Source organism: Bradyrhizobium sp. (assembly GCF_035652035.1).
Lineage (GTDB): Bacteria > Pseudomonadota > Alphaproteobacteria > Rhizobiales > Xanthobacteraceae > Bradyrhizobium.
Genome location: NZ_DASREO010000014.1, coordinates 1 through 55,232, shown reverse-complemented (window position 1 = coordinate 55,232; position 55,232 = coordinate 1). Strand labels below are relative to the sequence as shown.

General features: G+C 62.8%; 55 protein-coding genes (1 of these 55 running past the window's edge). 22 read left to right on the top strand and 33 right to left on the bottom strand.

All coding sequences use genetic code 11. From position 1 onward, the window contains the following. The 4 genes from VFB05_RS04595 to VFB05_RS04580 form a co-directional block, all read right to left on the bottom strand. Nucleotides 1–658 carry the 5' portion of an SDR family oxidoreductase gene (locus VFB05_RS04595; RefSeq protein ID WP_325009286.1) on the bottom strand. 101 nt of this gene lie to the left of the window's left edge, so the window shows 658 of its 759 coding nt (coding positions 1–658); it begins with the start codon at nt 656–658; its stop codon lies beyond the left edge, outside the window. Continuing rightward, complete coding sequence (locus tag VFB05_RS04590) at nt 655–915, bottom strand: hypothetical protein (RefSeq protein WP_325009284.1); 261 nt, start codon at nt 913–915, stop codon at nt 655–657. Before VFB05_RS04590 ends, VFB05_RS04595 begins: the two co-directional genes overlap by 4 nt. Continuing rightward, a complete protein-coding gene (locus tag VFB05_RS04585; RefSeq protein WP_325009282.1) occupies nt 912–1,670 on the bottom strand; it encodes a DUF899 domain-containing protein in 759 nt (252 codons plus the stop codon). Before VFB05_RS04585 ends, VFB05_RS04590 begins: the two co-directional genes overlap by 4 nt. 127 nt (nt 1,671–1,797) lie before the next feature. Beyond that, nucleotides 1,798–3,018 carry an MFS transporter gene (locus VFB05_RS04580; RefSeq protein ID WP_325009280.1) on the bottom strand — a complete coding sequence of 407 codons (1,221 nt, stop codon included), beginning with the start codon at nt 3,016–3,018 and terminating at the stop codon, nt 1,798–1,800. 1,370 nt (nt 3,019–4,388) lie between these two features. Between VFB05_RS04580 and VFB05_RS04575 the strand changes: the two genes are divergently transcribed. Further along, on the top strand, nt 4,389–5,714 hold the full coding sequence (locus tag VFB05_RS04575) for a TROVE domain-containing protein (protein ID WP_325009278.1): 1,326 nt from the start codon (nt 4,389–4,391) through the stop codon (nt 5,712–5,714). 95 nt (nt 5,715–5,809) lie between these two features. Here the strand turns inward: VFB05_RS04575 and VFB05_RS04570 are convergent, their stop codons facing one another. The 6 genes from VFB05_RS04570 to VFB05_RS04545 all read right to left on the bottom strand — a co-directional run bounded on the left by VFB05_RS04570 (nt 5,810) and on the right by VFB05_RS04545 (nt 9,642). Continuing rightward, complete coding sequence (locus tag VFB05_RS04570; protein WP_325009276.1) at nt 5,810–7,603, bottom strand: chloride channel protein; 1,794 nt, start codon at nt 7,601–7,603, stop codon at nt 5,810–5,812. Between the two features lie 158 nt (nt 7,604–7,761). Continuing rightward, on the bottom strand, nt 7,762–8,133 hold the full coding sequence (locus tag VFB05_RS04565; protein ID WP_325009274.1) for a hypothetical protein: 372 nt from the start codon (nt 8,131–8,133) through the stop codon (nt 7,762–7,764). A gap of 11 nt (nt 8,134–8,144) precedes the next feature. Next, nucleotides 8,145–8,603, bottom strand: coding sequence for a DUF1801 domain-containing protein (locus VFB05_RS04560; protein ID WP_325009272.1), 459 nt, complete (start codon nt 8,601–8,603; stop codon nt 8,145–8,147). Between the two features lie 6 nt (nt 8,604–8,609). Continuing rightward, nucleotides 8,610–8,822, bottom strand: coding sequence for a hypothetical protein (locus VFB05_RS04555; protein WP_325009270.1), 213 nt, complete (start codon nt 8,820–8,822; stop codon nt 8,610–8,612). A gap of 68 nt (nt 8,823–8,890) precedes the next feature. Next, nucleotides 8,891–9,322 (bottom strand): SRPBCC domain-containing protein, encoded by a 432-nt coding sequence (locus tag VFB05_RS04550; protein ID WP_325009268.1) that lies wholly within the window; start codon nt 9,320–9,322, stop codon nt 8,891–8,893. Further along, entirely contained in the window at nt 9,319–9,642 is a 324-nt protein-coding gene (locus VFB05_RS04545) for a metalloregulator ArsR/SmtB family transcription factor (protein ID WP_325009435.1), read from the bottom strand. Before VFB05_RS04545 ends, VFB05_RS04550 begins: the two co-directional genes overlap by 4 nt. A 192-nt stretch (nt 9,643–9,834) precedes the next feature. On the opposite strand from VFB05_RS04545, the gene VFB05_RS04540 reads away from it, so the two are divergent. Then, nucleotides 9,835–11,367, top strand: a complete 1,533-nt coding sequence (locus VFB05_RS04540; RefSeq protein ID WP_325009266.1) for a Do family serine endopeptidase — start codon at nt 9,835–9,837, stop codon at nt 11,365–11,367. 75 nt (nt 11,368–11,442) lie between these two features. Here VFB05_RS04540 and VFB05_RS04535 read toward each other — a convergent pair whose 3' ends face one another. Beyond that, nucleotides 11,443–11,631, bottom strand: a complete 189-nt coding sequence (locus tag VFB05_RS04535; RefSeq protein WP_325009264.1) for a hypothetical protein — start codon at nt 11,629–11,631, stop codon at nt 11,443–11,445. Nucleotides 11,632–11,746: 115 nt separating this feature from the next. Continuing rightward, a complete protein-coding gene (locus VFB05_RS04530; protein WP_325009262.1) occupies nt 11,747–12,442 on the bottom strand; it encodes a helix-turn-helix domain-containing protein in 696 nt (231 codons plus the stop codon). A gap of 117 nt (nt 12,443–12,559) precedes the next feature. Between VFB05_RS04530 and VFB05_RS04525 the strand changes: the two genes are divergently transcribed. Together VFB05_RS04525 and VFB05_RS04520 are read left to right on the top strand one after the other, a co-directional pair. After that, nucleotides 12,560–13,042, top strand: a complete 483-nt coding sequence (locus tag VFB05_RS04525; protein WP_325009260.1) for a RidA family protein — start codon at nt 12,560–12,562, stop codon at nt 13,040–13,042. A 78-nt stretch (nt 13,043–13,120) separates the two neighbouring features. Next, entirely contained in the window at nt 13,121–13,525 is a 405-nt protein-coding gene (locus VFB05_RS04520; RefSeq protein ID WP_325009258.1) for a GFA family protein, read from the top strand. 19 nt (nt 13,526–13,544) lie between these two features. Here VFB05_RS04520 and VFB05_RS04515 read toward each other — a convergent pair whose 3' ends face one another. After that, nucleotides 13,545–13,979, bottom strand: a complete 435-nt coding sequence (locus tag VFB05_RS04515; RefSeq protein ID WP_325009256.1) for an SgcJ/EcaC family oxidoreductase — start codon at nt 13,977–13,979, stop codon at nt 13,545–13,547. A 184-nt stretch (nt 13,980–14,163) separates the two neighbouring features. Between VFB05_RS04515 and VFB05_RS04510 the strand changes: the two genes are divergently transcribed. Beyond that, nucleotides 14,164–15,768: an L-lactate permease gene (locus tag VFB05_RS04510; RefSeq protein WP_325009254.1), complete on the top strand. Its 1,605-nt coding sequence runs from the start codon at nt 14,164–14,166 to the stop codon at nt 15,766–15,768. 2 nt (nt 15,769–15,770) lie between these two features. After that, a complete protein-coding gene (locus VFB05_RS04505; RefSeq protein ID WP_325009252.1) occupies nt 15,771–16,154 on the top strand; it encodes a DUF488 domain-containing protein in 384 nt (127 codons plus the stop codon). Here the strand turns inward: VFB05_RS04505 and VFB05_RS04500 are convergent. Next, the gene (locus VFB05_RS04500; RefSeq protein WP_325009250.1) at nt 16,144–16,587 is read right to left on the bottom strand and encodes an SRPBCC family protein; all 444 of its coding nucleotides are present in this window, start codon (nt 16,585–16,587) and stop codon (nt 16,144–16,146) included. The genes VFB05_RS04505 and VFB05_RS04500 overlap by 11 nt on opposite strands. A 463-nt stretch (nt 16,588–17,050) precedes the next feature. Between VFB05_RS04500 and VFB05_RS04495 the strand changes: the two genes are divergently transcribed. Next, complete coding sequence (locus VFB05_RS04495) at nt 17,051–17,326, top strand: hypothetical protein (RefSeq protein WP_325009247.1); 276 nt, start codon at nt 17,051–17,053, stop codon at nt 17,324–17,326. Between the two features lie 241 nt (nt 17,327–17,567). Next, a complete protein-coding gene (locus VFB05_RS04490) occupies nt 17,568–18,767 on the top strand; it encodes an adenylate/guanylate cyclase domain-containing protein (protein WP_325009245.1) in 1,200 nt (399 codons plus the stop codon). A gap of 35 nt (nt 18,768–18,802) precedes the next feature. Here VFB05_RS04490 and VFB05_RS04485 read toward each other — a convergent pair whose 3' ends face one another. Continuing rightward, nucleotides 18,803–19,801 (bottom strand): alpha/beta hydrolase, encoded by a 999-nt coding sequence (locus tag VFB05_RS04485; protein ID WP_325009243.1) that lies wholly within the window; start codon nt 19,799–19,801, stop codon nt 18,803–18,805. 77 nt (nt 19,802–19,878) lie between these two features. Between VFB05_RS04485 and VFB05_RS04480 the strand changes: the two genes are divergently transcribed. Continuing rightward, nucleotides 19,879–20,043 (top strand): YdeI/OmpD-associated family protein, encoded by a 165-nt coding sequence (locus VFB05_RS04480; RefSeq protein ID WP_325009241.1) that lies wholly within the window; start codon nt 19,879–19,881, stop codon nt 20,041–20,043. Nucleotides 20,044–20,106: 63 nt separating this feature from the next. Here the strand turns inward: VFB05_RS04480 and VFB05_RS04475 are convergent, their stop codons facing one another. Genes VFB05_RS04475 through VFB05_RS04465 form a run of 3 tightly spaced genes read right to left on the bottom strand, consistent with a single transcriptional unit; the run spans nt 20,107 to nt 21,505 of the window. Next, on the bottom strand, nt 20,107–20,412 hold the full coding sequence (locus VFB05_RS04475) for a YciI family protein (RefSeq protein WP_325009239.1): 306 nt from the start codon (nt 20,410–20,412) through the stop codon (nt 20,107–20,109). Nucleotides 20,413–20,442: 30 nt separating this feature from the next. Further along, nucleotides 20,443–21,123, bottom strand: coding sequence for a glutathione S-transferase family protein (locus VFB05_RS04470; protein ID WP_325009237.1), 681 nt, complete (start codon nt 21,121–21,123; stop codon nt 20,443–20,445). A 52-nt stretch (nt 21,124–21,175) separates the two neighbouring features. Then, entirely contained in the window at nt 21,176–21,505 is a 330-nt protein-coding gene (locus tag VFB05_RS04465) for a YciI family protein (RefSeq protein WP_325009235.1), read from the bottom strand. 107 nt (nt 21,506–21,612) lie between these two features. On the opposite strand from VFB05_RS04465, the gene VFB05_RS04460 reads away from it, so the two are divergent. Together VFB05_RS04460 and VFB05_RS04455 are read left to right on the top strand one after the other, a co-directional pair. Further along, nucleotides 21,613–22,275, top strand: a complete 663-nt coding sequence (locus VFB05_RS04460; protein ID WP_325009233.1) for a TetR/AcrR family transcriptional regulator — start codon at nt 21,613–21,615, stop codon at nt 22,273–22,275. A 1,013-nt stretch (nt 22,276–23,288) separates the two neighbouring features. After that, a complete protein-coding gene (locus VFB05_RS04455; protein WP_325009231.1) occupies nt 23,289–24,983 on the top strand; it encodes an amidohydrolase in 1,695 nt (564 codons plus the stop codon). Nucleotides 24,984–25,027: 44 nt separating this feature from the next. Here VFB05_RS04455 and guaA read toward each other — a convergent pair whose 3' ends face one another. Beyond that, entirely contained in the window at nt 25,028–26,623 is a 1,596-nt protein-coding gene (guaA, locus tag VFB05_RS04450; RefSeq protein WP_325009228.1) for a glutamine-hydrolyzing GMP synthase, read from the bottom strand. 242 nt (nt 26,624–26,865) lie between these two features. Between guaA and VFB05_RS04445 the strand changes: the two genes are divergently transcribed. After that, the gene (locus VFB05_RS04445) at nt 26,866–27,237 is read left to right on the top strand and encodes a nuclear transport factor 2 family protein (RefSeq protein WP_325009226.1); all 372 of its coding nucleotides are present in this window, start codon (nt 26,866–26,868) and stop codon (nt 27,235–27,237) included. A 226-nt stretch (nt 27,238–27,463) separates the two neighbouring features. Here the strand turns inward: VFB05_RS04445 and VFB05_RS04440 are convergent, their stop codons facing one another. Further along, nucleotides 27,464–28,774 (bottom strand): RsmB/NOP family class I SAM-dependent RNA methyltransferase, encoded by a 1,311-nt coding sequence (locus VFB05_RS04440; RefSeq protein WP_325009224.1) that lies wholly within the window; start codon nt 28,772–28,774, stop codon nt 27,464–27,466. A gap of 30 nt (nt 28,775–28,804) precedes the next feature. After that, nucleotides 28,805–29,227 (bottom strand): MAPEG family protein, encoded by a 423-nt coding sequence (locus tag VFB05_RS04435; protein ID WP_325009221.1) that lies wholly within the window; start codon nt 29,225–29,227, stop codon nt 28,805–28,807. A 175-nt stretch (nt 29,228–29,402) separates the two neighbouring features. Here VFB05_RS04435 and VFB05_RS04430 point away from each other — a divergent pair, with 175 nt between their 5' ends. From VFB05_RS04430 to VFB05_RS04420, 3 genes are all read left to right on the top strand, one after another. Continuing rightward, a complete protein-coding gene (locus VFB05_RS04430) occupies nt 29,403–29,813 on the top strand; it encodes a hypothetical protein (protein ID WP_325009219.1) in 411 nt (136 codons plus the stop codon). A gap of 70 nt (nt 29,814–29,883) precedes the next feature. After that, the gene (locus VFB05_RS04425; RefSeq protein ID WP_325009217.1) at nt 29,884–30,684 is read left to right on the top strand and encodes an SDR family NAD(P)-dependent oxidoreductase; all 801 of its coding nucleotides are present in this window, start codon (nt 29,884–29,886) and stop codon (nt 30,682–30,684) included. Nucleotides 30,685–30,909: 225 nt separating this feature from the next. After that, on the top strand, nt 30,910–31,737 hold the full coding sequence (locus VFB05_RS04420; protein WP_325009215.1) for a metallophosphoesterase family protein: 828 nt from the start codon (nt 30,910–30,912) through the stop codon (nt 31,735–31,737). A 15-nt stretch (nt 31,738–31,752) separates the two neighbouring features. Here VFB05_RS04420 and VFB05_RS04415 read toward each other — a convergent pair whose 3' ends face one another. The 3 genes from VFB05_RS04415 to VFB05_RS04405 all read right to left on the bottom strand — a co-directional run bounded on the left by VFB05_RS04415 (nt 31,753) and on the right by VFB05_RS04405 (nt 35,508). Further along, complete coding sequence (locus VFB05_RS04415; RefSeq protein ID WP_325009213.1) at nt 31,753–33,147, bottom strand: MFS transporter; 1,395 nt, start codon at nt 33,145–33,147, stop codon at nt 31,753–31,755. 376 nt (nt 33,148–33,523) lie between these two features. After that, nucleotides 33,524–35,011 carry an IMP dehydrogenase gene (gene guaB, locus VFB05_RS04410; protein ID WP_325009211.1) on the bottom strand — a complete coding sequence of 496 codons (1,488 nt, stop codon included), beginning with the start codon at nt 35,009–35,011 and terminating at the stop codon, nt 33,524–33,526. Between the two features lie 245 nt (nt 35,012–35,256). Then, complete coding sequence (locus VFB05_RS04405) at nt 35,257–35,508, bottom strand: hypothetical protein (protein WP_325009209.1); 252 nt, start codon at nt 35,506–35,508, stop codon at nt 35,257–35,259. A gap of 328 nt (nt 35,509–35,836) precedes the next feature. Here VFB05_RS04405 and VFB05_RS04400 point away from each other — a divergent pair, with 328 nt between their 5' ends. Together VFB05_RS04400 and VFB05_RS04395 are read left to right on the top strand one after the other, a co-directional pair. Beyond that, nucleotides 35,837–37,312 (top strand): MFS transporter, encoded by a 1,476-nt coding sequence (locus VFB05_RS04400; protein WP_325009207.1) that lies wholly within the window; start codon nt 35,837–35,839, stop codon nt 37,310–37,312. 247 nt (nt 37,313–37,559) lie between these two features. Further along, on the top strand, nt 37,560–38,534 hold the full coding sequence (locus tag VFB05_RS04395) for an ABC transporter substrate-binding protein (RefSeq protein WP_325009205.1): 975 nt from the start codon (nt 37,560–37,562) through the stop codon (nt 38,532–38,534). Nucleotides 38,535–38,631: 97 nt separating this feature from the next. On the opposite strand, the gene VFB05_RS04390 is transcribed toward VFB05_RS04395, so the two are convergent. The 3 genes from VFB05_RS04390 to VFB05_RS04380 all read right to left on the bottom strand — a co-directional run bounded on the left by VFB05_RS04390 (nt 38,632) and on the right by VFB05_RS04380 (nt 41,737). After that, nucleotides 38,632–39,540 carry a transglycosylase gene (locus VFB05_RS04390; protein WP_325009203.1) on the bottom strand — a complete coding sequence of 303 codons (909 nt, stop codon included), beginning with the start codon at nt 39,538–39,540 and terminating at the stop codon, nt 38,632–38,634. A 296-nt stretch (nt 39,541–39,836) separates the two neighbouring features. Continuing rightward, a complete protein-coding gene (locus VFB05_RS04385) occupies nt 39,837–40,520 on the bottom strand; it encodes an RlmE family RNA methyltransferase (RefSeq protein WP_325009201.1) in 684 nt (227 codons plus the stop codon). A gap of 152 nt (nt 40,521–40,672) precedes the next feature. Continuing rightward, nucleotides 40,673–41,737: a Ppx/GppA phosphatase family protein gene (locus tag VFB05_RS04380; protein WP_325009199.1), complete on the bottom strand. Its 1,065-nt coding sequence runs from the start codon at nt 41,735–41,737 to the stop codon at nt 40,673–40,675. Nucleotides 41,738–41,942: 205 nt separating this feature from the next. Between VFB05_RS04380 and VFB05_RS04375 the strand changes: the two genes are divergently transcribed. Continuing rightward, nucleotides 41,943–44,318, top strand: coding sequence for a xanthine dehydrogenase family protein molybdopterin-binding subunit (locus VFB05_RS04375; protein WP_325009197.1), 2,376 nt, complete (start codon nt 41,943–41,945; stop codon nt 44,316–44,318). Nucleotides 44,319–44,454: 136 nt separating this feature from the next. On the opposite strand, the gene VFB05_RS04370 is transcribed toward VFB05_RS04375, so the two are convergent. Further along, a complete protein-coding gene (locus tag VFB05_RS04370; RefSeq protein WP_325009195.1) occupies nt 44,455–45,255 on the bottom strand; it encodes a hypothetical protein in 801 nt (266 codons plus the stop codon). A 156-nt stretch (nt 45,256–45,411) separates the two neighbouring features. On the opposite strand from VFB05_RS04370, the gene VFB05_RS04365 reads away from it, so the two are divergent. The 3 genes from VFB05_RS04365 to VFB05_RS04355 are packed head-to-tail and all read left to right on the top strand — an operon-like array spanning nt 45,412 to nt 48,843. Continuing rightward, the gene (locus tag VFB05_RS04365; protein WP_325009193.1) at nt 45,412–45,909 is read left to right on the top strand and encodes a YaiI/YqxD family protein; all 498 of its coding nucleotides are present in this window, start codon (nt 45,412–45,414) and stop codon (nt 45,907–45,909) included. Nucleotides 45,910–45,918: 9 nt separating this feature from the next. Further along, complete coding sequence (locus VFB05_RS04360) at nt 45,919–47,739, top strand: ABC-F family ATP-binding cassette domain-containing protein (protein ID WP_325009191.1); 1,821 nt, start codon at nt 45,919–45,921, stop codon at nt 47,737–47,739. Nucleotides 47,740–47,760: 21 nt separating this feature from the next. Further along, the gene (locus VFB05_RS04355) at nt 47,761–48,843 is read left to right on the top strand and encodes a D-TA family PLP-dependent enzyme (RefSeq protein ID WP_325009189.1); all 1,083 of its coding nucleotides are present in this window, start codon (nt 47,761–47,763) and stop codon (nt 48,841–48,843) included. A 15-nt stretch (nt 48,844–48,858) separates the two neighbouring features. Here VFB05_RS04355 and VFB05_RS04350 read toward each other — a convergent pair whose 3' ends face one another. Continuing rightward, nucleotides 48,859–49,761 (bottom strand): LysR family transcriptional regulator, encoded by a 903-nt coding sequence (locus VFB05_RS04350; protein ID WP_325009187.1) that lies wholly within the window; start codon nt 49,759–49,761, stop codon nt 48,859–48,861. 96 nt (nt 49,762–49,857) lie between these two features. On the opposite strand from VFB05_RS04350, the gene VFB05_RS04345 reads away from it, so the two are divergent. Next, on the top strand, nt 49,858–51,048 hold the full coding sequence (locus tag VFB05_RS04345) for an MFS transporter (protein ID WP_325009185.1): 1,191 nt from the start codon (nt 49,858–49,860) through the stop codon (nt 51,046–51,048). Nucleotides 51,049–51,070: 22 nt separating this feature from the next. Here VFB05_RS04345 and VFB05_RS04340 read toward each other — a convergent pair whose 3' ends face one another. The 4 genes from VFB05_RS04340 to VFB05_RS04325 form a co-directional block, all read right to left on the bottom strand. Further along, a complete protein-coding gene (locus VFB05_RS04340; RefSeq protein WP_325009183.1) occupies nt 51,071–52,312 on the bottom strand; it encodes a TIGR03862 family flavoprotein in 1,242 nt (413 codons plus the stop codon). A gap of 110 nt (nt 52,313–52,422) precedes the next feature. Next, entirely contained in the window at nt 52,423–53,340 is a 918-nt protein-coding gene (locus VFB05_RS04335; protein WP_325009181.1) for an SDR family NAD(P)-dependent oxidoreductase, read from the bottom strand. A gap of 18 nt (nt 53,341–53,358) precedes the next feature. Continuing rightward, nucleotides 53,359–53,838: a MaoC family dehydratase gene (locus VFB05_RS04330; protein ID WP_325009179.1), complete on the bottom strand. Its 480-nt coding sequence runs from the start codon at nt 53,836–53,838 to the stop codon at nt 53,359–53,361. 3 nt (nt 53,839–53,841) lie between these two features. After that, nucleotides 53,842–55,232 (bottom strand): AMP-binding protein (locus VFB05_RS04325; RefSeq protein ID WP_325009177.1); only part of this gene is annotated, 1,391 nt, incomplete at its 5' end.

Here is a 55,232-nt window from a genome sequence, read left to right as displayed (position 1 = left end):
TTTCGCCGAATTCGCGCGGCGGCATCGGCGCGCCGAAGCGGGCCAGGAATTCCTTCTGACCAATGCCGAGCGCGCCCGCATAGGCCTTGGCGCCGGCATCGCCCACACCTGTGTCGCCGATGATCTGCTGCGGCACGATCGCCTGAAAGCGAATGCCGAGATTACCCTGCTCCGAGACGCCGTTGGCATATTTGGCCATCAGCCAGAGCATCCGCTTGGCGCCGGCATAGCCGCCCGACAGCGGCGAACCGTTTTGTGCCGCGCCGCTCGATCCGACGAGGACACGGCTGCCGGACTTCAGCGGCGTCTTCAGCGCAGCCTGCATCCAGTAGAGGCCTCCCTTGACGTCGGTCTCCCACGTCGTGCTGAAATCTTCCCAGCTGAGCCGGTCGAGCCGGCCCGTCGGCGGCTTCGCGCCGGCATTCAGCACCAGGATATCAGGCTGGATCTCGCCGAGGATGCGGTGCGCGGCGGCTTCATCGGTCACGTCGGCCGAAATCGTTGCGACGCCAAGCCGCTCGCGTACGGCGGCAAGCGCACCTGTCTCGCGCGCGACGACCGTCACTTTGGCGCCGTGCGCGACCAGTGCTTCAACCAGTCCGAGACCCAGTCCGCGGCTTCCGCCGGTGACGACTGCATTCTTTTCTTTCAGGTTCATGGCTTCTGCTCCATCGTTTGGACATCACCATGACGATCGAGCACCGTGAAAAGAGTCACGCCCCGCCGTGAAATCAGCTTCAGCCATGGCGCTGAATGAAAAACGGCCATCAGCATATACATCGGCGTCATGCCGCCGAGGCCGAAGCCAGCTCCGACTGAGCAGAGCGCCATCGGCGCACTGCTGTCGGACGCCGCGGTGGCAAGCGCCATCAGCGCAAATGCCGGCGCCGCCGCGAGATGGAGCCACCTGGTCATGGCTTCGCGTCGCGTTTGCGGAAAGCCGCCTCGCCGGCGTCAGATACTGCGACCCATTTCGGATCGGGCGCAGCATTGGGCACGTAGCTCTCGTTCCAGTTCCACCACTTGTACGGGCGCTCCTGCGGATACCCCTCAGGTGACTTCTCCCAGACCTCCTGACGCCCGAGCGCGGTCATGTCGAGATAGCTCCAGACCGTGCCCATCGCCTCGTCGCCGCGGCTGTTGATCAGGTAAGTGCGATAGATGCGCTCGCCATCGCGGATGAAAGCGTTGTGGCCGTGCCATTCATCGACGCCGAAGTCCTTGTCGAAGCTGTCGGTGATGGTGACCCACGGGATATGCTCCCAACCCATGCGCCCCTTGAGTCTTGCAATGTCCGCCTGCGGTGCGCGCGAGGCATAGACAAGCGTGGTATCGCGCGCGTTGAGGTGAGCAAGGTTGGAGACCTGGTCGGCGCCCAGCGAACAGCCGATGCAGGCATGCTCCGGCCAGCCGTGCACGCCGGGCTCGAAGAAGGCGCGGTAGACAATCAGCTGGTGACGGCCTTCGAACAGGTCGAGCAGGCTCATCTTGCCCTTGGGCCCTTCGAACGCATAGGTCTTCTCGACCGCCATCCACGGCATGCGCCGGCGTTCGGCCGAGAGCGCGTCTTTCGCCCGCATCAGCTCTTTCTCCTTCACGAGCAGCTGTTCGCGAGCGGCCTCCCATTCCTGGGCGGACACGATCGGCGGGGTTTTCATCGCAAGTGACATGGCTATCCTCCTGTTGATGAAGCCAAGACGTTTGAGACGCCGAAAAGGAGTCAGGGGCGGACAAAAAATCGCCGCCGGTCTTCTTGGCCGGCGGCGAGCGTTGGGTTCCCGATGGGCCGCCGGCTGTTTATGCCGGCATTGCCGCGGGTTGGGCGACAATCTTCGGAAATGGCCTGAAGGTCAGGATGATAAAGAAGGCGCCGAGCCCGACGGCCCAGGAACCGATATAGAGTCCGGCGTAGCTGCCAAAGTGATCGTAGATCAGGCCGCCGGCGATAGGCCCGGTCGCCATGCCAAGAGCGCCTGCCATCGACAAGCCGCCGATCACGGTGCCGAGCATGCGCAGTGGAAAGTTCTCGCGCACCAGCACCGAATAGAGCGGCATCGTGCCGGCATAGATGAAGCCGAACAGCGCGGCCACCGCATAGAATGCGGCCAGTTGCTGCGCGAACACGTAACCCAGCGCGCCGAATGCCTGCAGCAACAGCCCGGTCACCAGCACACGCTTGGCGCCGAAGCGGTCGCCGAGCAGCCCGAAGGCGAGACGGCCGCCCATGCCGGCGAGCCCTTCGACGCTGTAGATCGTCACAGCCGTGATCATCGGGATGCCGCAAGAGACGGCGTAGCTGACGGTATGGATGATCGGGCCGGAATGCGTCGCGCAGCAGAAGAAATTGGTCGCGAGCAGGATGATGAATTGCGGCGAGCGCAACGCCTCGCCCAGCGACATCTCCGCTTGCGGCGCGGGACCTGCGGATGGCGCGGCGGGCGCGGCGGCAAGCGCGGGCGGCCGGCGGACCAGCAGCGAAACCGGAACCATGATGCCAGCAACGACGGCCGAGACGATCAGCATCGTGGTGCGCCAGTCGTGGTGCGAGACAAGCCAGGCCACCAGCGGCGACATGGTCATCGGGGCCATGCCCATGCCGGCCGACACCAGCGATACCGCAAGGCTGCGATGGGTGTCGAACCAGCCGGTGACGGTTGCCATCATTGGCGCAAAGATCGCGGACGTGCCGGCGCCGACCATAAGGCCGAACAGAAATTGGAACGCGAGCAGCGATGTCGCCTGGCTAGCCAGCGCCAGGCTTGCGGCAATCACCAGCGAGCCGGTCAGAACGACCGGCAACGGACCATAGCGATCGGACAATGTTCCCCAGATCATGCTGGTCATGGCCATCGCGAGAAATCCGATGGTCATGGCGCTGGACACGCCGGTGACGGACCAGCCGGTATCCCGCGCGATCGGCTGAAGCAAAACGGGTAACGAGAACATGCCGCCGATGGCGACGCAGCCGAGCAGTCCTCCGGCCGCAACCATGACCCAGCGATAGTGCGAATTGGTCATTCCAGATCTCCCATTGCGCTCTGTCTGCAATGAAGACGAACGGGCGCCGCTCAAGCCGACACCAGAAATAACTTAACTCCGCATTTTCTTTAATGCTGCCAATTACCGCCACTCTGGGGTCGCTACGCCGTGATCGCTGTGGCCTCCCAGCCACGCTGGGCGGAATGTTTTCAGCACTGCTCATCTCTTCCTGTTGACATCGACAACCACAAAGCGTATCTGCGGCGCCCTCGCGAACAATCACGTTCGTGAACCAACATGAGCTTGCGATGCACGAAGGACGTGGAAAATCGATGCTGCTATCGAATGGCCTCCGGCCAATCGGTAACGCATGCCCGGCTCATGGGAGCGATCTCGCGTGAAAGCGAGGTCGATAGTCCGCTTGAATGTGGACCCTCCCGAGCCAACCGCTCCGGAGGGTTTTTTGTTGCCCCTCGAGACGGCTGATCGAACAACGACCCGGCGCAATGCCGGAACGGGAGACCCGGATCCCGGGGCTCGCGCGGCAACGCGCGCGCCCAAGCGCGCGGGGCCTGCCGGAGGGAACGAGGCGATGAGCCGGACACCGATGGCAGAGCGGACTCTTCGGAGTTCGCAATTTGCGGCGCGTCGATAGCGCCGCACGACAATCACTTTTTAAAATCCGGTTTGCCGCCTCGCTGCGGCCCACCGACGCTGGTGGTGAAGATTTCGGATACTTCGCTCTGGTGCAGCGGGTTCGAATCCCGCCTTTGACGCACGCACTGTGGAGGCGCCTCGCGAGGGTTGCCACGCGCCACAGCGCAGTTCTTCGCAAGGAGGACTGTGCTGCCGTCACTGAAAACCGATATCGCCTGTTCCCCAGCGTGCCTTTCAGCCGATGCGCTGCATGATGCAACCTGCATCGGCAAGGCGGTGGTGAAGATGCCTGTTACTTCGTGGGAAGGCGCGAAAGCGCCGAGCGGGTTCGAGGCCCGCACGCCGAAAGGCGGTTCGCCCGAAAGGGCAGCAACAGCATCGCTTATTCCCCGCCTGCTCCCATCACGATCCGTGGTGAAGATCGCTGTTACTTCGTTTGCGATACGAGTGGTCGCGGGTTCGAATCCCGCCCGGCGTTCCATGCGCCGGTAGCTCAGCGGTAGAGCACTGCCTGATCGGCGCAAGCCGGTCGGGGTCTCAGCAATCGCCTGTTCCCGGATCGTGTTTTCTCAAAACGCCGGTGGTGAAGAGATCCGTTACTTCGTTCATCATAGTGTCGGAGGTTCGAATCCTCCCGGGCGAAAGCCCGTAGCTCAGTGGTAGAGCATATGAAGCCCTTCGGTGGGCAGTACGGCCTCGCCTGTTCCCCGGCGTGCTTTTCCGATAACAATCAACCCCAAGAGGAGGCCATCATGGTCAGTCTCAACAAGATCGTTCGCGCCTTCACGCATGAGGGTGCGCGCGGAAAGCGCTTCACGCCCGAGATGGAGCTGAAGCGCGCGCTGATGAACTGCCTCCTGTGGGAGAGCCAGTTCTACGAGGATGGCGTTGCCATCGCCGAGCGCATCAAGGCGCTGGTGCCGAAGGTCGAGCCCAAGCGGGTCGCGGCGCTGGCGATCGAGGCGCGCGAAGTCATGAAGCTTCGTCATGCGCCCCTGCTCGTCATCCGCGAGATGGCGCGGCATGAGAAGCACCGCGTGCTTGTCGCCGATACGCTGGAGCGCGTCATCCAGCGTCCCGACGAGATGACGGAGCTGCTTGCGATCTACTGGGCCGATGCACTCGGTCCGCAGCAGCAGCGCAAGCGTCAGCCCGTCTCGGCGCAGGTCAAGAAGGGCCTCGCCCGCGCGCTCACCAAGTTCGACGCCTATCAGCTCGCGAAGTACGACCGCGACGGCGCGGTGCGGATCAAGGACGTGTTGTTCCTGGTCCACGCCAAGCCGAAGGACAAGGACCAGGAGAAGGTGTGGAAGGAGCTCGTCGACGGCGAGCTCGCCTCGCCCGACACCTGGGAGGTTTCGCTCTCGTCCGGCAAGGACAAGCGTGAGACCTTCGAGCGGCTAATGGCCGAGAAGAAGCTCGGTGGACTGGCGCTGCTCCGCAACCTGCGTTTGATGCAGAAGGCGGAGGTGCCGCGCAAGACCATCGCGGACGCTATCGAGGCGATGCGGACGGACCGCATCCTTCCCTACCGCTTCATCACCGCGGCGCGCTATGCGCCTGACTTCGAGCCTGAGCTCGAAACCGCGATGCTGAAGTCGATCAAGGGTTACGCGCGGCTTGGTGGCCGCACGCGGCTGTTGATCGACGTGTCGGGATCGATGTTCGCTTCGCTCTCCGCCCAGTCCGAAATGACCCGGGCGGAGGCGGCCTGCGGCCTCGCCATCCTCGCGCGCGAGGTCTGCGAGGAGGTCGAGATCTTCACCTTCTCTAACCAGGTGGTGAAGGTGCCCCCGCGGCGCGGTTTCGCGCTGCGGGACGCCGTGATCGGGTCGCAGCCGCATGGCGGGACCTATCTCGGCAAGGCCGTCGGCGAGATCGACCGCAAGGGCGATCGCCTGATCGTCTTCACCGACGAGCAGAGCCACGACACGGTGCCCGAGCCGAAGGCTCGCGGCACCATTGTCAACGTCGCCTCGTACCAGCACGGCGTCGGCCACGGCGCCTGGACGCGCGTCGATGGCTTCTCCGAGGCCGTGATCGCCTGGATCGCGGCATTGGAAGAGACGATGCATTGACGCGGATCTCAGAGACAAGGCCCGGACACGCGCTAGGCGTGCCCGGGCCTTTCATTTTTCGGCGTCATCTGAAGGCGGGCAAACACGAAACGCGTTCAGGCAACCCGTTCCCGCATAAGGTAGGCGCCGCGCTCCCGCTCCTCCGCGTTGACCACCGAGCGGATGCGCAATAGGTCCTTGCGGGCGATCAGTCCGACCACGCGGTGCGCCTCGCGATCGACGATCGGGATGCGCCCAAGATCAGACGACACCATGAGGTCGGCCACGCGCCCCAGCACCTCGTCGGGATAGGCCGAGATCGCCGAGGTGTCGGAGACGAGGTCATCGAGCGTCATGGCCTGATGAGCGCCTTCGGTGCGCCAGCGCAGCACGTCCGACCGCGCCACCATGCCGGCAAGAATCCCGTCCACCGTCACCACCGGATAGGATTTGTGTCTCACCTCGCCGCCGGTGAAGAAAGCGACGGCATCGTCGACCGGCATCGTGACCGGCAGCGTATCGACGTTTTTCACCATCACATCGGCAACGCGCAACAGCTCGAACTGGTCGATCGAGTATTCGCGCGTGATGTGCTGGCCGCGTCTTGCAATCTTCTCGGTGAGAATGGAGCGCTTCAGCAGCAGCACGGTTACGGCGTAAGCGGCGCCCGTTGCCGCGAGCAGCACTGGCAGCATCTCGATATTGCCGGTCAGTTCGATCGCAAACATCACGCCGGTGAGCGGCGAACGCATGGTGCCGCCCATCATCGCGGCCATCCCGACCAATGCCCAAAATGACGGGCCGCCGGGCAGCATCTGGCCCTCGAGCCAGCCCAGCGAACCGCCGAGGATCAATAGCGGGGCCAGGACGCCGCCCGAGGTGCCGGAGGCCAGCGCCACGATCCAGATCGCGGACTTCACCAGCAGCAACCGCTCCACGTTGTGAGCCGCCGCATGGCCGGACAGCAGATCGGCGATGACGTCGTAACCGACGCCGAGTGCATGCGGGTCAACCAGGCCGCCGGCTCCGACGGCGAGACCCCCGAGCATCGGCCACCACATCCAGTGCAACGGCAAAAAATCGAACATGTCTTCGGCCGCGTACAGCAAGCGCGTCATCAGCCCGGATTGCAGGCCGGCGACGACGCCGACGCCGATGGCGGCTGCCATGCCCCACAATGGCAGGCTCGGATGTTCCGTGAACGGAAACAGCGGCCCGCTGCCGAACAGGAAGGGACGGCAGACTGCGGAAACGATCGTCGCGGCGACAACCGGCAGAAAACTCCGCGGCTTCCACTCGAACAGCAGGAGTTCGACGGCGAGCAGCACGGCCGCAATCGGCGTGCCGAAAATCGCCGTCATGCCGGCGGCAGCGCCGGCGACCAGAAGCGTCTTGCGCTCGGCCGCCGTGAGATGAAAGCACTGGGCAAACAGTGAACCGACCGCACCGCCGGTCATGATGATCGGGCCTTCCGCGCCGAACGGCCCGCCCGAGCCGATCGAGATCGCCGACGACAATGGCTTCAGCACGGCGACTTTCGGCTGCATGCGGCTGCCACCGAGCAAAATGGCTTCGATCGCTTCCGGGATGCCGTGGCCCCTGATCTTCTCCGAGCCGAACCGCGCCATCAGTCCGATGATGAGGCCGCCGGCTGCAGGCGCCAGCAGCATCCACGTGGCGCTGCGGGTGGTTTGCGCGATCGGGAGACTGGCGACGCTGAGCTGGCCGAACCAGACGAGATTGCTGACCAGCGCAATCAGTTTCAGAAGAACCCAGGCCGTGCCTGCGCTCGCGCCGCCGACGACGAGCGCCATGCCTATCAAAAGCAGAACGCGGCGGTCGGCGGTGAAATCGCCGAGCTTGTTACGATGCCGCGCGGCTCCGCCGGCCTTGTCGATCTTTTGACGCATGGGAAGTGCTTTTCGGGAGGGGAATCAGTGCGCCTGACCTACCCCGCACCACGGCGCAGATCAAGTGCGCCAGCGCATGGCTCCAATCTCGAATCGTACCAAAATATCGTAATACGATATAAATCGGCGATCGATTGATACCCGATATAGATCAACGATCACTTAACGCGCTTTAACCGTAGTGCCGACCAGTCGTCGTCGATAGCGATCTGGCTCACCGTGTCGAGGCCATAGGCAGGCGCAAGCGCATGGATGATGTCCCGGCTGAGATCGGCCGCGAGTTTGGACGACAGCTTGGGATAGGCGATCCAGAAGATCGCGGTAGGCAAGATGGTCTTGAGCAGCTTCGGCAGGCTGGCGTCGAGGCTTTTGCGATCCGGCGCGAAAAGCAGCACCACATCCGCTGTTGCCACATCGCCACGCGCCTTGCTGGCGCCAACGGTCTTCTCCAGCGCTGCGGAAGCGCCGATCACCACAACCCGCCGATCGCCCTTCACCTGCAAACGCTCCGCAACCGGCTTGTCGGACATGGCCCCTCGCCTCAGCGTTTTGCGGATTTTCCCGTTTTCGCCTTGACCGCCTTCGCAGGCTTCGCCGCCAGCGCTTTCTTCGTTGGCTTGCTCTTCGTCCTGTTCTTCGCCCTGGACCGATTGTAGTCGATGGCGGCGCGGACGAGACTTTTCAGCGCCGGCGCATTGACCTTGTCGCTCTCGAAAAGGTCAATCGCGCGTCTTTGATTGCCTTCAAGGCCTGCGTTGAAGAGTTTTTCGGGGTCCGGCAACCGCGCCCCGTGCTCAAAGGTCAGCTTCACTTTGTCCTTGTGGGCGTTGCCGACCGCGATGATGCCGTCACACGACCACACCGGACTGCCCATCCATTTCCATTCCTCTGATATCTCCTTGTCCGCGGCGAGGATGGCATTGCGGACGGCGCTTAGGGTTTTGCCACGCCAGTCGGCAATGCTGACGATCAGTTGATCGATTTTTTTCGATGCGTCCATGCGAGCTCAAGCCAGCTTCTTCGAAAACATCCGCCGAACCAGGTGACCTTTCCACATCCAAAGCCCCGAAAGCAACATGACGGGAAAGAACACGAACCGCGTCGGCGGTGCATAATCCGGCAGCACCTGGAACGGGCTATAAAGATAGCCCGTGATGGGGATGGCGCAAATGATGTGAATCCAGCGAATGATGACGCGGATTGTTGAATCCTTCAGCAATTGATCCCCCTCTTTTCGACGCCAAGCAGCAGTTCCGCCGGCGCGGCTTCTCAAACGACGTCCGAACCTCACGCTTGCCGTGCCAGTAGCTGATCGAGGTTCTCGAGGAACTTCTGCCAGCCGAACTTGGCGCCGCCGAAAGCTTGCGGCTGATCGCTGCGAAAACCCGTCTGCTCCATGCGAATATGCGTGCCGGTGCTGGTCGCCGTGAGTGTGAACGTCACCACGCTTTTCAAGCTGTACGCGGGATCCGCATGCGCATGGTCCCAGCGATAGGACAGCGTCTTGTTGGGCTCGATCGCAAGCACCTCGCAATCCAGCACGCCGCCCCAATCGCCGCGAAGCTTGAATTGGTGGCCGACGTCGAGCTTGAAGTCGTTCTTCATCAGCCACTCCTCGATCAGGTGGGGTTGGGTGAGCGCGCGCCAGAGTCTTTCTGGCGGAAACGCAAAATCCCGTTCAACGACGACGGAGCGTGTTTCGACCGCGGGTTGGTTCATTGGTCCATCCTTTTCAGCAGGCTTTCGAGTTGATCGAACCGGTTCTGCCAGAAGCCGGTCATTTGGCTCGTCCAGTCGATCAACGGGGCCAAAGCATTCAGCTGGGCGCTGTAATGCGTCTGGCGGCCTTCATGGCGATCACGCACGAGCTTTGCCCGCTTCAGCACCCCGAGATGTTTCGAGACGGCCGGTTGCGAAACGCCGGAACGCGCCGTGAGGGCCGCGACCGTCTGCTCGCCTTCCCGGCACAATCGCTCGAAAATGGCTCGACGCGTCGGATCGGCCAGCGTTCGGAACAGCACATCATGGACGTTCGGCATTTCGATCAATAACTCATTGGTTATTGATTTACGTATAACCGCTGAGTTATGGATCAGTCAAGTGGATACGCGGCGTTACGGCGAATTAATTCCCCGAACAGGAAAAATTAATATGCGCGACAGGGCACGGTAATGCGCGCCCGCTATCTCCATCATCAAGCCAGACGGCTTAACAATCTTGGAGATGCAATCATGACAGACACCAATCAACGGCCCCGCCGCCAGATCTGGTCGGCGCGGCGCCTCACGCTGCTTTGTTCCGCAGCGGTGCTCGGCTCGGCCCTCGCCGTTGGCGGACCGCTCGGATACGGACGGCTCGCCGGACAAGCCTTTGCCGCGACGCCTGCAGCGGTAACAACAAATGCGCCCGGACAGACCGGCTTTGCCGATCTCGTCGCGAAGGTGAAACCCGCCGTGATTTCGGTACGCGTTCGGGTCGATCAGAGCGCTGATTCGGATCAAGGTGGAACGAACGATCAGGAACCTTCCCCATTCGCCCCGGGCTCGCCCTTTGAGAAATTCTTCCGGCAATTTGGCGAGAACGGCCCGCAAGGCCACATGCAGCGCCATCAGATGGTCACCGGTGTCGGCTCCGGGTTCTTCATTTCCGCTGACGGCTATGCCGTCACCAATAACCACGTGGTCGACCATGCAAAGTCGGTCCAGGTCACGACCGACGACGGCAAGATCTACACCGCCAAGGTGATCGGCACCGATCAGAAGACGGATCTCGCCCTGATCAAGGTCGATGGCAAGCAGGACTTCGCCTATGTCGACTTCGAGACGGCAACGCCGCGCGTCGGCGACTGGGTGGTCGCGGTCGGCAATCCCTACGGCCTCGGCGGCACGGTCACGGCCGGCATCGTCTCGGCCCAGGGGCGCGCGATCAGCTCAAGCCCTTATGACGATTACATCCAGATCGACGCGCCCATCAACAAGGGCAACTCTGGCGGTCCGACCTTCGATACCAACGGCAAGGTGATCGGCGTCAACACAGCGATCTATTCGCCGTCGGGCGGGTCGGTCGGCATCGGTTTCGACATTCCGGCCTCGACGGTGAAGATGATCGTCGCCCAGCTCAAGGATAAGGGCGTCGTGACTCGTGCCTGGCTCGGCGTCCAGGTTCAGCCCGTCACCGCAGGCATTGCCGAAAGCCTCGGCATGAAGAAAGCGGAAGGCGCGCTGGTCGACGAAGCGCAGCCCGATACACCAGCCGCCAAAGCCGGAATCCAGCCCGGCGACGTGATCACGGCGGTCAACGGAACGGCCATCAAGGATTCACGCGCGCTCGCGCGCGAGATCTCCGGGTTGGCTCCCGACAGTTCCGCCAAACTCGACATCACACGCAAGGGTGAGGCGAAGACGATCACGGTGACGCTCGCGAAAATGCCCGATCAGCTCAAGAAGCAGGCCAAGGCTGACGATTCCGAAAACGGATCGGCGCGCGGCGTACCGCATCTCGGCGTGTCAGTCGCGCCAGCTGATGAGGTTGCGGGTGCCGGCAGCAAGGGCGTGGTGATTACCGCCATCGATCCCGACGGCCCGGCCGCCGAGCACGGCCTGCAGTCCGGCGACGTCATTCTCGATGTCGGCGGCAAGAGCGTTTCCAGCCGCGACGAGCTTCGCCAGGCGCTCTCGCAAGCCAAACAAGACGGCAAGCACGACGTGCTGATGCGCGTGAAGACTTCCGACAACACCCACTTCATCGCCATGCCGATCGGCTAGGGGCGAAGTGAGGGAGAGAGCCCGCCGCGACGTTTCTCCAGGCGCTGCGGCGGGCGTCTTATGAATCAGCTGTTATCAGCGATACCAGCAATGGCCATGCCGGCATACCCGATGATGCGGGTAGATGAAGGAAGGCCCCAGGCAAAAGCGGTACCAGTGATAACCGGTTTCACCCAATCGATAGCAGCCGGCTTGAGCAGCGCTGGGCAGCAGTGCTCCCAGCGACAGGATCGCAGCAACGGCAAGCGGCACAGTCTTGCGCATGGTCGTCTCCTCCGGAAGATGATTGTGAGTGAAAACATCCTACCGAATTTCTCGCGATTCGGATTGCGCTGAAGCAAGCTCGCGCGCCACGCTGCACACAATTTGCGAAAAAGATTTATCGCGCGCGTTCACTCGCGGGCACTCGCGCGCAGATCCCGAGATGGTCGCGCAGTTTGCGCTCGCCCTTGCGGGTGAGCTGCACCGCACGCGACTGGCGGCTTCGCGACAACCATCCAAGATCGCAGCAGCGCTGGAACAAGCGCGTGCCAAGCGGCCCGGCGAGGTGATGGCGGCGTTCCGTCCAATCCAGACACCGACATGCTAATCCATGCCGCCCGGGCTTCAGTTCACGTACATCAATATCGAAAACCGCATCAAACCACGCCGCCCCGGCGCGGGTGACATTGACGCGCTTGCCCTGCGAAGCGGAAGCGATCAGCCCGCGCTCTTCCAGGGCGACCGCAATCCCCACACCCAGTTCGCCCGCCAGGTGGTCGTAGCAGGACCGCGCATAACGCAACGCCTTCGCCTGTGGCGAGCGCGTGATCGCATTGCGGGACGGTTGCGCCACGATCAGCGACAGGCTTTCCAGCGCGGCCGCGACCTGCGGTCCGGCAAGCCGGTAATAGCGATGGCGGCCCTCGCGCTCGAGCGAGAGCAGGCTGCCGTCGAGCAGTTTGGTCAAATGCGCGCTGGCCGCCGACGGCGAAAGGCCCGCGGAAGCCGCCAACTCGCTCGCCGGCAAAGCACGACCATCTGCGAGAGCAGCCAGAATGGCCGCGCGCGCGGGATCGCCGATCAGCGCTGCCACCGTCGCGACATTGGGCTCACCACGCATATTTCATCCTTATCTGAAACGTCAGCCCCGAGCAAACGTTTAAGCTTTGCTCCATCAAAGCGAGGCCACATCGTTTTTCAGGAGACCGCAATGTCGAACATCGATCGCCGCCTGACTGAACTCGGCATCACGCTGCCAAAACCTTGGACGCTGCCGCCGGGTCTGACGATTCCGGCAAGCCTTGTGCGGGTCCGCGGCAAGCGCGTGCTGGTTTCCGGACATGTGCCGATCAACGCCGACGGTTCCGTTGCTGGTCCATTCGGCCGCGTCGGCGCCGAAGTCTCGCCTGAGCAGGGCTACGCGGCCGCGCGCGTTGCGCTGATCGGCATTCTCGCCAGCCTGAAAGAAAAACTCGGCGATCTCGATCGGATCGCGGCATGGCTGCGCCTCTACGGCATGGTCGCGCCCGCGCCGGGCTTCACCGCGTTCCCCGCGCTGGTGAACGGCGCGTCGTCCCTGATCAGGGAGGTGTTCGGACCCGAGATCGGCGACCACGCACGCGTGGCGATCGGCGTCGGCGCCCTGCCCTTCAACGTTCCCGTCGAGATCGAGGCCGAATTGGAATTGGCGTGACAGCCTGCCATTATGCTGACAGCAGGGTGGCAGCAGCCCTCCGCTATGGTCCCTCGTTGACCAGGAAGGAGACACACGATGCTAAAGACCTATTCCGGCAGTTGCCATTGCGGCGCTGTCCGCTTCGAAGCCGATCTTGATCTTTCGGCCGGCGCCGGCAAGTGCAACTGCTCGATCTGCTCGAAAACGCGCAACTGGGCGATCGCGATCAAGCCGGACGCCTTCCGCCTGCTTTCCGGCGAGGAAGCCCTTTCCGACTACCAGTTCGGCACCAACAGCGCCCATCATCCCTTCTGCCGAACCTGCGGTGTGCGGGCCTTTGGCCATGGTCATCTCAAGGAAATCGGCGGCGACTATGTCTCCGTCAGGCTATCGGCACTGGACGACGTCGGCCCAGCCGAACTCGCGAATGCGCCGGTCAGGTATTGCAACGGCAAAGATAACGACTGGTGGCACGAGCCCGCAGAAAAGCGCCATCTCTGATGGCGCCGGAGCCACGTCATCATTTGCTTCCATTCGGACGACGCTTTGCCGTCAGCCGCGTCAACGAGACACTGAGCGGCTGCACCTTGGTATTCTGGAACGAGCGGATCAGCCAGGCGTCGCGGGTCTTTACAACGACATAGGTCTGATAGGATTTCTTTCGTCCGTCGGCCGCCGTGTGCATCAGCGCGACATCGGGCGACAGAAAAACGATGCTTTCGACGTCTGCCGATATTCGCGTCCCGCGCAATACGGTTCGAAACAGCGCGCCGTGCAGACCGGCATTCTCCGCGCGGCCCCGCAAGTGAATGCCGTTGAACGTTATGTAGTCGCAGTCCTCGGTGAAGCAGCTGGCATAGGCCTCGCCATCTCCCCTCGCCCATGCGTCGAACATGCGTGCAAGCAGCGCGCGAATTTGTTGCTCGGCCTCGCTCGTCTGGTTCGACTCCAGCATTGGCTCACTCAGATCCTTCCCGACGGCCATTCAACCAAAGCGATCCGTCTAAGTAATCTGTGTAATGGTCAAGCTCATTGACAGGCATATGATGGCCGAAGTGGAGCGACGCAACCGCGCCGGCAGGTGGTGGTGTGCGCTGCAGCGTGGGCAGCCCGTACTCTTCCAAAAAGGGAGACGCCACATGTTCACCGAAATTCTCAATCCAACCGGGAACCTGTTCATAACGTGGCTGGTAGCGCTGATTCCCGTCGCTGTCCTGCTTTTCATGCTTGTGGTGTTGAGGTGGTCGGCATGGCTCGCCACGCTGATCGGCTCGTTAATTACTTTGGCGCTCGGTCTGTGGGTCTGGAAAATGCCGCTCGACCTCGGCTTGAAGGCGTATGCCTACGGTTCGCTGACCGGGATCTGGTATGTCGACTGGATCACGTTCTGGGGCGTGATGCTGTTCAACACGATGGTAATCACCGGCGCGTTCGACAAGCTGCGCCGCTGGCTCCTCGCCCACGGCACCGCGGATGTCCGCGTCCAGACCATTTTGTTCGCTTGGGCATTCGGCGCCCTGCTCGAGGGCCTGGTTGGTTTCGGTTATCCTTGGGCCTTCGTCGCGCCCATTCTGATCGCGCTCGGCATTCCCGATCTCGATGCCATCCGGGTCGCAGCCATCGCCAATAATGCGCCGGTGTCCTACGGCGCGCTCGGCGCACCGATCATTACGCTTGCGGCCGTGACCGGCTATCCGTTGCTGGCGCTGTCCGGCACGATCAGCAAGATTGTCGCGGTCCTCGCGTTGCTGCCGCCCTGGGTGCTGCTCTATCTGGTGTCGGGGCGAAAGGGCATGTGGAGCGCCTGGCCGCTCGCCGTCGTGGGCTCGCTCGGTTACATCGCCGGCCAACTGCCGGTCGGACTTTTTCTCGGGCCATATCTGCCCGACGTCATCGGCTCGATCGTGTGCTTCATCTGCGTCCTGATCCTGATCAGATTCTGGCAGCCGGCGGAGGTTCTCGGCTATGGCGGGGTGCCGGTCTCGGGCGCGGCTGCCGTCGAGGGCCACGGTCTCGCGGGCAAGGAAATCTGGCAGGGATGGATGCCCATCCTCGTGCTAGTCGTGGTCGTCATCGCCTGGACCGGCCCGTGGTCCGACCTGCCGAAAATCAGCGGGCTGAAGCTCTCCGTGGAAACGTCGTCGTCCATCACGCCCGGCGCCACCATCACCGCGGCCTTCAACTGGACGCCCTTCGTGGCGGGCACAGCCATTCTCGTGTCATGGATCATCTCGGCGCTGCTGCTGCGCGTGAACGGCAGCCAGCTCAGCGAGGCCTGGACCAAGACATGGTCGCAGATGTGGGGCGCTTGCCTCGTCGGCATCTTCATCTTCGGCCTCGCTTATGTCTTCAATTTCTCCGGCATGGCCGGCTCGCTCGCCGAAGGATTCTCGAAGATCGGACCGGCCTTCATCGTCGTGGCGCCAATCTTGGGCTTCATCGGCGTGGCTCTGTCGGGCAGCAACACCTCGACCAATGCGATGTTCGGCAAATTCCAGGCACTGGTCGGCCAGGTGCTCGGCTTCCCCCCACTCTTGCTGCCGGCGGTCAATTCCGTCGGCGCCGAGATCGGCAAGCCGGTGGCGCCGCAGACCGCGAGCGTCGGCGTGTCGACCTCGCGCTTCGTGCGCTCCGAGGGCGAGGTGATCAGGCACAATTTCGGCTGGACGCTGGTGATGGGCGCCTGGTTGATCATCATCGCTGTTGTGTACTACCTGTTCTTCCCCAGCGTCGGACAGCTCTAGAGATGAAGAAGCCAGCACCCGCAAAACGCCTTCGGCTGAAGCGCGTCTACGAGCCGGCCGCGGCCGACGACGGCGTGCGCGTGCTGGTGGATCGCCTTTGGCCGCGGGGCCTGACCAAGAAGAAAGCCGCCGTCGACCACTGGATAAAGGACGTCGCGCCAAGCCCGGAGTTGCGCAAATGGTTCGGTCACGATCCCGACCGCTGGGTCGAGTTCAAACGCCGCTACAAAGACGAACTGCGGCAGCACAAGGACCTGCTCGCTGATATGCGAAAGCTGAACAAGGAGCGCACGGTCACGCTCCTGTTCGGCGCCCGCGACGATGAGCACAACGACGCGGTGGTGCTGCGCGAGGTTCTGGCGAGAGGCGCGCGGGCTATTGATTGATCTCGGGCTCAACCAGCCGCGCCAGGTTTCGCAGCGACTCCTGCCAGCCCAGATAGCAGGCTTCGGGCGGAATGGCGTCCGGCAGGCCCGCCTGCACGATATCGACCTCGGTGCCGACAAGGACCTTTTTCAACGTCACGGTCACCCTGATCTCGCCGGGCAGGTTCGGATCGTCAAACCTGTCCGTGTAGATCACGCGCTCACCCGGGATGAGCTCAAGAAACTCACCGCCGAACGAATGGCCGTTGCCCGTCGTGAAGTTACGAAAGGACATCCTGAACGAACCGCCGACTTTCGGTTCCAGATGGTGAACGGTGCAGGTAAATCCGTTCGGCGGCATCCATTTCGCGAGCGCGTCTGCTTCGAGGAATGCGCGATAGACTTTCTCCGGGGCGGTCGCAAGAACGCGGTGTAAGCGGACAGTGTTAGGCATCGTCGTCTCCCATATGAATTGCGAATTGGCACTCCGAGGACGAGCGGCACGTCGCCAACCCGACACCGAGACCCGATTTTTTTTGAAACAGCCGTAAGGCTGTCCCCTCGCCCCGTCATAGACCACGCGGCCCTCACTTCATCATACGGCATCAAACAGGAACTTCCTGTCGTCCCTGCGAACGCAGGGACCCCCGCGTGAGCGCAGCTCGTCGCGAGCCGTGTCCTGCGCATTGAGAGATGCTATCCAACGGCTTTCGCGCAACAACGGTGAGAGCTCACGCAAAGCCGCACCATGTTGACGACATGAATTCTGCAATTTGGTCGACACACGTTCATATTGATGAATGGCACGATCACAACCTGCTGATCGGTGAGCTCGCAGCTTGATCGGGAAAGTTCGACCGTGATAGCTCGCGCCGGTCCGCCCGAGAGGCCGACATCGCGTTCATAAGGGTGAATAAATGAGAATGATACGATCGATCATGCTTGCATTGTGTTGTGTCGGCATGAGCGCCGCGTATGCGCAAATGCCGGAGCAAGACATCAGTCCTGCACGTCACGGCAACCTCGCCGGCGCGCAGGCAGCAATTGCTGAAGCCTACAATCTGACTGTTCGCGCACAGGTCGCCAACCAGGGTCAATTGGGCGGTCACGGCGAGCGCGCCAAGGAATTGCTTCGGGAAGCCGCAGCAGAATTGAAGGCCGCTGCGATAACCTTGAACCAGGAAGGCCGATAACGAGCGCGTTTCGCGCCCCAGAGTCTGGGCGCCTCGGTCGGCCTCACTACGGAGGACCAAGCGGCTCGGTGAAACAACGGGTCGAAGCGCGGAGCCCCTGATACGGTGCAGCGTCTCGCCCGTTGCGTTTCGCCAACACTTCCGTGTCCGGGGAACGCGGCCCGGCCAGATCACTGGGGTCCATTGACGCCAGCGGACCGAGACCCGACATACGCTGTTTGGCCATGCCGGGGAGCAAGTTATGAACGCGCCGCCCAAAATCGATCCCGCCACCGCTTATTCCGACGAAGATGTCCTGCACTGGCTGACCAACGACGTGCGCGAGGAGCGCTTCATCGACAACATCTTCGCCGAGATGTGCCTGCGGTTGCAGCGCGCCGGCATTCCGCTCAAGCGCGCGACGCTCCATGTGCTGATCCAGCATCCGCAATGGCTGGGCGCCAAGATCATGTGGGCCGACGGCATGCGCAACGCCGAGATTACGCGCGTGGACCACGATGTCCGCGGGCGATCCGAATTCATCGGCAGTCCCGCTTCCGAAATCTTCGAGGGCGCCACCGAAGTACGCGAAAATCTCGCCGGCGATCCCGCACGTCGCCGCAAGCACGCGATCTATGACGAGATGCGGGCGATGGGCCTGACCGAGTATATCGCCTGGCCGCTGTACCACACGCTCGGCAAGCGCCACATGGTGACCTTTGCGACCGACCGCGCTGCTGGTTTCGACGAGGCGCATATCGCGTCCTTGCGGAAAATGTTGCCGATCCTGGCGCTGGTCAGCGAGATCCGGGTCAAGAATCGCCTGGCTCGCACGCTGCTCGAGACCTATGTCGGCTCGCATGCCGGCGAACTCATTCTGGCGGGCGCGACGCGGCGCGGCACGGGCACGACAGTGCGCGCCGCCATCATGATCTGTGACCTCCGCGACTTCACGCATATCTCGGACAACTGGCCGCGCGACGATGTGATCGATCTGCTCAACGGCTATTTCGACGCCATGTCGGAGCCGATCGCGCGGCACGGCGGCGAAATCCTGAAATTCATGGGTGACGGTTTGCTCGCGATCTTTCCGCTCAGCGAGCCCAGCGCCTGCGCTGATCTGCTGCGCGCCGTGGCCGAGGCGCGCCAGGCGATGAGCGCCCTGAACGAGAAGAATACCGAGGCTGGCCGCGCGCCGCTCAATTTCGGTATCGGCGTCCATGTCGGCGATGTCATGTATGGCAATATCGGATCGAGCGCCCGCCTCGACTTCACCGTGATCGGTCCCGCGGTCAACATGGCCTCGCGGCTGGAGACGCTCACCAAGCAAGTGGGCAAGAACGTTCTGCTGTCCCACGCCTTTGCCGATCTCGTCAAAGCCGAATTCGAGCTTGAGCGCGTCGGCGAATTTCCGGTGCGCGGCTTTAGCGAGCCGGTTGAGCTGTTTGCGTATCACGGGTGAAAGCGATTGGGCCGGTGGCGAACCGGCCCAACTCCTTAACGAGGCAATGACCGATCGAGGAAATCGCGCATCAGGCCGGCGATCTCCGCCCCCTTGTCTTCCAGAGCGAAATGTCCGCTGTCCAGAAGGTGCAGTTCGGCGCGCGGCAGATCGCTGAGATAGGCTCGCGCGCCGGCTTCCGGAAATATGACGTCGTTCTTGCCCCACACGATCAGGGTCGGCGGCTGGCGCGTGCGGAAGAAAGCCTGAAACTGCGGATACAGCGCCGCGTTGGTCCGGTAGTCGTAAAACAGGTCGAGCATGATCGCGTCGATGCCGGGACGATCGAGCAAGGCCTGGTCGACCAGCCAGTTCTCTGGATCGATCCGGCTCGCGTCCGCGACTCCATCGACGTACTGCGAGCGGGTCGCTTCCACCGTCAGGCCAACGCGCAGCGCGTTGCGTTTGCCGTCCGAAGGATCAGCCCAATAGGCACGGATCGGATTCCAGAACGGGCTCAGCCCCGCCTCGTAGGCGTTGCCGTTCTGGATCACGAGCGCGCTCACGCGCTCGGGATGGGCGAGCGCGAGCCGGAAGCCGACCGGAGCGCCATAATCCTGCACATAGAGAGCGTAACGCTCAATACCGAGCTTGCTCGTGAGGCCGTCGACCAGCTTGGCGTAAGCCGCAAAGCCGTAGTGGAAGGTCTTGCGGTCGGGCGCAGCGCTGCGGCCAAAGCCGGGATAATCCGGCGCGATCACGTGGTAGCGGTCGGCGAGCGCGGGAATCAGATTGCGGAACATGCGCGAAGAGGTGGGAAAGCCGTGCAGCAGGAGCACCGCCGGGGCGTCCTTGGGGCCCGCTTCGCGATAGGCGAGCTCCACCCCATCGATCGCTGCGGTGCGATAGTGCGTTTCGTTGATGGCCGCCGACTGGCTTTGAGCAGCCGCCGGTGATGAGACCAGGCCCAAAAAGGCCAGGCCGGAGGCGTTCAGCGCGGCGACGGCAAGCAGTCCCGTGGTGAGCGCAAGAGTGCGGAAGGTGCGAGGTGACATGCGAATATCCTTTTGATGGTTGGGACCGCGCATCTGGGGGTTAGCATCAGCCGCGTGTATGCCTGTCTTTCGCAAGTTTGAATTTTGCTGGATGCAATAATGGATCGGCCGAACGGCTTACGACTGAACGCGGATATCTCTATCACTTCACCGACGCGAAGCAGTCTGCGACGAGGGTTGCCCGGATCGAGAAGGCGATGCCGGCGATCTTCGAGGGGCGAGGATTTCTGGAGCGGCGGTAGACCGGGAAGCCCGGGGATGCGCCGCGGCGTCTCATACAATGTCAAACCGGCAGATCGTCGTTGCTATCGACCGTGTCCGAACCAATCCTGCAAGGCGGGCTGAAACTGCGCGGGATGAAATTCCGTGATCCGGCTGAACCGCATCTTGCTCGCTTTCACGAACGGCTCTTCGGCGAGCAAAGCGTCGAGCGCCTCACGGGACGGCGCCCGCGCCACGAGGAATCCGCCGTGCGGCGGGATTTGCGGGCCCGAGAACAGGAAGAACCCGTCCTCGTAGCCCTTCTTGAGAAACGCGTGATGCGCAGGCTCCAGGTGACGAAATGTGTCGAACGGAGCCAGATGTTCGCCTTCCAGCAGAAAATATTGCATCACGCTTCCTCCTGCGTTTGACCGCGTCGATCAGGCGACCGCCGGATAATTCTGCGGGAACAGCGCTCGCATGGTTTCCTCATCGAACGCCGTCTTCAGACCCGCATCGTGACCGACTGCGCGGGCGCGAACCACGGCCGGCCGGCCGTCGACCTCCGCGAACCAGCGCTTGATATTGGGCCAGCGGTCGAGCGGCCCATCGTCGCCGAAAACGGAGCTGGCGCGATCGATCCAGCCCCACGCCGCAATATCTGCGATCGTGTACGCGTCGCCGGCAACGAACGGCGTCTGGCCAAGCCGCGCGTCCAGCACGTCGTAATGGCGTTCAAGCTCGCGCCTGTAGCGGTTGGTCGCATACGCACTTTCGGTATGAATTCGCGTGAAATGCGACGCCTGGCCCGAAAACGGGCCGAGCCCGCTCGCGACGAACATCAGCCACGACAGCAGCGCCGGACGATTCTTCGGCGCGCCGAGCAGCTTTCCCGTCTTTTCCGCGAGATGAAGCAGGATCGCACTGGAGTCGAACACCACGTCGCCATCGTCGACGATCGCCGGGACCTTGCCGTTCGGATTGATCGCGCGGAATTCGCTTTTGTGCTGGTCGCCCTTGAGCACGTCGACGGGCACGACCTCATATGGCAGCCCCGCTTCTTCGAGAAACAAGGCGATCTTTCGCGGATTTGGCGTGTGGTGGTAATAGAACTTGATCATCGGCACTCTCTTCGGGTTTGTCGTCTTTTGGTCGTCGAACAGCGCGGCTTCCTCAGCCGGCTTTCAAGGGCGCGAGCGCAGGCGCGTCCCCGAACCATTCCTCGGTCCAGCCTTGGCGCTTCACCGGATTGAATTCGGTGAACGTGAACGTCGCGAGGCCCTCCTTGTTGAAGGGTTCTTCGGCGAACATCGTTTGCAGCACCTCGATCGTCTCCGCGCGCGCGACGAGATAGCCGCCGACCGGCGGGTTCGTCTTCGGCCCCGAGCACAGGAACAGCCCCGCCTCGTATCCCCTGTCGAGCCACTCACGGTGACGCGCGGTCGCCTCCCGCACCCGTTCGATCGGCGCGGAATACGTCGCCTCGACCACGAAATGTTTCATTGTCTTGTTTCCCCATGATCCCGAATGTTACCGACCGGTTCGTAACACTGGACAAGTACGAACCGGTCGGTTACATGTCAAGCGAAAATTCAGGAGAGCAAAGCGCGATGCGGCAAGGTGCGATCGAGACTGCGGACAACCGCCCGGCGGGGAAACTGGCGCGCGACAAGATCTTCGCGGTCGCCACCGATCTGTTTTATCGCAAGGGCATCAACACCGTCGGTGTCGAAGAGATCGTGCGCGAAGCCGGCGTCGCCAAGATCAGCCTCTACCGCAATTTTGCCTCCAAGGACGATCTGATCGTCGCCTACCTTCAGGAGCGCAGCGACACATTCCTGCGTGATTGGGACGCGGCGTTCGACCGTTACAGCGACAATCCGCGGGCGCAGCTTCGCGCGATCATGACTTACGTCGCCGAGCGCTCGACGGAAGAGGGATATCGCGGCTGCCCCTTCATCAATTTCTGCGCCGAATTTCCCGATCCGGCACATCCGGGCCACCGCATCGCGAAGGCGACGATGGCGGGGTTGCGCAAGCGTTTCCTCAACGTGGCTGAGGCGTTGCGGTCGCCGGAACCGGCGAAGCTGGCGGACGGCTTGCTGCTCCTTCTGGAGGGCGCTTACGGACTAAGCCAGACCTTCGGCGCAGGTGCGGACAGTCCGGGATATCAGATCGTTTGGGCAGCCGACATGCTGGTCGACGCGCAATTTGCGTCTGCCAAAGCGAGAGCGTCGAAGCCGAGGCGCGCCGCACCCGCGCGCCGACTCTGAGCGCCCTGCCCGCGATTGCGCGGTTAGAGTTCATCATTCACATTTCAAACAGCCACTTTCGTCATTCCGGGATGGTCCGAAGGACCAGGCCCGGAATCCATTCCTCCCGGTATTCCTGCGGCTCGATAGATTCCGGGTTCGCGCCTACGCGCGCCCCGGAATGACAAAAACTATCGCAGACGCACGTTTTCCTTCCCGCGGCACAAACGCGCCCGAGTGATGCATTGACATTGTCCCTCCGAAATGAGAGGGCGCAGGGAAAGCCGGGCGCTCGATGCACCCGCAGCCTCGTATGCAAAGATAGAAAGCATACGAGTTAGTCACCACAGGTTCACCGGAAACGATCCGGCCTTCCCTGCGCGAGTGGTTTTAACGGTTTCCTTCGTGCTCGCCCCGGAGACCGGGCTTTGTTGTCTCCTCGTGCGATCCGCAGGGATCGTCACGACGATATCAGCGTCGGGATATCAGGCCCACACGACTTCGCCGTCCGCTTCCTCGCGCGTTCGTCGAGCGCGCGAATATAGCGTCCACCGCATCCCGCGCTCCACGTTCGTGACGATCGCGATACGCCCCTCTTCAAGCGAGGCGGGATGGGCGAACTGCTAGCTTTGATTTGCCCGACGGATTAAGCAAAATATTTTTCGCGAGAGGGGTGGACAGGAACGCGACGCAGCACGGAGTGATTTGCCTCCACCATAAAGGCCTACCTAGGCGAGGCCGTGGCAGCCGCGAAGACCGAAGAAAGTCGAGACCAAGCCCCCGGGAATTTGCTCTGCCTGCGACAACGAAAGGTGCTAGCCGTGGAGATGGCATGTTGCGGTGGCGGGCCGAGATTACCGAGCTGCGGCCTGCGGCCCGGGCCAGATGCTCGACGGATCATCGATCTGCGCTCGCAAGCGGTGCTGCAACCTGGTGCCAGAGGCCGGCAAGATTTTTGTACTTGTCAGGACAACATGTCGCGATCATCCTGAAGCGATTGAACGCGTGTTCGTGTATTGAACAAGAGAATGGCCATGCTGCAGCGAACTTCAGTCACCCTCGTTCTGGCATTCCTCGTCAGCGGTGCGATGGCCTACGCCCAGCAAACCGAGCTGAATGCGCCCACGCTCGTGCTGTTGAACGGCAAGATTCTCACGATGGACGGACAATCGACGATTGCCGAGGCTGTCGCGATACGCGATGGAAGATTTCTCGCGGTCGGCGATAGCGCGATGATCCGGCCAATGGCCGCGAGCAGCACACGCACGATCGATCTCGCCGGCAAGACCGTCGTTCCCGGACTGATCGACACGCATTCCCACTTCAAGGCTGCAGGCATGTCGGACTATGTCGTCAATATGAGCCGCGCCAGAACGGTTGCGGAGGCGCTGGAGGCCATCAGGCAGTTCGCGGCAAGCAGGAAGCCCGGCGACTGGATCATCGGAAGCGCCTGGCATCCGCCGTCGCAACTGGCGGAGAAACGATATCTGACCCGGCAGGAAATCGACAGCGCCGCGCCGAACAATCCCGTCTACTTGCGCACCGTCGGGCATTTCTCGATGGCGAATACCCTTGCGCTTGCCAGGGCCGGCGTGGAGAAGGGCACCCCGGATCCGGGTGGAGGCCGCTTCGAGCGCGATGCTTCGGGCGAGTTAACCGGCGTTCTCGTCGAGACAGCGATCGACCTCGTCGAGAAGTCGGTGCCGGAGTGGACCGCGGCCGACGAATTGCGCCAATTCAAGATCGCCGAAGGCGTGCTGAATAGCTTCGGCATCACCAGCACGATCGAGGGCGCGACGCCAGCGCGCGATATTGCGACCCTGCAGCGTCTGGCCGCATCGGGACAGGCGACACTCCGGGTCGGGCTGATGTTCCGGCCCGAGCCGCCGGCAGACAATTCAGCCTGGGAAGCGATCATGCGTGGCAACGGCACGTCATCGGGATTCGGCGACGATTGGGTAAAGCTCGCCGGGATCAAGCTCTTCTATGACGGCGGTATGACGCTGAAGACCGCGCTGATGCGCGACGCCTACCCGGATTCGCAAAACGACTATCACGGCATCGCGCAACAGTCGCCGGAGCGGCTTAAGGAGCTGGTGTCGATCTGCAATCGCAATGACTGGAGGGTCGGTGTCCACGTCGTTGGCGACAGGGGCATCGATCAGGTGCTAGATGCGTTCGAGGCGGCCGACGGAGAGAAGTCGATCAAGGATCGTCGTTTCATCCTGATCCATGGCAGCCTGATCCTGCCGGAGCAGATGGAACGCGCGAAACGGCTCGGCGTGAGGGTCGACTTCCAGAACGTGTTCATGTGGGACAAAGCCGCAACCGTGGAGCGCTTCCTCGGCAAGGCCGTAGCGGACCGCGCCGTGCCGACCAGAACCCTCATCGAGAAACTCGGGATCGACAGCCTCGGAGCAGGCACCGACTTTCCGGTGAACACCATCAATCCCTTCATCAACATCTACATCATGGTCACGCGCAAGGATCCCAATGGTCACGTCTACGGGCCGAACGAGGCGATCTCGCGTGAGCAGGCGCTGCGCCTCTACACTAGCGCCGCCTCCCATTACATGTTTGAGGAACACAAAAAGGGATCTATCGAGCCGGGCAAGCTCGCGGATCTCGCGGTGCTCTCCGCGGACCCGCTGACGGTGCCCGAAGATCAGATCAGGGACATCAAGGCCGATCTGACCGTCGTCGACGGCAAGGTCGTGTTTCAGCGATAGCTTCGGATCGAAGGGCGCTGCCTCACTCTATCGCTTTCATACCCCTACTCCCACTCAATGGTCCCCGGCGGCTTTGACGTCACGTCGTAGACCACGCGGTTGACGCCCTTGACCTCGTTGATGATGCGCGTTGCGGTTTCGCCCAGAAACTTCATGTCGAACTGGTAGAAGTCGGCGGTCATGCCGTCGGTCGAGGTCACCGCGCGCAAGCCCACGACGTAATCATAGGTGCGCCCGTCGCCCATCACGCCGACGGTCTTCACCGGCAATAGCACCGCAAAGGCCTGCCAGATCTGATCGTACAGGCCCGCTTTTCGAATTTGATCGATGTACACGGCATCGGCGTTCCGGAGGATGTCGAGCTTTTCCTTCGTGATGTCGCCGGGGCAGCGGATCGCAAGCCCCGGTCCGGGGAATGGATGCCGGCCGACGAAAATATCAGGCAAGCCAAGCTCGCGGCCGAGCGCCCTCACCTCGTCCTTGAACAGTTCGCGCAACGGTTCGACCAGCTTCATGTTCATGCGCGCGGGCAAGCCGCCGACATTGTGGTGGCTCTTGATCGTGACAGACGGCCCGCCGGTGAAGGAGACGCTCTCGATCACGTCGGGATAGAGCGTGCCTTGCGCCAGAAACTCAGCGCCGCCGATTTTCTTGGCTTCCGCCTCGAACACGTCGATGAAGAGCTTGCCGATGGTCTTGCGCTTTTTTTCCGGGTCGGTGACGCCTTCGAGTTCGCCGAGGAATTGCTTCGAGGCATCCACGTGAACCAGCGGGATGTTGTAGTGATGCCGAAAGAGGTCGACGACGGTCTCGGCTTCCTTCAGCCGCAGCAGGCCGTGATCGACGAACACGCAGGTGAGCTGGTCGCCGATCGCTTCATGGATCAGCACGGCGGCTACGGCTGAATCGACGCCGCCGGAGAGCCCGCAGATCACTTTGCCGCGGCCGACCTGCTTGCGGATCTTCTCGATCGCTTCCTCGCGGAACGCGCGCATGGTCCAGTCGCCGGTGAGGCCAGCGACCTTGCGGACGAAATTGCGCAGCAGTTTTGCGCCGTCGGGCGTGTGCACCACCTCGGGGTGGAACATCAGCCCGTAATATTTGCGCGTCTCGTCCTGGATCACCGCGAACGGCGCGTTCGGCGAGACGCCGGCGACGACAAAGCCCGGCGGCATCCTGGTGATGCGGTCGCCATGGCTCATCCACACCTGATGCTTCTCGCCGGCGCCCCAGGCGCCCTCGAACAACTGGCTCTGTGCCTTCACCTCGACATCGGCGCGGCCGAATTCGCGGTGATGCCCGCCCTCGACCTCGCCGCCGAGCTGCGCCGCCATGGTCATCTGGCCATAGCAGATGCCGAGCACGGGAACTTTGGAATCGAAGATCAGCTGCGGCGCGCGAGGCGAGCCCTTCTCGTGAACAGACTCCGGCCCGCCCGAAAGGATCACCGCCTTCGGCTTCATCGCAAGGAAGGCTTCTTCCGCCTTCTGGAACGGGACGATTTCGGAATAAACGCCCTCCTCGCGAACGCGGCGGGCGATCAGTTGCGTGACCTGACTGCCGAAGTCGACAATCAGAATCTTTTCATGCGCCGCGGCCACTTCGGGCGACGACTCGCTGGGTTTTGCTGCGGAGGTCATTGCAAGCAATTACGCGACCGGGGGCGGCCTCGCAACCCCACCCGCGTCGTCATGGCCGGGCTTGTCCCGGCCATCCACGTCTTTGTCGCCGCGAAAGGAATACGTGGATCACCGGGACAAGCCCGGTGATGACGGCTGCCGAAGACGGCCCGTCCCCGGGATTGACGACCGCTGACTGCAGCCAGCCATGGACAAATCCATATAGGTAAGCAATACTGACCTATTATAAAATGGAGGACACCATGGCAAGGCAGCATGCGACGGCCGATCTCCTCAAACTCGCGGAGGAATGGATCGCCGCCTGGAATACCCGTGACGTCGAACGGGTGCTCACGCTCTACACCGACGACAGCGAAATGACGTCGCCCTACATCGTTTCGCTCAGCTTTGAGCCGGGCGGGACCCTGCGCGGCAAGGACGCACTTCGCGCCTACTGGACCAAGGCGCTGACGTTGAGGCCGAACCTGCATTTCACGCTGCTGGAGACCTTCGTCGGCCCCGACAGCGTCGCGGTTCTCTACCGCAACGACCTGGGCAAACAGGTTTGCGAATATCTGCGGCTCGACGATGGGGGGAAGATCCGCCAGGCGTCCGGGAATTATCCGGTGGGGTAGCGGACGAGACCTTGAATCGATCACGCCGCGGGGCGCCACCCTCCCCTGGAGGGGGAGGGTCGGCTCACATTGAGCCAGCGAAATGTGAGACGGGGTGGGGTGATCTCTCGCCACGCGCGCCACTGGTAGCCGAGAGACCGTCACCCCACCCCGATCGCTCATTTCATTCACGATCGACCCTCCCCCTCCAGGGGAGGGTAATCACGCGCCTTGTGCCAACAAACTGCTACCCCCTCCGCAACACCGACACGAAGAACCCGTCCGTGCCGGTGCGGCGCGGCGTCATCAGAAGTCCTTCCGGAGATTGCAGCGTGGCGGCGGCGAAGTCGTCGGCCTTGTCCCATAGCGCGGCTGTGACTTCCGCTGATGGAACGAAGGAAAACCCGTGATGCCGCGTCAGAAACGCACGGACCTGATCGTTGTTTTCAGGCGCGAGCACCGAACAGGTGACATAGGCGATGCGGCCGCCCGGCTTGACCAGACCTGCCGCACGATCAAGCACTTCGGCTTGCGCCTTCAGACGCACGTCGAGCGCGCCCGGCCGCATCCGCCATTTGGCGTCCGGATTGCGCCGCCAGGTGCCGGTTCCCGTGCAGGGCGCATCGATCATGACGAGATCGGCCGTCGCTCGGATATCGGACAGCGCATCGCCCTCGCCCATGTCCCGGCCTTTCGGCGTCCGCACCTCGCAATTGTGGACGCCGGCGCGTGACAGCCGCTCGTGGATTGGCGCGAGCTGGCGCTTGTCCTGATCCGTTGCAATCAGCCGGCCCTTGCCGCCCATCATCGCAGCCAAGGCAAGAGTCTTGCCGCCCGCACCCGCGCAGAGATCAATCACCTGCTCACCGGGCTTGGCCGCCGACAGCAGCGCCGCGAGCTGCGAGCCCTCGTCCTGCACCTCGATCAGCCCCTTGATGAAGGCTTCCTCGGCATGAATGCCGGGATTGCGGGCATCGGCCGAGATTTCGATGCGAAGCCCGTTTGGCGACCATTTTGTCGGCATCGTTCCGAGATGCGCCGTGGACGCGAGCACCTTGTCGCGCTGCGCTTTAAGCGTGTTGACGCGCAGATCGAGCGGCGCACGGCTCGCCATCGCTTCGGCCTCCGCCGCCCGATCCTCGCCGAAGACTTCCTTGAAATACGGGTCGAGCCATTCCGGATAGTCGCCGGCGACGTGCGCGGGCGCCTTGTCGAGCGAATTCGCCGACAGCGCCGACCGTTCGGCGTCACTCAAAGGCTGTGGCGCAAAACGGCTGCCGTCGCAGAGCGCCGCAATCTGATCGGCATCGAGCTTACGCTCGAGGTGGAGCATGCCGAGCAGTCGCGCCCGCGGCGTCTCTTCGCCCATGATCCAGGCGCTGGAGGCGCGCCGCCGCAGCACGTCCCAGACGAGGCCTGCGATCGCCGCGCGATCGCCCGAGCCGGCAAAGCGATGCGCCGTGCCCCACTCCTTCAAGGCCTGTGCGGCGGGAACGCGATTGCTGTCGATGGTCTCTAACGTTTCGATAGCGGCCGAAAGCCGCGCGGCGGGGGTCATGCAGATCTTTCAGTTGAGGGCATAAGCGCTTTAAATCAGGAGAAGAATCCTGAGTGCGAAATAGACCCACATGACGAGCAGCACAAGCGCGCCGACGCCCCATGCCGTCGACCGCCGGCCGAGATCGTTGGAACTGACGAAGATGCCCGCATGGACAAGGCGGGTCACCACGAACACCCAGGACAGCGCCACGATGACGAGATCGGCGTGGCGGATCGGCAACGCGATCGCGATCAGGACGTAGAACAGAACAGGCAGTTCGAACTGGTTCCGGTAGCAGTTGCCGATCTGGGTGGCGCGGACCGGCCAGTTCGGCTGGCCGAGCGCAATGTCCCTGATCTTGGTCTGCCGGCTCACCAGCGCCGAGCGGCGGGCAAGAAACATCCAGATCAGAAGCGCGAAAGTGAGCCCGACCTGGACGAAGACCGGCAATAAAACACTCGGAATCGACATGTCAGGCCCCTCAGTGTTCCAGACGTCCCCCGCTATAGCGGCGGGCCGCACGCCTGACAATGAAATGCCGGCCCGCGCCATGAACCCCGCCGCCGGACGGTGCGACCAACGGGGGCAAGAAAGCGTCCAGGAAAGCGTCAGTGTGCGTCTCCTCCAATAGACCCGAGAGGCTGCCATGAACTTCGATCCGATCAGCACCGTTGTCACCCAGGTGTCGGGCCTGTTCCATCAGTTGCTGCACGCTGTGCCCGACCAGAGCATCGATGACGGCAGCGGCCTGATGATGCCGGCGCTCGCGGGCGTCGCCCTGGCCATCACGATGGCGCTGATGCTCGCGATCTACTTCCAGACCGGCTATCGCAGCTATCGCGACATGATCCGTCACGGTCTTGCGGCCGCACTCGGATTGATGCTGCTGGCGTTTGCCATCTACGACATGCGCAACGCGGCGCTCGCCCATATCGCGAAGGCCCGCCCCGCCGCCACCTTCGAATTGCAGTGGCAGCAAACGACCGAGCGCACCAGAGAATTGGCCGCCGAGATGGAGCGTACCTCCGGCTCTGCACCTGAGACGCATCAGGGTTGAGCTAACAGCCTCCCCGCTCTTCCAGTAAGCTCCCGGCAACAATCAAATTGTTTTGCGGGAGTGAAACGACATGCGGCTGAAAGATCGTATCGCGATTGTGGTTGGCGCGGGCCAAAGCCCCGGCGAAGGCATGGGCAACGGCCGCGCCACGGCGATGACGTTTGCCCGCGAAGGCGCGTGCGTGCTGTGCGTCGATCGCAATCTTGCCTCCGCGCAGGAAACCGTCGACCTGATCGAGGCAAGGGGCGGCGAAGCCATCGCGTTCGAGGCCGACGTCACCAGGGAGAGCGATCTCAAGGCGATGGTCGAGGAAGCCCCAAAACGCTGGGGCCGTCTCGACATCCTGCATAACAATGTCGGGGTCAGCCTTGCCGGCGGCGACGCCGAACTGCTTGCGATCACCGACGGCGCGATCGACAACTGCGTCGCGATCAACCTCAAGAGCTGCATTCTGGCCGCGAAGTTCGCGATCCCGATCATGCGGAAACAAAAAAGCGGCGCCATCATCAACATCTCCTCGATGGCCGCGATCACCGTTTATCCCTACGTGGCCTACAAGGCGACGAAGGCGGCGATGATCGCCTTCACCGAACAGCTCGCCTATCAGAACGCCGCATACGGCATCCGCGCCAATGTGATCCTGCCGGGGTTGATGGATACGCCGATGGCGGTCGACACCCGCGCCAAAGCGTTTGGAAAAACCCGCGCTGAGGTCGCAGCCGATCGCGACGCCAAGGTGCCACTGCGCGGCAAGATGGGCACGGCATGGGATGTCGCCAACGCGGCGCTGTTTCTCGCCTCCGACGAAGCCTCCTTCATCACCGGCGTGACATTGCCGGTCGACGGCGGCGCCAGCGTGCGGCGCGGATAAATTGGTCATACTAGTGGTCCGATTCTAACATTCGCATCCCTTCTCAGCGGCCACGCTTGCGAATGTTAGAATCGAAGGACCACTAGCAAACATATTTTTATGTGGAGTTTAGGATTTGACATTCGCTTTCCGAACTCGCGGCTAGGTGGGTAGCGAATGTCAAATCCACTCCACAGTCCGGGAATACCCTCAACGCGTCGTGGCGCGCACGAGGTGTTTTAAACAATGACTGAATTCCGTCTGACCCAGGTTTCGGACACGCATCTTTCGCGTAACTTTCCGAAACTGACCGAGAATTTCCACCGCATCAGCACGCATATCAACGCTGATAGGCCCGACCTCGTGATCAATACCGGCGACGTGTCATGGGACGGCCCGACCAGCCGTGCCGATATGGAGTTCGCGAAGGGATTGCATGCCGCGCTGCCGGTCGAGCGCCGCTACCTGCCCGGCAATCACGACATCGGCGACAATCCGACCGCGGTTGGCGTTGCGCCCTCGTGCCCCGCGACGGAGGAACTTCGCGACGCCTTCGTTTCCGTTTTCGGCGAGGATCGCTGGCAATTCGAGGCGGCAGGCTGGCGCTTCATCGGGCTGAACTCGCTGATCATGAACGCGGGCATTCCGAGCGAAACGGAGCAGGACGACTGGTTGAAATCGCAGCTTGCCGGCGGAGGCGGAAAACCGATCGCGCTGTTCCTGCACAAGCCGCTATTTCTCAACACGCCGGAGGATCCCGAGGAAGCCGCAACCGCGATCCGCTTCGTGCCCCAGCCCAACCGCGCGCAACTCGTCGCATTGCTCGGCGCCTATGATGTCCGGCTCATCGCCAGCGGGCACGTGCATCAGCGCCGCGACTTTACCTATCGGCATATCAGGCACATCTGGGCGCCGTCGGCCGGATTCGTCATTCCGGACCGGATGCAGGAGGTGATCGGCATCAAGGAAACCGGACTTGTGGAATATCGCTTCCGCCCCGACAGTTTCGAAGTCCGGCATGTGCGCGCCGCCGGTCAGGCCAATATCAGCCTGGACGAGCTCATTCGCAGATGATCAGGGCTTGAGTGATCAGGGTTTTGCCGGTTGGACGGTCAGCCGCAAAAAGCTCATCACGCTCCCGACCGTGGCAAATCCCGCGCCGAGCGCCAGCGCCGTCGTCGCTCCGTCGCGCCCGGCAAGCGCGAAGCATAGCGCTGCTAGCGCAGCGCCGGTGGTTTGTCCGGTGAGACGCGCGGTCGCGACGATGCCGCTGGCGCCGCCGCTGCGCCCGGGCGGCGCGCTCGACATGATCGCGCGCAGGTTCGGCGTCTGGAAGAAGCCGAAGCCAAGCCCGCAGATCGCCATCCGCCAGACGATGTTGAGAATGCCGGGCTCAACCGGCAGCGTCGCCAGCAAGACCATGCCGATGCCGAGAATGACGAGCCCGATGCCGCCGAGCAGCCCGACCGGATGACGATCGCTCAGGCGGCCGGCGACGGGCGCCATGATTGCGACCACCAGCGGCCACGGCGTCATGAAGAAACCGGTCTCGACCTGGGTCCGGTGCAGAATGTCTTCGAAGTAGAACGGCAGCGAGACGAAGCTGATCCCCTGAACCGCAAACGAGCAGACGGCGGTCGCGGCCGAGAGTGCGAACATGGGCCGGCGAAACAGGTCGACCGGCAGCATCGGCGCCGGATGATCGGCCTGGCGACGGATCAGGATCAGCCCCAGCACGAGCCCGATGGCGAGCTCGGCTGCGACCGGACCGGCCGAGGCCCTGTGCGCGGCGCTGCCGATACCAATGATGACGAGGCCAAGGCATATCGCGGCGAGGCCTGCGCCGAGGAAATCGAAGCCATGTCCGGCGCGCGGCGTCGACGGCAGCGTTCGCACGCCGATCGCCATCGCCACGAGGCCGAAGGGAATGTTGACCGCGAACAGCCACGGCCAGGGTCCGAACGCGAGAATGGCGGATGCAATCGTTGGCCCAAACGTGAAGGCGGTGCCGACCACCATCGCATTATAACCGTAGCCGCGACCGAGCATCCGGCTCGGATAGACGAAACGGATCAGCGCCGAATTCACGCTCATGAGACCGGAGGCGCCGAGACCTTGCAGCACGCGCGCAATCAAAAGCGTCGGCAGCGACCAGGCGTAGGCGCAGGCGAGCGAGGCGACGGTGAACAGGAGCAGGCCGCCAAGATAGATCCGCTTGTAGCCGACGATCTCGCCCAGCGCGCCGAGCGGCAGCAGCGTTGCCACCAGTGCAATCTGATACACGTTGACGACCCAGACCACATCGGCCGGGCTCACCTTCAGGTCGTTCGCAATGGACGGCAGCGCGATGTTGGCTATCGCCGTATCAAGCGACGCCATCGCGACCGCGACGGAGATCGCGACGACTGCCCAGATCCGCCGCTCAGGCGGCAAACCGTCGCCGACAAGTGGTGACAGCGGCGTTTTGGGGCTGCGGTCCAACATCTAGTGGTCCGATTCTAACATTCGCATCCCTATTCAGCGGCCACTTTTGCGAATGTTAGAATCAAAGGACCACTAGCAAGTATATCTTTCTAGTGGAGTTTAGGATTTGACATTCGCTTTCCGCACTCGCGGTCAGGTGGGTAGCGAATGTCAAATCCACTCCACGAGCTGGATGTACACTGGATGGTCGGATCACCCCATACGCGATGCTGCATGGGCGTATGCGGCGCCGTCGTTATTCCGGGGCGCGAGCGCAGCAAGCGAACTAGGGTGCGCAATTGCGCACCTGAGAATCCATCGGGCCACAGGATGGATTCCGGGCTCAGCCCTTCGGGCTGCCCCGGAATGACGAAGGAAACGGGTACAAAATCGCTGCTTACGCCCCGCCGGGATAGTTCGGCGCCTCGCGCGTGATCGTGACGTCGTGGACGTGGCTCTCGCGCAGGCCCGCACCGGTGATGCGCACGAACTGCGCCTTGTCATGGAACTCGGCGAGATTGCGCGCGCCGACATATCCCATCGCGGCGCGCAAGCCGCCAGCGAGCTGGTGCATGACATTGGCGACCGGCCCCTTGTAGGGCACCTGCCCCTCGATGCCTTCCGGCACCAGCTTGAGCGTGTCCTTGATGTCCTGCTGGAAATAGCGATCGGCCGAGCCGCGCGCCATCGCGCCGACCGATCCCATGCCGCGATAGGCCTTGTAGGAGCGGCCCTGCCACAAAAACACTTCGCCGGGCGTCTCGTCAGTGCCGGCAAGCAGCGAGCCGACCATGGCGATGTCCGCGCCCGCGGCGAGCGCTTTCGCCAGATCGCCTGAAAATTTGATACCGCCGTCGGCAATGATCGGCACGTCCGCCTTCTTCGCGGCCTCGACCGCATCCATGATCGCGGTGAGCTGCGGCACGCCGACGCCCGCGACGATGCGCGTGGTGCAGATCGAGCCCGGGCCGATGCCGACCTTGATCGAGTCCGCGCCCGCATCGATCAGCGCCTGCGCGCCGTCCCTGGTGGCGATGTTGCCGGCGATCACCTGCACCGCATTTGAAAGACGCTTGATGCGGTTGACCGCTTCGAGCACCCGCGCGGAATGGCCGTGCGCCGTGTCGACCACGATCAGATCGACGCCGGCATCGATCAGCCGCTCGGTGCGTTCGAAACCACCCTCGCCGACCGTGGTTGCGGCCGCCACGCGCAGGCGCCCGTGCTCGTCCTTGCACGCAAGCGGATGCGCAACCGCCTTTTCCATATCCTTGACGGTGATCAGGCCGACACAACGATATTGATCGTCGACGACCAGAAGCTTCTCGATGCGATGCTTGTGCAGCATCCGCTTGGCCTCGTCCTGGCTGACGCTCTCGCGCACCGTCACGAGGTTCTCGTGCGTCATCAGCTCGGAGACTTTTTGGCTTGGGTCGGTCGCGAAACGCACGTCGCGATTGGTGAGAATGCCGACCAGTTTGCCGGGTTTGTTCGGGCCGCCACCGACCACCACGGGGATGCCGGAAATGCCGTGATGGCTCATCAAGGCGTGCGCATCGGCGAGCGTCGCATCGGGGGCGATGGTGAGCGGATTGACCACCATTCCGGATTCGTACTTCTTGACCTGGCGGACCTGCGCCGCCTGTCCTTCGGGATCGAAATTGCGGTGAATGACGCCGACGCCGCCCGCCTGCGCCATCGCGATCGCCATGCGCGCCTCGGTGACGGTGTCCATAGCGGACGCCATGATCGGAATATTCAGCGGGATGGCGCGGGTGATGCGGGAGCGGATATCGGCTTCCGATGGAAGGATATCCGAGAGGCCAGGTTTCAGAAGCACGTCATCGAACGTGAATGCTTCGCTGATCGTCTGTACCTGCGCCATTACCAACTCCGTCTGGATCCGGGATAAGCCAAAACGACGGCGAAGCGGACTTCGTCGTCGAATCAGGCCCATCAGTAGGGTTGGCGGTGGTCGATAGCACGCCACCATCACGAATCAAAGGGGCCAATCCTGCATTCGCAGGAAAGGCCCACAACCACCGTGATTTCGGCGGCAAAACGGAGCCGAATATCGGCGGCAAATGAACCGCGGGAGCAAGCGCATCCCGCGGCATCACGTCTTCTTTATTAGTAGTGCGATTCCTGCGCGGTGCGAACGCGCGACGATCCGCCGTCAAGGCAGCGCCGGGCAGCCGCGATTTCCGCGTCGGTTGCACCCTTGCTCCGCGCATAGGCCTCAGCCATTTCGGCGCTATACTTTGCTACGTAGTAGCGAACGACCGAGCATGACGCGCGATGCAGGATTCCTTCAGCAGAGGCTTCAACGGGCGCCAGTGCCAAGAGAATCGCAAAGAAAGAGAACAGCAAACGAAACCCCATGATCGGGTTTTTCCTTCTTCAAGATTTGACTGGATTAAAGAGCTCTGCGGCTCGATGTCGGCGTAGTGTCATAATCACCCCCACTGCACAACCCCACGTCAGGCATGACGCGCAGGGGAGCTATGCACACGGTACCTCGTTAAGGTTTCCGGGCGAATCAGGACAAAAACAAGATGTGATTTGCGGTTCCACGCTAAAAGCTTTTTCGAAGTTGCGCGTTTAACACATTGGGCGATCAAAAGTTCCGAACACATTTTCGCCGTAGTCTGACAATCGGTGAAATGATACAGCGCCCGCCTCAGCTTCTCTTCCTCCCTCACCCATCCTCATGAACAAGCAACGCGTCATACCACTCATCGTGGCCACGGCCCTGTTCATGGAGAACATGGATTCGACGGTCATTTCGACGTCGTTGCCCGCGATCGCCGGTGACATCGTGACGAGCCCGCTGACGCTGAAACTCGCCATCACCTCCTATCTGCTATCGCTCGCTGTCTTCATTCCGGCGAGCGGCTGGACCGCCGACCGCTTCGGCGCACGACTGGTGTTTTCGAGCGCGATCGCCGTCTTCATGGCCGGCTCGATCGGCTGTGCGCTGTCGGGATCGGTGACGGATTTCGTGATCGCCCGCACGCTGCAAGGCATCGGCGGCGCGATGATGACGCCGGTCGGGCGTCTCGTGCTGCTGCGCTCGATCGACAAGAGTGCGCTGGTCAATGCCATGGCCTGGGTCACCGTGCCGGCGCTGGTCGGTCCCGTGATCGGACCGCCGCTCGGCGGTTTCATCACCACCTATTTCTCCTGGCACTGGATCTTCCTGATCAACATCCCGATCGGCCTGCTCGGCATCTTCATGGCGTTGCGCTTCATTGACCCCATCAAGAGCGAAAACCAGGAACCCTTCGATCTCACCGGCATGGTACTGGCCGGCATCGGCCTCGCCGGCATCGCCTTCGGCCTCTCGGTCGCCGGGCTCAATCTCCTGCCGTGGACTGTCGTCGCTTCACTGGTGGTGGTGGGCGCGATCTCGATGACGCTCTACGTTATCCACGCCCGGCGAACCTCCTCGCCCGTGCTCGATTTCGGATTGCTGCATCTGCCGACCATGCGTGCCAGCATTCTCGGTGGCTTCACGTTCCGCCTTGGCATCGGCGCCCTGCCGTTCCTGCTGCCGCTGTTGATGCAGGTCGGCTTCGGCCTCACGCCGTTCAAGTCGGGGCTTGTCACCTTCGGCACGGCCGCCGGCGCGATGGGCATGAAGACGCTCGCGGCGCGCATCATCCGCACCTTCGGCTTCCGCAACCTGATGACGGTCAATGCCGTCATCAGTTCGATCTTCCTCGCCGCCTGCGCCCTGTTCACGGTCACGACCCCGTTGCTTCTGATCGTGATCATCCTGGTGGTCGGCGGCTTCTTCCGCTCGCTGGAATTCACCGCGATCAACACGGTTGCCTATGCCGAGGTCGAACCGTCGCAGATGAGCCGCGCCACCACGCTCGTCAGCGTCAACCAGCAACTCGCGGTTTCCGCCGGCGTCGCGATCGGCGCCTTCTGCGTGGAGACCACCCTGTGGCTCCGTCACATGCCGGACCTCACTGCTGATGTTTTCGCGCCGGCCTTTCTCGTGGTGAGCGTGATCTCGATGATGTCGGCGTTCTTCTTCTGGCGGATGCCAGACGATGCCGGCCACGAAATCTCGGGGCGCAAGGCGGTCGAGATTTCCAGCCGCAAGGGCGCGGCGAAAGAGGCGGTCAAGGCCGCCAGCCAGGGCACGCAGGACGCGCGGGATCAGAAGCTGGGGTGAGCAGCACCACAGGCGTCGCGGACCCCGTTTTCCGTCATTGCGAGCGAAGCAATCCAGAAAAGCAAAAGAACTGGATTGCTTCGTCGCCTTCGCTCCTCGCAATGACGATCTAGCTTGGGTCCTTCGCCCCCGAAACCCCGTCGCCAGCACAAAACGCTCGGAGGAATCCTGCCTGCTGGCCGCGTCGCGGCTTCCAACGGTGCCATCCCCTCAGTTACAATCGGCCATGCGGAGGCCGGAGACATACATGAAGCGGCGGACATTCATTGCGCTATTGGGAGTTTCGTTGGCGCGGCCACTTGTGGCGGTCGCGCAGCAGACGAGACCGGTCGTCGGTTTTCTCGGGAGCGGCACCGCGGTCGACCAGAAAAATCTAGTATCGGCGGTGCTGCAAGGCCTGAAAGAGGCCGGCCTGACCGTGGGCGAGAATGTCGACGTCGAGTATCGCTGGGCCGATGGCCACTACGAGCGCTTGCCGGCGCTTGCCGAAGAACTGGTCAAGCGCCCGGTGTCGCTCATCATCGCCGCCGGCGGGAGCGATCCCGGTCGCGCTGCCAAGGGCGCAACGTCGACCATCCCGATCGTCTTCATTACCGCGGCAGATCCGATCAAGGCGGGACTGGTGGCAAACCTCAACCGCGGCCAGGGCAACGTCACCGGCATCAGCATGATCGGCTCGACGCTTGAGTCGAAGCGGCTCGAGCTCCTGCACGAGATGTTTCCGCAAGCCTCGATCGGCGTGATGATCAATCCGGGCTATCCAGCCGCAACTGTGCAAGCGCAGGAAGTCGAGGAGGCCGTGCGCCGCCTTGGCATCAAGGTTGTCGTGATCAATGCGGGCACGCCGGCCGACGTGGATACGGCCTTCGCCAGATTCGACGAGCAGAAGGTGGGCGCCGTGCTCGCCTGCAACGATCCCTTCTACGGGTCCGATCGCACGCATATCGCAGCTCTTGCTCTGCGTTACAAGCTGCCGGCGATGTCGTTCCGCCGCGAGTTCGCCGAAGTCGGCGGACTCGTCAGTTACGGCGCGGAGTTTGCCGAAGGTTACCGCCAGACCGGAATCTATGCCGGCAAGATCCTTGCCGGCGCCAAGCCGGCTGACCTGCCGGTGATGCAGCCGACCAAGTTCGAGCTCGTCATCAATCTCAAGACGGCAAAGGCGATCGGGCTGAAAATCTCCGAGACGTTTCTGGTGCGTACCGACGAGGTGATCGAATAGACGTGCTTCCGCTGTCGCGGGGGTATGACGATCCACTAAGCCTGCTTGTCGCCACCTCGAAACCCCGTCGCCAAAACATAGCGCTCGGGCTTCTGGCTCAGGCGTCAGGCCGCGCCGCCGTTGATGGAGAGCGGGCATAGAGCGTGTCGATACGATCGCGCCACATCGCCACGAACGCACCCGAGGTGAGCTCGTCGACCGACTTCCATTCGCGTTTGACCGCGGGAAGCGTATTGCCCCAGATGGCGCGCTTGCACCATCGCTCGCCCTTCTCGATCCCCTCCTGGGTTGCACACATTGACTTCCAGGCAATCCGCTCGGGATGGCTGATGTGCTCGGCCGCTCCTTGCCAGCCTTGCTGGTGGATCAGATAGAGATCGGAGAACGTCGGCTTCTTGTGCGTTACTGCTTCGAATAGCGCCGCTTCGGTGAGGAACTTGTAGGCGGCAGCCACAGCATTGTCGCGAGCATTGAGGATGTCGCCAGACCCGAACTTCCCGAATTCATACTTGCTGAGCTGGAACAGGCCGATATAGGAGCCGGTACGTTCCGTGGGATTAAAATCGGATTCGACTTTGGCAACCGCCTTCATGAAATTGGCATCCATGTCGAACGCTTTTGCCGCGCGCTCGATCTCCTGGACTGGCGTGCCGAGCCTGACGTCGCGCAATGTCGCCAAGACGATCTTCGCGGGTTTCTCCGGCGGAGGTATTTCGGAGTAGACGTAGTATTTCAGATACGCCAGTTCGCCATGCTCCGGATTGGGCGACGCGGCCAGCGGACCATCCGGCTGTGGCGTTGTTTCGTTCGCTGGTATCACAGGCTCCAGGCTCGCCTGCAACCTTTGTCCTTGCTGCGGCGGCGAGTTGGTCACATCGGACGACTTCACACCGTCCGCCGCTGCGGCGCTGAATCTCGCCGCAACAACCTCGTTCGCCGATAATGTTGTATCGAGTTTCGCGTCGATTGCCGGTGTCGGGATCGCCGCGCTGAGATTCGTCAGCACCGCCGTCGCATTCAGCGGGAGGGCGCTGAATGCCCCAGCAACTCTCGCGTTAGGGGCTAAGACGCTCGGGCGCGAGGCAGCAATCTGATGGATCGCCGCAAGCGAAATTACACCGAGCGCCCCGGCAACATAGTTTGTCGGCCAGTTCCCCAATATCGCGAGCCGCACCGCCGCGGTTCCCCCGTTCACCCCCAAACACAGAGGGCGGAGTTGACACGCAATTAAGGAAGTGACGGGAAGACAATGAGGCGCCCGTGTGGCGCAGGGGGCGGGGCGGTATCAGCGGCTTTGTTTGGCTACGTAGCGGCGCCCCGAAACCCCGTCGCCAGCACATAGCGCTCGGATGAATCCTGCCGGCTCGCCGCCGGCTTGACGTGGCGGACGCTCGCATAGTCGCGCTTGAGCTGTGCCATCAGCTCGGCGTCGGCGCCACTCTGAAAGGTCTTTGCGAGGAAGGCGCCGCCCGGCTTCAAAACCTCAGTGGCAAAGGCGGCGGCCGTTTCCACCAGCCCCACCATGCGAAGCTGATCGGTCTTGCGATGGCCCGTCGTGTTGGCGGCCATATCGGACATCACGACATCGGCGCGGCCTTCCAACATTGCGATCAGGCGTTTCGGCGCATCTGAAGCGAGAAAATCCAGCTGCGCGAAAATCACGCCTGATATTTCCGGCATTTCGAGCAGGTCGATCGCCACGACCCTGCCCTTGCCGCTCGCAATACCGACGCGCTTGGCGGCGACCTGGCTCCAGCCGCCGGGCGCCGCGCCAAGATCGACCACCGTCATGCCGGATTTAAGCAGATGATACTTGTCGTCGATCTCGGTGAGCTTGTAGGCGGCGCGCGAGCGAAAGCCCTCGCGCTTGGCGCGCGCCACATAGGGATCGTTGAGCTGGCGCTCCAGCCACAGTTTCGAGGACAGCTTGCGCTTGCCCGCACTCTTGACGGTGACATGCAGCCGCCCGGTCGTGTCTTTCGCCATGATGATCTTGCTTATCCTGGCCCCATGGTTCGAGACGCGCGTGCCGCGCTCCTCACCATGAGGGGTTACACCTCATCCTGAGGAGCACGCCTTAGCGTGCGTCTCGAAGGATGAGGCCACCGTAGCCTTTAACATGCAAAAAAGTCTTGCGCCTATCGGCCGGCCAGCGCGCCGTCCTCGCGCATCATTTCCACCAGCATGCCCTCGCGCAGTCCCCGGTCGGCGACGCGCAACCGCGGCATCGGGAAGGCATTGCGGATCGCGTCGAGAATGGCGCAGCCCGCCAGCACGAGATCGGCGCGCTCGACGCTGATGCAGTGGTTGGCGGCGCGCTCCTGGTAGCTCATCCGCAAAAGCCGCGCGATGGTCGTGGTGATCTCCGCATCATTCATCCAGATGCCGTCGACCCGCCGCCGGTCGTAGCGGTGCAAATTGAGATGAATGCCGGCGAGCGTCGTCACCGTGCCCGACGTGCCGAGCAGGTGCATGTCGACGAGATCCCGGCTGTGCTCGGCCGCGAAGGGCGCAACATGTTTGGCGACTTCGGCCGTCATGTCAGCGTAGGCTTGCGCCGTGACGTCGCGGCCGCCGAAATGTTCGGCGAGCGTGACGACGCCGAGCGGGATCGACATCCAGTCCTTGATGCGAGGGGTGGCATTGGCGACATGCGGATCGCGCTCGATCCGCACCAGTTCGGTCGACCCGCCGCCGATGTCGAACAGGATAGCGCCCCGCCCCTTGGGATCGAGCAGCGGCGAACAGCCGATCACGGCCAGCGCCGCCTCGGTCTCGCGATCGATCACCTCGAGGCGAATGCCGGTCTCTGCCGCGACGCGGTTGCGAAAGCCCTCCGCGTTCGAGGCGGCGCGACAGGCTTCGGTTGCGATCAGCCGGAGCCGCCTCGCCTTCCGCGACTTGATCTTGTCGCGGCAAATGGCGAGCGCTGCGATCGCGCGTTCGATGGCCGCCTCGCTGATGCAGCCGGTGGCGGAAATGCCCTCGCCGAGGCGAACGATCCGCGAAAACGAATCGACGACGCGAAAGCCGTCTTCGGTGGGGCACGCGATCAGGAGCCGGCAGTTATTGGTGCCGAGGTCGAGCGCGGCATAGACCTCGTTTCCGGGTGCCAGCTTCGCCTCGGCGGCATCCGCCGCAACCGGTATGACCGAGCTTCCGCGCGACGCCGCGTCGTCGCGAGGGCGCGTATCGTCCTTCATTCAAATGTCTTTCCCCGGCTCTAGAGCCGACGAGGAATTTCTGTTTCGGGGGTGACTCTAGCAGTGGAAAGGCCAGTGGCAAGGGCGGTGCAGCAATCCCTATATAGGACCATGTCCAATCAGCCGTTGTCGCCGGAAGAGGCGTGGTTTATTGGGTTTGGGCTGCCAAAGCCCCCGAAAAGACGGCCATTTCTGGATTTTTTCCATGCAAGATCACACCTCGCCCAACTCCCTCGAAAACGCTATTGCACTGCAAAAATTCGGGGTTGGGCAGCCCGTTCGCCGAAAGGAGGACGACACGCTGGTCCGCGGCAAGGGCAAATATACCGACGATTTCAACCTGCCCCGGCAGGCCTATGCCTGGATCGTGCGGTCCAGCCACGCCCATGGCGTGATCCGCCGTATCGACACTGAAGCTGCCAAGGCGATGCCTGGCGTGCTCGGGGCATGGAGCGGAACCGATCTGGTCGCCGCCGGCTATGGTCCCTTCACCTGCGCGCTGCCGCTGAAGAGCCGTGATGGCACGCCGCTGCTTCAGACCAATCGCACCGCGCTGATGACCGACAAGGTGCGCTATGTCGGCGACCCCGTTGCCTTCGTGGTGGCCGAAACGCTGATCCAGGCCCGCGACGCCGCTGAAGCTGTCGAGGTCGACATCGATCCCCTGCCCGCCGTCACCGATCCCGAGGAAGCGGCGCAGCCGGGCGCACCGCAGCTTTACGACCACATCCCCAATAATGTCGCGCTCGACTATCACTTCGGCGATGCCGAGAAGGTCGAGGCGGCCTTCAAGAGCGCGGCGCACGTCACCAAGCTCGACATCCTCAATAACCGCGTCGCCGTGGTGGCGATGGAGCCGCGCGCGGCGCTCGCCTCCTACGACAAAGCGAGCGAGCGTTTCACGATCCAGGTGCCGACGCAGGGCGTCGCCGCCAACCGCATGGGTCTCGCCAAGAACATCCTGAAGGTTCCTCACGACAAGGTGCATCTTCTCACCGCCAATGTCGGCGGCTCGTTCGGGATGAAGAACATCAACTATCCCGAATATGTCTGCATCCTGCATGCCGCGAAGGCGCTGGGCCGGCCGGTGAAATGGACCGACGAGCGCTCGACCAGCTTTTTGTCAGACAGCCACGGCCGCGCGCAAAAGATCCATTGCGAGCTGGCGCTCGACGCCGAGGGCAAGTTCCTTGCGGTGAAGGTTTCGGGCTACGGCAACCTGGGCGCCTACATCACCGGCGTCGCGCCGCAGCCGCTGTCGCTGAACATCGGCAAGAACATCGCCAGCGTCTATCGCACGCCGGCCATGTCGATCGATATCAAGACCGTGGTGACCAACACCACGCTGATGGGCGCCTATCGCGGGGCCGGCCGGCCCGAAGCCAACTATTTCATGGAGCGGCTGATCGATCGCGCGGCCGACGAGATGGGCATCAACCGCCTCACGCTTCGCAAGCGCAACTTCATCAAGCCGGCGCAGATCCCATTCAACGCCTCTTCCGGCATGGTGTATGACAGCGGCGATTTCCAGGGCGTGTTCGAGAAGGCGCTGGAAATCTCCGACCACGTCAACTTCGCCAAGCGCAAGAAGGAAAGTCGCAAGCGCGGCAAGTTGCGCGGCATCGCTGTCGGCTCCTATCTTGAAGTCACCGCGCCGCCGAACGTCGAACTCGGCAAGATCGTGTTCGAGAACGACGGCTCGGTGAAGATCATCACCGGCACGCTTGACTACGGTCAGGGCCATGCGACGCCGTTCGCGCAAGTGCTCTCGGCGCAGCTCGGCATCCCCTTCGACCGCATCAAGCTCGAACAGGGCGACAGCGACCTCGTCCACACCGGCAACGGCACCGGCGGCTCGCGCTCGATCACCGCGAGCGGTATGGCCATCGTCGAGGCTTCAAAGCTCGTCGTCGAGAAGGGCAAGCGAGCGGCTGCGCACCTGATGGAAGCCGCCGAAGCCGACATCGAATTTGCTGACGGCCAGTTCACCATTGCCGGCACCGATCGCTCGATCGACATTCTGGAGCTGTCGCGGCGCCTGCGCGACGGCAAGATGCCCGACGACATGCCCAACTCGCTCGATGTCGATCACACGACGGGGCCCGTGCCTTCGACCTTCCCCAACGGTTGCCACGTCGCCGAAGTCGAGATCGATCCCGACACCGGGATCGTCGAGGTCGTACGCTATACCGGCGTCAACGATTTCGGCACCATCGTCAATCCGATGCTGGTCGCCGGCCAGTTGCACGGCGGCGTCGCGCAAGGCATCGGCCAGGCGTTCATGGAGCACGTCAGCTACGACGCGAGCGGCCAGCCGATCACCGGCTCGTTCATGGACTACGCGCTGCCGCGCGCTGAAGACATTCCTCATATGGACATCGGCGACCACGCGGTGCCCGCGAAATCCAATCCGCTGGGCACCAAGGGTTGCGGCGAAGCCGGCTGCGCCGGCTCGCTGTCGACGCTGGCCAATGCGGTGCTCGATGCCATGTCAGAACTCGGCGTCACCCATATCGACATGCCGCTGACGCCGGAACGGGTTTGGCGCGCAATCAAGGATGCCAAGGCGACGGTGGCTTAAAGGCCGCTATCTCTCCACTCGTCATGGCCGGGCTTGACCCGGCCATCCACGTCTTTGTCCTGCCAGAAGTAAGACGTGGATGCCCGCGACAAGCGCGGGCATGACGAATTCAAACACTTGCAATCTTAGGAGCTATCTACGCCGCCGCCTGCTCGCGCGGCTGATAGATCGCGATATGCCTGCAATGCGCGAGCGGGATTACGCCATTGCCAACCACGAGCGCATCGAGCTCGACAAAGCGATGGCCTTTCTTCTCGTAATTTTCGACAACCCTGGCGCGCGCCGTGATCTCGTCACCGCGGCGCGCCGCGTTCAGTAGCTGCATCCGGCTGCCGACGTGAATCCACGGCCCCAGGATGGCGTTGTCGACCAGCACCTTGTTCATCACCCGCTGCAGCAGCCCGGGATGACCGAGACCCTCGCGAACGTAGATGCCGTCGATCTCGCGCACCTCGTCGAGATATTCGTCCGCGGCGTCGCCCGCCCACTTGCGCGGCATCGAGCCCAGCCATTTGCCAAGTTCGTAAGAGGCCGGGCCAACCGGCTTGCGCTCGGCGACGGGCGCGGTGGCCGGATAGTCCGCAATCGAGAGCGAGGGCGGGACCACGGGCAACGACGCGGTCCCGGTCGCGCAGAGTTCGCTGCGGCTTTCGAGCTCGATCGAGATCACACCGTCGTTTTCCACGCCCCTGACATCGGTGATCTCGCCGTCATAGACCGGCTTGACGAACCGCGCCTCGATCAGTCCGCGCTCGAGGAAATCTCGCCCCCATTTGGCGATCGGCAAATGCATCATATAGGCCATGACGTCGACGCCGGGAACGAGACCGCCGCTGAAGCCGAAACGGCGCGCGACTGTGTCGTCGTGCATCTTGTTTTCTGACAATTTGGCGGTGTTGTAGGCCTCAACGCGATAGGTCTGAAGTCCACTCGTCATGTCGCATTCCGCAGTTGGGGGGAATACCTCGCCGCCATCGTACGGCCTGCGGAACCGCCCTTGCAAGAGCGGCCCTAAGAAGCGGCGGCTTCCGCTCGCCATTTATGTGCGAATAGGGTACCACGCGGGCCTCGCGTCCCTATCTGTCCGCTATCGATGACAACTACCGCAAATCCAACCCGCATCTATGTCGATGCCGACGCTTGCCCGGTGAAGGACGAAATTTACCGGGTCGCGGCGCGGCATGATCTGCCCGTGAGCGTCGTCGCCGGCCAGTTCATCCGGGTGCCACAGGATCCGCTGATCGAAAGGATCGCGGCGGGACCCGCCATGGATGCGGCCGATGACTGGATTGCGAGCCGCGCAGGCCCCGGCGACATCGTGATCACATCGGACATTCCGCTCGCCAGCCGCTGCGTGAAATCGGGGGCCGAGGTGATCGCACCGAACGGCAAGCCGTTCACGGAAGCCTCGATCGGCATGACGCTGGCGGTCCGCAATCTCATGACGGATCTGCGTTCATCGGGCGAGGTCACCGGCGGCCCGAAATCCTTCGCCGCCCGCGACCGCTCCACCTTCCTGTCGGCGCTCGACCAGACCATCCGCCGCATCCAGCGCCGCCGGGCGGACGCGCCGGCCTCTCAGCAAGGCTGAAGCGAAGCCATGGCGCCGCCACTCATCCAGCTCAAGGATATCAGCCTCACCTTCGGCGGCACGCCGCTGCTATCGGGGGTCGAGCTGTCGGTGTCGGCGGAAGAACGCGTCTGCCTGATCGGCCGCAACGGCTCCGGCAAATCGACGCTGCTGAAAATCGCGGCCGGGCTTATCGAGGCTGACGCGGGCAGTCGATTTGTCCAGCCAGGCGCAACGATCCGGTATCTGCCGCAGGAGCCGGATTTTGCCGGCCACGCCACGACGCTCGCCTATGTCGAGGCCGGCCTTGGCCCCGGTGACGACCATTATCCGGCGCGTTACCTGCTGGAGCAGCTCGGACTTCGTGGCGACGAAGACCCCGCCCATCTCTCCGGCGGTGAGGCGCGACGCGCGGCGCTCGCGCGGGTGCTGGCGCCCTCGCCCGACATCTTGCTGCTGGACGAGCCGACCAACCATCTCGATCTCACCACCATCGAGTGGCTGGAAAGCGAGCTGAATAGCCGTCGCAGCGCACTCGTGATCATCAGCCACGATCGCCGCTTTCTGTCCAACCTGTCGCGTTCGACCGCCTGGCTCGACCGCGGCAAGATCAGACAGATCGATCGCGGCTTTGCCGCGTTTGAAGGCTGGCGCGACGAGGTTTTGGCCGAGGAAGAGCGCGAGCAGCACAAGCTTGATCGCAAGATCGTCGACGAAGAACACTGGCTGCGCTATGGCGTCTCCGGCCGCCGCAAGCGCAATGTCAAGCGGCTCGGCAATCTCGTGGCATTGCGTCAACAACGTCGCGACTATCGCGGCACGGCCGGGAACGCCAATCTCGCCGCGGCGGAAGCAGAGAAATCCGGCCGGCTGGTCATCGAAGCCAAGAACATCAGCCGCACCTATGGCGATCGGACGATCGTCGATGGCTTTTCGATCCGCGTTCAGCGCGGCGACCGCGTCGGCATCGTCGGCCCCAACGGCGCCGGCAAGACCACGCTGATCGAAATGCTGACCGGCGCGAATCCGCCCGATAGCGGCAACGTCCGCTTCGGCGCCAATATCGAGATGGCGACGCTGGACCAGCATCGCGAAAGCCTCGATCCGAAATCGACGCTCGCAGAAGCCCTGACCGGCGGCCGCGGCGATCACGTGATGGTGGGCGGCAAGCCGAAACATGTCGTCGGCTATATGAAAGACTTTCTGTTTTCGGAAGAGCAACGCCGCACGCCGCTGGAAGCATTATCCGGTGGCGAGCGCGGCCGGCTGATGCTGGCGCGCGCGCTGGCCAAGCCCTCGAACCTGCTCGTGCTGGACGAACCGACCAACGACCTCGATCTCGAAACCCTGGACGTACTCGAGGACATGCTCGGTGATTACGAGGGTACAGTGATCCTGATCAGCCACGACCGTGACTTTCTCGATCGCGTCGTGACATCGGTGATCGTGCCCGAGGGCAACGGCAAATGGATCGAATATGCCGGCGGCTATACCGACATGCTGGCGCAGCGCGGCGCGGACTTGAAGCGCGAGACGGTGAAGGCCGCTCCCACTGAAAAGAAAGAGATCGAGAAGGAAAGCAAGGCGACGCCGCCATCGCCTGTGCCCAAGCGCCGGTTGTCGTTCAACGAAAAGCATGCACTCGAAACCTTGCCGAAGACGATCGCCAAGTTGCAGGCCGAGATCGAGAAGCACCGCCTCTCGCTTGACGATCCCGATCTCTATGCCAAGGATCGCAAGAGGTTCGATCAGGCCTCCGCCGCCATGACCAAGGCGCAGGAAGAATTGCAGGCGGCCGAAGACAAATGGCTGGAACTTGAAGTGTTACGTGAAGAGATCGAACAGGCCTAAAGCGCGAAAGAGAAGAACGTCATGACCACGCCCCTCGCCGCCAAAATCGCCCGCGAATACGGCACGCCCGTTGCCGTCATCGACATGGACAAGGTCGAACGCAACATCGCGCGCGTCCAGAAAACGGTCGAGGCCGCCGGCGTCGCCAACCGCCCGCATATCAAGACCCACAAGAGCCCGATGCTGGCAAAACTTCAGATCGCGGCCGGCGCCAGGGGTATCACCTGCCAGAAGATCGGCGAGGCCGAGGTGATGGTGGAGGCCGGCATCGACGACATCCTGATTAGCTACAACCTGCTCGGCGAAGAGAAGATGGCGCGGCTCGCCGCGTTGCAGGCCAAGGCGCATATGACGGTTGCCGCCGACAATCCGACCGTGGTGACAAGCCTGACACAGGCCGCAAGCGCATCGGGGCGTCCACTTTCGGTCGTGGTCGAATGCGACACGGGGCGCAAGCGTGCCGGCGTCGAAACGGCAGCCGAAGCGATCGCGCTCGCGAAACAAATCGCCGCCTCAAAGGGGCTCGTCTTCGCCGGCTTCATGCTCTATCCAACCGAAACCGGCTGGGCGGACGCGCAGAAATTCCACGACGAGGCACTGGCTGGCGTTCGCGCGCTCGGGCTGGAGGCGACGATGGTCTCGACCGGCGGCTCGCCGAACCTGAAAAACGTCGGCAAGCTGAAAGGCGCGACCGAGCACCGGCCCGGCACTTATATATATAACGACCGCATGCAGGTTGAGGCCGGCGTCGCCACCTGGGACGATTGCGCGCTTCATATCTATTCCACCGTGGTCAGCCGCGCCGGGCACGATCGCGGCATTCTCGACGCCGGTTCGAAGACGCTGACGTCAGATACCGGCAGCGGGCTCGACGGCCATGGCCTGATCCTCGAACACCCCGAAGCGCGCATCGCAAAGTTTGCCGAAGAGCACGGCTTTCTTGACCTCGCCCGCAGCAATACCCGCCCCGAAGTCGGCGATGTCGTGCGGATCGTGCCCAATCACGTCTGCGTCGTCGTCAACATGATGGACGAAGTCGTGATGGTCCGCGGCGAGGAAATTCTCGGCACGCTGCCGGTCGCGGCGCGCGGCAAGCTGCGCTAGCCAGGCTCTAGTCAGTTAGCCGCGGGCGAGTGTCTGCAACTCACGATCAAGCCGATCGCGAAATGCCTTGATTGGTTTCAGCAAGCGGCCCGCGGGTGCGCGATGCACCAGCCAGGCGCGAACCCTGGGCTTGAAATTCCGCACGCTGATCGTTTTGAGCTCTTTTCGGAACGCGCTGCGCTTCAATCCAAACGGCGTCACCAGGCTGACGCCGACGCCCCGAGCGACGAGCGATAGCCGAAGCTCGCTGTCCAACGCATCGACGGCGACGTTGAACGGCAGGTGCGCTGCTTCGAAACGGCGTCGGACCGTGTCGCGAAACCCGCAGCCGTCCTGATTAATGACCCACGACAGCCGCGAAAGATATTCAAGATCGACGGTCGCCGGAATCTTCATGTCGCGCGCCACCACGAACACCACGGGCTGAACCCCGAAATCGTCGGCGACGAGATCGGCGGGCGGCGCAAGGCCATCCGGCAGGCAGACGGCGGCTGCATCCAGTTCGTTGCGCCCGATGCGCTCCAGCTGATGCGGCGACCAGCCCGAGACCACGCGAACGGCGAGTTCAGGAAATTCGGCACGCACGGCGTCGAGCGGCGCGGAAAGTCCGGCCTCCGACAGGAACGGCGTCAGGCCGAGCCTGAACTCGCCGCGAACGGCGCCATCGTCGGCCACACCCGACTTCAGATCATCGATCATCCGCAGCACCCGCCGCCCCTGCTCATAGGCCGCATGTCCCGCCGACGTCGGCTTCAGCGGCTTCGACATCCGGTCCAGAAGCGTTGCACCGAGCATCTCTTCGAGATTCTGGATGCGCCGGGTCACGCCCGGCTGCGTCAGATTCAATCGTGCCGACGCCGCCACGATCGATCCGGTTTCCACCACGGCGACGAAGGCGATGAGGTCATGCGTGTTCATGAAACAATCTCGCATATTCGTTATCATCTTTATTGAATTGTAGCATATTCGAGTCCGCGCTTAAAAGGGCCTCGCCAAATCCATATGCGAGGTCCCATGACCGTCTCCGAAACCGCCCATTGCTCGTCAGCGACACAAGTTCCCTACTGGCGCCTCTGGTCGGCCACCTTCCTCGGCTTCGGCGCGATCGGCATGACGATCCAGGTCATGCCGGCCTATGCCCACGAGCGGTTGGGCGCGAATGCAGTCACCGCCGGCCTCGCGGTGACGATCGGGTCCCTGGCCACGATGTTCTCCCGCCCAATCTCGGGACGGTTTGCCGATCAAAGCGGTGGGCGTCGCGTCGCGATGGCAGGAGCCATCCTCGGTCTGCTCGGCGGCATCGGCCACATGGTGGCGACGAACCTGCCCGTTCTGGTCCTTGCCCGCCTCCCTCTCGGCGCGGGCGAAGGCGCACTGTTTACCGGGTCGGTCGGCTGGATCCTGGCGCACACGGAGCAATCACAGCGGGGCAAGGTCGCGGGGCATTTTGGCCTCGCCATGTGGATGGGGCTGGCGTCCGGGCCAATGCTCGGAACCGCAATATTATCTCTCAGCACCTATCGCGACGTCTGGATTGCCGCGAGCATCATTCCGACGCTCGCCTGGGCGCTCGTTGCATCGACGCGGCCTGAGGGTCGTGTCTCGTCCGGCGAAGCGAATATCCGCCGCGCCCTGTTTCCAAGGGCAGCATGGCTGCCCGGTGCTTCAGGCGTCTTCTCCAGCATTGGCTATGGGGTCATCGCGGCATTCCTGGTACCGCGCTTTGCGGCGCTCGATTTTGCAGGCCAAAATTTTGCGCTCACCGTTTTCGGCATCGCATTCATGATCACGCGCTTTGTGGGCAGCGGATATGCCGCTCGCTTCGGCGGCAAGCGTGTCCTTCTCTCAGCCTTCCTGATCGAATCCGCCGGACTTGCCGGACTATCTCTCACACATACCGAGTGGATCGCTTTCACCTCGACGGCGATCGCAGGCGCCGGGCTTTCCATGCTGATACCGAGCGTCACGAGCATCGTCACGGAGGCCGCGGATCCGCGGGAGCGGACCGCAGCCTTGGGCGCAGTGACGTCCGCGTGGGACCTCGGCGTTGCTGTGGGCGGCCCATTGGGAGGGTTTGTTGCCGGCGCCTCGAACGCTGGACCGTTCGCGCTTGGCGCCGTCGCAGCACTGATTGCCATCGCGCCCCTGGCGATCAATCCCAAACGTGAACGTGCCGCGCTGACGCGAATGGCCAGTGGCGAGTAGTGAATAGCCAAAGCTCTACTCGCTATTGGCCACTCGCTATTCGCCATTTCAACGCGCCCTTCCCGGCCGCAACTCCCGTCGCAAAACAGGCCTGCAGGAGATAGCCGCCGGTCGGCGCCTCCCAGTCGAGCATTTCGCCGGCGGCGAATACACCGGGCAAACGGCGGATCATGAAATCGGCGTCGAGTTCGTCGAACGGGACGCCGCCCGCGTTCGAGATCGCGCGAGCAATCGGCGCGACGCCGGTGAGCTTGATCGGCGCGCTATTGATCATGGCGGCCAGCTTTTCCGGCGGCAATGAGACGAGCGGGATCGAAGAGACGATAGCTATTTCCTGCAACAGGCCGACAGCGACCGGCGACAATTGCGCGGCCTTGCGCAGCCAATTCGAAAACGTCTGCTTGCCGCGCGGCGCCGATAGACGCTTGACGAGGTCGTCCGGCGTGACATCCGGCCGGAGCGCGATCTGCAACGTTGCATGCCCGGATTTCAGGACGGCATCGCGCAATTCGGCCGATAGCGCGTAGACCGCGCCGCCCTCGATGCCATCGCGCGTGATCACGGCCTCGCCGCGAACGCTGCGCTCGCCAAAGGACAGCGCAATGCCCTTGAGAGGCTCGCCTTCGAAGCGTTCGCGAAAGATCTCGGACCAGTTGATAAGAAATCCGCAATTGGCGGGCTTGAGTGATGAAATGCCGACACGCTTGGCACGCAGTATGTCCGTCCAGCTTCCGTCCGATCCCAGTCGCGGCCAACTTGCGCCCCCGAGTGCTAACACGATGGCACGTGCCTCGACTTCGCGCGAGCCGTCCGGCGTCTGGAACACGAGGCGTCCTTTATCGTCCCAGCCGCTCCAGCGGTGGCGCAGCGAAAATGAAACGCCCGACGCGTCGAGCCGCCGCAACCACGCGCGCAGCAACGGCGAAGCCTTCATGGCCCTTGGAAAAACGCGCCCGCTGGAGCCGACGAATGTCGGTTGGCCCAGCGCCTCGCACCAGGCGCGCAACCGGTCCGGCGGAAAGGCTTCGATGGCTGCGGCAAGCTTCGGTGCGGCTTCGCGATATCGCGTCAGGAATACACCTAGCGTTTCGCTATGCGTGAGGTTCAGCCCACCGCGGCCGGCCATCAGGAACTTGCGGCTGGCCGAGGGCATCGCGTCGAACACGGCAACCTTCGCGCCGCCTTGCGCCAGTACCTCCGCCGCCATCAGCCCGGCGGGGCCGGCGCCGATGACGGCGACGTTAGGTTTTGGAGAATTCGACATGGACGAGGTTTACGTCATTCCGGGACACGCGTCTTCGCGTGGACCCGGAATCCCGAGATTGTTGCGCGAGATTCCGGGTCTGGTCCTTCGGACCATCCCGGAATGACGCCTTACAACTTCACACCCGCCCGCGCCGCGGCCTGGCTGACATATTTGTTGGTCTGCTGGAACGCATTTTCCAGCGCCTTGGCGGTCGACATGTCCGCGATCTCGGCAAAATGCGTAGCGATCGCCTCGGGTGTCCAGTCAGCTTGAGCGAGATTGACGCCCTCGGTTTCCATAACCTTGATCACGGCAAAAGAACCCGCGCCCGCGCCCATGATCGTCCGCGTTGGCGCGTCCTCACCCAGCAGATAAAGCACGGCCGGCGTGATTGCCTCCGGCTTCATCAGCGCGAGCGCCTGCGGCGGCAGAAGCTCCTCGGTCATCCGCGTGGCGGCGGTCGGCGAAATCGTGTTGACGCGGATGTCGTTCTTGCGCCCCTCTTCCGCCAGCACGTTCATCAGGCCGACGATGCCGGCCTTCGCCGCGCCGTAATTGGCCTGACCGAAATTGCCAAACAGGCCGGACGACGAGGTCGTCACGACGATGCGGCCGTAATTGCGCTCCCGCATGCCACCCCACACGGCCTTGCAGCAATAAAACGTGCCGTTGAGATGCACGTCGATCACCTTGGCGAAGTCGGCAACTTCCATCTTGGCAAACGACTTGTCGCGCAGGATGCCGGCATTGGCGCAAAGCAAGTCGACGCTGCCCCACTCCCTGGTGGCGCGATCGACCATCGCCTGCACCTGTTCGAAATTGGAAACATCGGCGCCGTCAGCCATTGCGATGCCGCCGGCCTTGCGGATTTCCTCAACCACTGCATCCGCCGCCGTCAGCGAGCCGCCGGTGCCGTCGCGCGCGCCGCCGAAATCGTTGACCACGACCTTGGCGCCGCGGGCAGCCAGCCCCAGCGCATGCGCACGGCCAAGACCATTGCCCGCGCCGGTGACGATGGCGACGCGTCCGTCAAACCTGATTGTCATGAGTGCATTTCCTGAAGTTCAAGCAAAATAGATCAGGCCGATCCAGTCGGCCACCAGGGCGGGCTTGTCCTCGCCCTCTATTTCAACAGTGACGTTGGTGTGCGATTGCAATTCTTTCGGCTTGCGCAATTTTGCTTCCATCAGCTTGAACCGCCCGCGCACGCGCGACCCCGATCGCACCGGCGATATGAATCGCAGCTTGTCGAAGCCGTAATTGACGCCCATCGTCGTGCCCGAGATGACCGGCATGACCTCATAGGACATGATGCTGAGCAGCGACATCGTCAAAAAACCATGGGCCACCGTTGCACCGAAGGCGGTCTCGCGTTTGGCGCGTTCGGGATCGATATGGATGAACTGATGATCCTCGATCACGTCCGCATAGAGGTTGATCCGGCCCTGATCGACCAGATGCCAGGACGACACGCCGATCTCCTGCCCGACCATCGCCTGATACGCTTCAAGCGAAACCGGCGGCTTCTTCCAGACTTCGTTCATGGGTTAATGATCCGGTCTCACTTTTTGCAAATCGGGAAAATCCTCTTCCCGAAACTCATCACCGCGCAACGAATCGCTTCTGTTATTATCATGCTCGAGGCGGCGCAGCTGAACGCGGCGGATCTTTCCTGAGATCGTCTTCGGCAACTCGCTCACCAGTTCAATACGCCGGATACGTTTGAAGGGTGCCAGTCGCTCATGCAGGTGCACGAAGATCGAGCGCGCGGTTTCAGCCGAGCGCTCCGTGCCGGCGACCAGCAGGATATAGGCCTTCGGGATCGCAAGCCTGATCGGATCCGGGCTTGGCACAACGGCGGCTTCAGCAACGAGGTCGTGCTCGAGCAGCACGCTTTCCAGCTCAAACGGGCTGATGCGATAGTCGGACGACTTGAACACGTCGTCGGAACGGCCGACGAAAGTGAAATAGCCTTCCTCGTCGACGAACACGACGTCACCGCTGCGGTAGACATCGCCGTCCGCGCCAGAGAGTGCGCCGTCCTCGCCCTGATAGCCCTGCATCAGGCCCGCAGGGCGATCGGCGCCGAGCTGCAACGTGATTTCGCCCTCCTTGGTCGCATGCCCGTCGTTGTCGGTGACGTCGACGCGATAGCCGGGCAGCGGCCGGCCCATCGATCCGATCTTCACCGTCTGGCCCGGCGAGTTGCCGGCCAGCGCAGCGGTCTCGGTCTGGCCATAGCCGTCGCGGATCGTCAGGCCCCAGGCCGCGCGCACCTGGTCGATCACTTCGGGGTTGAGCGGCTCGCCCGCGCCGCAGACTTCACGTAGCGTCACCTTGAAGTCGGCAAGCTTCTCCTGAATGAACAGCCGCCAGACCGTCGGCGGCGCGCAGAGGGTCGTGACGCCACATTGTGCGATCGTTGCGAGCAGACCCTTGGCGTCGAAGCGCGGCTGATTGACGACGAACACCGTCGCACCTGCGTTCCACGGCGCAAAGAAACAGCTCCAGGCATGCTTGGCCCAGCCCGGCGAGGAAATATTCAAGTGAACATCGCCGGGCTGAAGGCCTAGCCAATACATGGTCGAGAGATGACCGACCGGGTAGCTGCGCTGGCTGTGCCGCACCAGTTTCGGCTTTGCCGTGGTGCCCGAGGTGAAATAGAGCAGCATCGGGTCGTCGGGCCCGGTCGGGCCATCCGGCGCGAAGCTTTCGGGAAAATCGGCCGATCTCTCGAAAGCAAGCCATCCCTCCTGCGGCGCCTGCGCGCCGACGACGATGCGCACCAGTCCATCGCTGCCAAGGCCGGCGAATTTGCCGATCTGGTCGTGCGTCGCCACCACGGCGCGGGCGCGGCCGCGATCGAGCCGGTCGCGCAACTCGTCGGGGGTAAGCAAGGTGGTGGCGGGGATCACGACGACGCCGAGCTTGATCGCCG

What these genes read in the sequence shown, in the direction of transcription:
- VFB05_RS04590 (WP_325009284.1), bottom strand. Translation starts at nt 915, where the DNA reads ATGACCAGGTGGCTCCATCTCGCGGCGGCGCCGGCATTTGCGCTGATG.
- VFB05_RS04585 (WP_325009282.1), bottom strand. Translation starts at nt 1,670, where the DNA reads ATGTCACTTGCGATGAAAACCCCGCCGATCGTGTCCGCCCAGGAATGG.
- VFB05_RS04580 (WP_325009280.1), bottom strand. Translation starts at nt 3,018, where the DNA reads ATGACCAATTCGCACTATCGCTGGGTCATGGTTGCGGCCGGAGGACTG.
- VFB05_RS04575 (WP_325009278.1), top strand. Translation starts at nt 4,389, where the DNA reads ATGGTCAGTCTCAACAAGATCGTTCGCGCCTTCACGCATGAGGGTGCG.
- VFB05_RS04570 (WP_325009276.1), bottom strand. Translation starts at nt 7,603, where the DNA reads ATGCGTCAAAAGATCGACAAGGCCGGCGGAGCCGCGCGGCATCGTAAC.
- VFB05_RS04565 (WP_325009274.1), bottom strand. Translation starts at nt 8,133, where the DNA reads ATGTCCGACAAGCCGGTTGCGGAGCGTTTGCAGGTGAAGGGCGATCGG.
- VFB05_RS04560 (WP_325009272.1), bottom strand. Translation starts at nt 8,603, where the DNA reads ATGGACGCATCGAAAAAAATCGATCAACTGATCGTCAGCATTGCCGAC.
- VFB05_RS04550 (WP_325009268.1), bottom strand. Translation starts at nt 9,322, where the DNA reads ATGAACCAACCCGCGGTCGAAACACGCTCCGTCGTCGTTGAACGGGAT.
- VFB05_RS04545 (WP_325009435.1), bottom strand. Translation starts at nt 9,642, where the DNA reads ATGCCGAACGTCCATGATGTGCTGTTCCGAACGCTGGCCGATCCGACG.
- VFB05_RS04540 (WP_325009266.1), top strand. Translation starts at nt 9,835, where the DNA reads ATGACAGACACCAATCAACGGCCCCGCCGCCAGATCTGGTCGGCGCGG.
- VFB05_RS04535 (WP_325009264.1), bottom strand. Translation starts at nt 11,631, where the DNA reads ATGCGCAAGACTGTGCCGCTTGCCGTTGCTGCGATCCTGTCGCTGGGA.
- VFB05_RS04525 (WP_325009260.1), top strand. Translation starts at nt 12,560, where the DNA reads ATGTCGAACATCGATCGCCGCCTGACTGAACTCGGCATCACGCTGCCA.
- VFB05_RS04520 (WP_325009258.1), top strand. Translation starts at nt 13,121, where the DNA reads ATGCTAAAGACCTATTCCGGCAGTTGCCATTGCGGCGCTGTCCGCTTC.
- VFB05_RS04515 (WP_325009256.1), bottom strand. Translation starts at nt 13,979, where the DNA reads ATGCTGGAGTCGAACCAGACGAGCGAGGCCGAGCAACAAATTCGCGCG.
- VFB05_RS04510 (WP_325009254.1), top strand. Translation starts at nt 14,164, where the DNA reads ATGTTCACCGAAATTCTCAATCCAACCGGGAACCTGTTCATAACGTGG.
- VFB05_RS04505 (WP_325009252.1), top strand. Translation starts at nt 15,771, where the DNA reads ATGAAGAAGCCAGCACCCGCAAAACGCCTTCGGCTGAAGCGCGTCTAC.
- VFB05_RS04500 (WP_325009250.1), bottom strand. Translation starts at nt 16,587, where the DNA reads ATGCCTAACACTGTCCGCTTACACCGCGTTCTTGCGACCGCCCCGGAG.
- VFB05_RS04495 (WP_325009247.1), top strand. Translation starts at nt 17,051, where the DNA reads ATGAGAATGATACGATCGATCATGCTTGCATTGTGTTGTGTCGGCATG.
- VFB05_RS04490 (WP_325009245.1), top strand. Translation starts at nt 17,568, where the DNA reads ATGAACGCGCCGCCCAAAATCGATCCCGCCACCGCTTATTCCGACGAA.
- VFB05_RS04485 (WP_325009243.1), bottom strand. Translation starts at nt 19,801, where the DNA reads ATGTCACCTCGCACCTTCCGCACTCTTGCGCTCACCACGGGACTGCTT.
- VFB05_RS04475 (WP_325009239.1), bottom strand. Translation starts at nt 20,412, where the DNA reads ATGCAATATTTTCTGCTGGAAGGCGAACATCTGGCTCCGTTCGACACA.
- VFB05_RS04470 (WP_325009237.1), bottom strand. Translation starts at nt 21,123, where the DNA reads ATGATCAAGTTCTATTACCACCACACGCCAAATCCGCGAAAGATCGCC.
- VFB05_RS04465 (WP_325009235.1), bottom strand. Translation starts at nt 21,505, where the DNA reads ATGAAACATTTCGTGGTCGAGGCGACGTATTCCGCGCCGATCGAACGG.
- VFB05_RS04460 (WP_325009233.1), top strand. Translation starts at nt 21,613, where the DNA reads ATGCGGCAAGGTGCGATCGAGACTGCGGACAACCGCCCGGCGGGGAAA.
- VFB05_RS04455 (WP_325009231.1), top strand. Translation starts at nt 23,289, where the DNA reads ATGCTGCAGCGAACTTCAGTCACCCTCGTTCTGGCATTCCTCGTCAGC.
- guaA (WP_325009228.1), bottom strand. Translation starts at nt 26,623, where the DNA reads ATGACCTCCGCAGCAAAACCCAGCGAGTCGTCGCCCGAAGTGGCCGCG.
- VFB05_RS04445 (WP_325009226.1), top strand. Translation starts at nt 26,866, where the DNA reads ATGGCAAGGCAGCATGCGACGGCCGATCTCCTCAAACTCGCGGAGGAA.
- VFB05_RS04440 (WP_325009224.1), bottom strand. Translation starts at nt 28,774, where the DNA reads ATGACCCCCGCCGCGCGGCTTTCGGCCGCTATCGAAACGTTAGAGACC.
- VFB05_RS04435 (WP_325009221.1), bottom strand. Translation starts at nt 29,227, where the DNA reads ATGTCGATTCCGAGTGTTTTATTGCCGGTCTTCGTCCAGGTCGGGCTC.
- VFB05_RS04430 (WP_325009219.1), top strand. Translation starts at nt 29,403, where the DNA reads ATGAACTTCGATCCGATCAGCACCGTTGTCACCCAGGTGTCGGGCCTG.
- VFB05_RS04425 (WP_325009217.1), top strand. Translation starts at nt 29,884, where the DNA reads ATGCGGCTGAAAGATCGTATCGCGATTGTGGTTGGCGCGGGCCAAAGC.
- VFB05_RS04420 (WP_325009215.1), top strand. Translation starts at nt 30,910, where the DNA reads ATGACTGAATTCCGTCTGACCCAGGTTTCGGACACGCATCTTTCGCGT.
- VFB05_RS04415 (WP_325009213.1), bottom strand. Translation starts at nt 33,147, where the DNA reads ATGTTGGACCGCAGCCCCAAAACGCCGCTGTCACCACTTGTCGGCGAC.
- guaB (WP_325009211.1), bottom strand. Translation starts at nt 35,011, where the DNA reads ATGGCGCAGGTACAGACGATCAGCGAAGCATTCACGTTCGATGACGTG.
- VFB05_RS04405 (WP_325009209.1), bottom strand. Translation starts at nt 35,508, where the DNA reads ATGGGGTTTCGTTTGCTGTTCTCTTTCTTTGCGATTCTCTTGGCACTG.
- VFB05_RS04400 (WP_325009207.1), top strand. Translation starts at nt 35,837, where the DNA reads ATGAACAAGCAACGCGTCATACCACTCATCGTGGCCACGGCCCTGTTC.
- VFB05_RS04395 (WP_325009205.1), top strand. Translation starts at nt 37,560, where the DNA reads ATGAAGCGGCGGACATTCATTGCGCTATTGGGAGTTTCGTTGGCGCGG.
- VFB05_RS04385 (WP_325009201.1), bottom strand. Translation starts at nt 40,520, where the DNA reads ATGGCGAAAGACACGACCGGGCGGCTGCATGTCACCGTCAAGAGTGCG.
- VFB05_RS04380 (WP_325009199.1), bottom strand. Translation starts at nt 41,737, where the DNA reads ATGAAGGACGATACGCGCCCTCGCGACGACGCGGCGTCGCGCGGAAGC.
- VFB05_RS04375 (WP_325009197.1), top strand. Translation starts at nt 41,943, where the DNA reads ATGCAAGATCACACCTCGCCCAACTCCCTCGAAAACGCTATTGCACTG.
- VFB05_RS04370 (WP_325009195.1), bottom strand. Translation starts at nt 45,255, where the DNA reads ATGACGAGTGGACTTCAGACCTATCGCGTTGAGGCCTACAACACCGCC.
- VFB05_RS04365 (WP_325009193.1), top strand. Translation starts at nt 45,412, where the DNA reads ATGACAACTACCGCAAATCCAACCCGCATCTATGTCGATGCCGACGCT.
- VFB05_RS04360 (WP_325009191.1), top strand. Translation starts at nt 45,919, where the DNA reads ATGGCGCCGCCACTCATCCAGCTCAAGGATATCAGCCTCACCTTCGGC.
- VFB05_RS04355 (WP_325009189.1), top strand. Translation starts at nt 47,761, where the DNA reads ATGACCACGCCCCTCGCCGCCAAAATCGCCCGCGAATACGGCACGCCC.
- VFB05_RS04350 (WP_325009187.1), bottom strand. Translation starts at nt 49,761, where the DNA reads ATGAACACGCATGACCTCATCGCCTTCGTCGCCGTGGTGGAAACCGGA.
- VFB05_RS04345 (WP_325009185.1), top strand. Translation starts at nt 49,858, where the DNA reads ATGACCGTCTCCGAAACCGCCCATTGCTCGTCAGCGACACAAGTTCCC.
- VFB05_RS04340 (WP_325009183.1), bottom strand. Translation starts at nt 52,312, where the DNA reads ATGTCGAATTCTCCAAAACCTAACGTCGCCGTCATCGGCGCCGGCCCC.
- VFB05_RS04335 (WP_325009181.1), bottom strand. Translation starts at nt 53,340, where the DNA reads ATGACAATCAGGTTTGACGGACGCGTCGCCATCGTCACCGGCGCGGGC.
- VFB05_RS04330 (WP_325009179.1), bottom strand. Translation starts at nt 53,838, where the DNA reads ATGAACGAAGTCTGGAAGAAGCCGCCGGTTTCGCTTGAAGCGTATCAG.